The organism is Rhizobium sp. Root1203, from assembly GCF_001424945.1.
Classification (GTDB): domain Bacteria; phylum Pseudomonadota; class Alphaproteobacteria; order Rhizobiales; family Rhizobiaceae; genus Rhizobium.
Window position 1 is genome coordinate 1 of sequence record NZ_LMCW01000067.1, and the last position, 55,159, is coordinate 55,159.

The 55,159-nt window shown below is 60.2% G+C and carries 56 protein-coding genes, 1 tRNA gene and 3 pseudogenes (1 of these 60 cut by a window edge); 30 read left to right on the plus strand and 30 right to left on the minus strand.

The features are described from left to right. Positions 1–20 precede the first annotated feature (20 nt). Together ASC97_RS33690 and ASC97_RS29455 are read left to right on the plus strand one after the other, a co-directional pair. Positions 21–152 (plus strand): annotated as a pseudogene (locus ASC97_RS33690) (4Fe-4S dicluster domain-containing protein); the annotation flags it as partial. A 9-nt stretch (positions 153–161) separates the two neighbouring features. Further along, entirely contained in the window at positions 162–689 is a 528-nt protein-coding gene (locus ASC97_RS29455) for a GNAT family N-acetyltransferase (protein WP_082530228.1), read from the plus strand. Between the two features lie 45 nt (positions 690–734). Here the strand turns inward: ASC97_RS29455 and ASC97_RS29460 are convergent. After that, positions 735–1,642: pseudogene (locus ASC97_RS29460) on the minus strand (DMT family transporter). Positions 1,643–1,789: 147 nt separating this feature from the next. Here ASC97_RS29460 and ASC97_RS29465 point away from each other — a divergent pair. Beyond that, entirely contained in the window at positions 1,790–2,263 is a 474-nt protein-coding gene (locus ASC97_RS29465) for an Lrp/AsnC family transcriptional regulator (RefSeq protein ID WP_057471883.1), read from the plus strand. 30 nt (positions 2,264–2,293) lie between these two features. On the opposite strand, the gene mgtE is transcribed toward ASC97_RS29465, so the two are convergent. Together mgtE and ASC97_RS29475 are read right to left on the minus strand one after the other, a co-directional pair. Beyond that, positions 2,294–3,670, minus strand: coding sequence for a magnesium transporter (mgtE, locus tag ASC97_RS29470; RefSeq protein WP_057471884.1), 1,377 nt, complete (start codon positions 3,668–3,670; stop codon positions 2,294–2,296). Between the two features lie 331 nt (positions 3,671–4,001). Continuing rightward, positions 4,002–5,219, minus strand: a complete 1,218-nt coding sequence (locus ASC97_RS29475; RefSeq protein WP_057471885.1) for an MFS transporter — start codon at positions 5,217–5,219, stop codon at positions 4,002–4,004. Positions 5,220–5,534: 315 nt separating this feature from the next. Here ASC97_RS29475 and ASC97_RS29480 point away from each other — a divergent pair, with 315 nt between their 5' ends. Beyond that, complete coding sequence (locus tag ASC97_RS29480) at positions 5,535–6,479, plus strand: diacylglycerol/lipid kinase family protein (protein WP_057471886.1); 945 nt, start codon at positions 5,535–5,537, stop codon at positions 6,477–6,479. An 8-nt stretch (positions 6,480–6,487) separates the two neighbouring features. Here ASC97_RS29480 and ASC97_RS29485 read toward each other — a convergent pair whose 3' ends face one another. Beyond that, positions 6,488–7,840 (minus strand): glutamine synthetase family protein, encoded by a 1,353-nt coding sequence (locus ASC97_RS29485; RefSeq protein ID WP_057472074.1) that lies wholly within the window; start codon positions 7,838–7,840, stop codon positions 6,488–6,490. Positions 7,841–7,923: 83 nt separating this feature from the next. Between ASC97_RS29485 and ASC97_RS29490 the strand changes: the two genes are divergently transcribed. Next, the gene (locus tag ASC97_RS29490) at positions 7,924–9,291 is read left to right on the plus strand and encodes an aspartate aminotransferase family protein (protein ID WP_057471887.1); all 1,368 of its coding nucleotides are present in this window, start codon (positions 7,924–7,926) and stop codon (positions 9,289–9,291) included. Positions 9,292–9,299: 8 nt separating this feature from the next. Here the strand turns inward: ASC97_RS29490 and ASC97_RS29495 are convergent, their stop codons facing one another. Both ASC97_RS29495 and ASC97_RS29500 read right to left on the minus strand, forming a co-directional pair. Beyond that, entirely contained in the window at positions 9,300–10,796 is a 1,497-nt protein-coding gene (locus ASC97_RS29495; RefSeq protein ID WP_057471888.1) for a glycosyltransferase family 39 protein, read from the minus strand. Further along, positions 10,789–11,805 carry a glycosyltransferase family 2 protein gene (locus ASC97_RS29500; RefSeq protein ID WP_057471889.1) on the minus strand — a complete coding sequence of 339 codons (1,017 nt, stop codon included), beginning with the start codon at positions 11,803–11,805 and terminating at the stop codon, positions 10,789–10,791. The genes ASC97_RS29495 and ASC97_RS29500 overlap by 8 nt, the downstream gene beginning before the upstream one ends. Positions 11,806–11,873: 68 nt before the next feature. On the opposite strand from ASC97_RS29500, the gene ASC97_RS29505 reads away from it, so the two are divergent. Then, entirely contained in the window at positions 11,874–12,833 is a 960-nt protein-coding gene (locus ASC97_RS29505; RefSeq protein WP_057471890.1) for a lysylphosphatidylglycerol synthase transmembrane domain-containing protein, read from the plus strand. Here ASC97_RS29505 and ASC97_RS29510 read toward each other — a convergent pair. The 4 genes from ASC97_RS29510 to ASC97_RS29525 are packed head-to-tail and all read right to left on the minus strand — an operon-like array spanning position 12,804 to position 15,143. Then, complete coding sequence (locus ASC97_RS29510; RefSeq protein WP_057471891.1) at positions 12,804–14,045, minus strand: RNA polymerase sigma factor; 1,242 nt, start codon at positions 14,043–14,045, stop codon at positions 12,804–12,806. The genes ASC97_RS29505 and ASC97_RS29510 overlap by 30 nt on opposite strands. Before the next feature lie 4 nt (positions 14,046–14,049). After that, positions 14,050–14,409, minus strand: coding sequence for a YciI family protein (locus ASC97_RS29515; protein ID WP_057471892.1), 360 nt, complete (start codon positions 14,407–14,409; stop codon positions 14,050–14,052). Between the two features lie 4 nt (positions 14,410–14,413). After that, on the minus strand, positions 14,414–14,773 hold the full coding sequence (locus ASC97_RS29520) for a YciI family protein (protein ID WP_057471893.1): 360 nt from the start codon (positions 14,771–14,773) through the stop codon (positions 14,414–14,416). 10 nt (positions 14,774–14,783) lie between these two features. Next, positions 14,784–15,143, minus strand: coding sequence for a YciI family protein (locus ASC97_RS29525; protein WP_057471894.1), 360 nt, complete (start codon positions 15,141–15,143; stop codon positions 14,784–14,786). Positions 15,144–15,298: 155 nt separating this feature from the next. Here ASC97_RS29525 and ASC97_RS29530 point away from each other — a divergent pair, with 155 nt between their 5' ends. Further along, positions 15,299–15,526: a hypothetical protein gene (locus ASC97_RS29530; protein WP_156390499.1), complete on the plus strand. Its 228-nt coding sequence runs from the start codon at positions 15,299–15,301 to the stop codon at positions 15,524–15,526. A gap of 9 nt (positions 15,527–15,535) precedes the next feature. Here ASC97_RS29530 and ASC97_RS29535 read toward each other — a convergent pair whose 3' ends face one another. The 3 genes from ASC97_RS29535 to ASC97_RS29545 all read right to left on the minus strand — a co-directional run bounded on the left by ASC97_RS29535 (position 15,536) and on the right by ASC97_RS29545 (position 17,868). Further along, positions 15,536–17,041, minus strand: a complete 1,506-nt coding sequence (locus ASC97_RS29535) for an AMP nucleosidase (protein ID WP_057471896.1) — start codon at positions 17,039–17,041, stop codon at positions 15,536–15,538. Positions 17,042–17,117: 76 nt separating this feature from the next. Then, positions 17,118–17,498 carry a hypothetical protein gene (locus ASC97_RS29540; RefSeq protein ID WP_057471897.1) on the minus strand — a complete coding sequence of 127 codons (381 nt, stop codon included), beginning with the start codon at positions 17,496–17,498 and terminating at the stop codon, positions 17,118–17,120. A 31-nt stretch (positions 17,499–17,529) separates the two neighbouring features. Continuing rightward, positions 17,530–17,868, minus strand: a complete 339-nt coding sequence (locus tag ASC97_RS29545) for a DUF2147 domain-containing protein (RefSeq protein WP_057471898.1) — start codon at positions 17,866–17,868, stop codon at positions 17,530–17,532. Positions 17,869–18,307: 439 nt separating this feature from the next. On the opposite strand from ASC97_RS29545, the gene ASC97_RS29550 reads away from it, so the two are divergent. Further along, entirely contained in the window at positions 18,308–18,574 is a 267-nt protein-coding gene (locus ASC97_RS29550; RefSeq protein WP_057471899.1) for a sel1 repeat family protein, read from the plus strand. Between the two features lie 136 nt (positions 18,575–18,710). Here ASC97_RS29550 and ASC97_RS29555 read toward each other — a convergent pair whose 3' ends face one another. From ASC97_RS29555 to ASC97_RS29565, 3 genes are all read right to left on the minus strand, one after another. Next, on the minus strand, positions 18,711–19,823 hold the full coding sequence (locus ASC97_RS29555; protein ID WP_057471900.1) for a pyridoxal phosphate-dependent aminotransferase: 1,113 nt from the start codon (positions 19,821–19,823) through the stop codon (positions 18,711–18,713). A 91-nt stretch (positions 19,824–19,914) separates the two neighbouring features. Beyond that, positions 19,915–20,310 carry a hypothetical protein gene (locus ASC97_RS29560; protein WP_057471901.1) on the minus strand — a complete coding sequence of 132 codons (396 nt, stop codon included), beginning with the start codon at positions 20,308–20,310 and terminating at the stop codon, positions 19,915–19,917. 122 nt (positions 20,311–20,432) lie between these two features. Next, the gene (locus ASC97_RS29565; RefSeq protein ID WP_057471902.1) at positions 20,433–20,834 is read right to left on the minus strand and encodes a DUF2177 family protein; all 402 of its coding nucleotides are present in this window, start codon (positions 20,832–20,834) and stop codon (positions 20,433–20,435) included. 159 nt (positions 20,835–20,993) lie between these two features. Here ASC97_RS29565 and ASC97_RS29570 point away from each other — a divergent pair, with 159 nt between their 5' ends. Then, positions 20,994–21,440 (plus strand): baeRF12 domain-containing protein, encoded by a 447-nt coding sequence (locus tag ASC97_RS29570; protein WP_057471903.1) that lies wholly within the window; start codon positions 20,994–20,996, stop codon positions 21,438–21,440. Between the two features lie 51 nt (positions 21,441–21,491). Here the strand turns inward: ASC97_RS29570 and ASC97_RS29575 are convergent, their stop codons facing one another. Further along, positions 21,492–21,824 (minus strand): hypothetical protein, encoded by a 333-nt coding sequence (locus ASC97_RS29575; RefSeq protein WP_037084548.1) that lies wholly within the window; start codon positions 21,822–21,824, stop codon positions 21,492–21,494. A gap of 347 nt (positions 21,825–22,171) precedes the next feature. On the opposite strand from ASC97_RS29575, the gene ASC97_RS29580 reads away from it, so the two are divergent. Then, entirely contained in the window at positions 22,172–22,603 is a 432-nt protein-coding gene (locus ASC97_RS29580; RefSeq protein ID WP_057471904.1) for a glyoxalase superfamily protein, read from the plus strand. Positions 22,604–22,653: 50 nt separating this feature from the next. Here the strand turns inward: ASC97_RS29580 and iolB are convergent, their stop codons facing one another. From iolB to ASC97_RS29605, 5 genes and pseudogenes are all read right to left on the minus strand, one after another. Beyond that, complete coding sequence (gene iolB, locus ASC97_RS29585; RefSeq protein ID WP_057471905.1) at positions 22,654–23,451, minus strand: 5-deoxy-glucuronate isomerase; 798 nt, start codon at positions 23,449–23,451, stop codon at positions 22,654–22,656. 146 nt (positions 23,452–23,597) lie between these two features. Further along, on the minus strand, positions 23,598–24,518 hold the full coding sequence (gene iolE, locus ASC97_RS29590) for a myo-inosose-2 dehydratase (protein ID WP_057471906.1): 921 nt from the start codon (positions 24,516–24,518) through the stop codon (positions 23,598–23,600). Positions 24,519–24,590: 72 nt separating this feature from the next. Then, complete coding sequence (iolD, locus tag ASC97_RS29595; RefSeq protein WP_057471907.1) at positions 24,591–26,441, minus strand: 3D-(3,5/4)-trihydroxycyclohexane-1,2-dione acylhydrolase (decyclizing); 1,851 nt, start codon at positions 26,439–26,441, stop codon at positions 24,591–24,593. Positions 26,442–26,520: 79 nt separating this feature from the next. Further along, entirely contained in the window at positions 26,521–28,455 is a 1,935-nt protein-coding gene (locus ASC97_RS29600; RefSeq protein WP_057471908.1) for a bifunctional 5-dehydro-2-deoxygluconokinase/5-dehydro-2-deoxyphosphogluconate aldolase, read from the minus strand. 82 nt (positions 28,456–28,537) lie between these two features. After that, positions 28,538–29,420 (minus strand): annotated as a pseudogene (locus ASC97_RS29605) (MurR/RpiR family transcriptional regulator). Between the two features lie 200 nt (positions 29,421–29,620). On the opposite strand from ASC97_RS29605, the gene ASC97_RS29610 reads away from it, so the two are divergent. The 3 genes from ASC97_RS29610 (at position 29,621) to ASC97_RS29620 (ending at position 32,210) form a co-directional block, all read left to right on the plus strand. After that, positions 29,621–30,736, plus strand: coding sequence for a Gfo/Idh/MocA family protein (locus ASC97_RS29610; protein ID WP_057472076.1), 1,116 nt, complete (start codon positions 29,621–29,623; stop codon positions 30,734–30,736). Positions 30,737–30,820: 84 nt separating this feature from the next. Then, entirely contained in the window at positions 30,821–32,044 is a 1,224-nt protein-coding gene (locus ASC97_RS29615; protein ID WP_057471909.1) for an NAD(P)/FAD-dependent oxidoreductase, read from the plus strand. Positions 32,045–32,120: 76 nt separating this feature from the next. Further along, positions 32,121–32,210 (plus strand) — tRNA-Ser (locus tag ASC97_RS29620). A 134-nt stretch (positions 32,211–32,344) separates the two neighbouring features. Here the strand turns inward: ASC97_RS29620 and ASC97_RS34385 are convergent. After that, complete coding sequence (locus ASC97_RS34385; RefSeq protein ID WP_156390500.1) at positions 32,345–32,692, minus strand: hypothetical protein; 348 nt, start codon at positions 32,690–32,692, stop codon at positions 32,345–32,347. 198 nt (positions 32,693–32,890) lie between these two features. On the opposite strand from ASC97_RS34385, the gene ASC97_RS29625 reads away from it, so the two are divergent. Continuing rightward, positions 32,891–33,970 carry a porin gene (locus tag ASC97_RS29625; RefSeq protein ID WP_057471910.1) on the plus strand — a complete coding sequence of 360 codons (1,080 nt, stop codon included), beginning with the start codon at positions 32,891–32,893 and terminating at the stop codon, positions 33,968–33,970. An 85-nt stretch (positions 33,971–34,055) separates the two neighbouring features. On the opposite strand, the gene ASC97_RS29630 is transcribed toward ASC97_RS29625, so the two are convergent. After that, positions 34,056–34,946, minus strand: a complete 891-nt coding sequence (locus tag ASC97_RS29630; protein WP_057471911.1) for an alpha/beta fold hydrolase — start codon at positions 34,944–34,946, stop codon at positions 34,056–34,058. Positions 34,947–35,006: 60 nt separating this feature from the next. Next, entirely contained in the window at positions 35,007–37,079 is a 2,073-nt protein-coding gene (locus ASC97_RS29635) for a lytic transglycosylase domain-containing protein (protein ID WP_057471912.1), read from the minus strand. A 216-nt stretch (positions 37,080–37,295) separates the two neighbouring features. Here ASC97_RS29635 and dapA point away from each other — a divergent pair, with 216 nt between their 5' ends. Both dapA and smpB read left to right on the plus strand, forming a co-directional pair. Beyond that, a complete protein-coding gene (dapA, locus tag ASC97_RS29640; RefSeq protein WP_057471913.1) occupies positions 37,296–38,180 on the plus strand; it encodes a 4-hydroxy-tetrahydrodipicolinate synthase in 885 nt (294 codons plus the stop codon). Between the two features lie 100 nt (positions 38,181–38,280). After that, the gene (gene smpB, locus ASC97_RS29645; RefSeq protein WP_057471914.1) at positions 38,281–38,760 is read left to right on the plus strand and encodes an SsrA-binding protein SmpB; all 480 of its coding nucleotides are present in this window, start codon (positions 38,281–38,283) and stop codon (positions 38,758–38,760) included. A gap of 57 nt (positions 38,761–38,817) precedes the next feature. On the opposite strand, the gene ASC97_RS29650 is transcribed toward smpB, so the two are convergent. Next, the gene (locus ASC97_RS29650; RefSeq protein WP_057471915.1) at positions 38,818–39,402 is read right to left on the minus strand and encodes a LabA-like NYN domain-containing protein; all 585 of its coding nucleotides are present in this window, start codon (positions 39,400–39,402) and stop codon (positions 38,818–38,820) included. Positions 39,403–39,693: 291 nt separating this feature from the next. Here ASC97_RS29650 and rpoZ point away from each other — a divergent pair, with 291 nt between their 5' ends. From rpoZ to ASC97_RS29705, 12 genes are all read left to right on the plus strand, one after another. Continuing rightward, positions 39,694–40,098: a DNA-directed RNA polymerase subunit omega gene (rpoZ, locus tag ASC97_RS29655; RefSeq protein WP_057471916.1), complete on the plus strand. Its 405-nt coding sequence runs from the start codon at positions 39,694–39,696 to the stop codon at positions 40,096–40,098. Between the two features lie 118 nt (positions 40,099–40,216). Next, entirely contained in the window at positions 40,217–42,463 is a 2,247-nt protein-coding gene (locus tag ASC97_RS29660) for a RelA/SpoT family protein (RefSeq protein ID WP_057471917.1), read from the plus strand. Positions 42,464–42,646: 183 nt separating this feature from the next. Continuing rightward, entirely contained in the window at positions 42,647–42,796 is a 150-nt protein-coding gene (locus tag ASC97_RS33695) for a DUF3563 family protein (RefSeq protein WP_082530229.1), read from the plus strand. Between the two features lie 141 nt (positions 42,797–42,937). After that, positions 42,938–43,522 (plus strand): DUF2062 domain-containing protein, encoded by a 585-nt coding sequence (locus ASC97_RS29665; protein WP_057472077.1) that lies wholly within the window; start codon positions 42,938–42,940, stop codon positions 43,520–43,522. Beyond that, on the plus strand, positions 43,519–43,923 hold the full coding sequence (acpS, locus tag ASC97_RS29670; protein ID WP_057471918.1) for a holo-ACP synthase: 405 nt from the start codon (positions 43,519–43,521) through the stop codon (positions 43,921–43,923). The genes ASC97_RS29665 and acpS overlap by 4 nt, the downstream gene beginning before the upstream one ends. Positions 43,924–44,039: 116 nt before the next feature. After that, positions 44,040–44,783 carry a signal peptidase I gene (gene lepB / locus ASC97_RS29675; protein ID WP_057471919.1) on the plus strand — a complete coding sequence of 248 codons (744 nt, stop codon included), beginning with the start codon at positions 44,040–44,042 and terminating at the stop codon, positions 44,781–44,783. Next, complete coding sequence (rnc, locus tag ASC97_RS29680; protein ID WP_057471920.1) at positions 44,780–45,499, plus strand: ribonuclease III; 720 nt, start codon at positions 44,780–44,782, stop codon at positions 45,497–45,499. The genes lepB and rnc overlap by 4 nt, the downstream gene beginning before the upstream one ends. Positions 45,500–45,507: 8 nt before the next feature. After that, positions 45,508–46,446, plus strand: coding sequence for a GTPase Era (era, locus tag ASC97_RS29685; protein WP_057471921.1), 939 nt, complete (start codon positions 45,508–45,510; stop codon positions 46,444–46,446). 149 nt (positions 46,447–46,595) lie between these two features. Then, positions 46,596–47,348, plus strand: coding sequence for a Crp/Fnr family transcriptional regulator (locus ASC97_RS29690; RefSeq protein WP_057471922.1), 753 nt, complete (start codon positions 46,596–46,598; stop codon positions 47,346–47,348). A 219-nt stretch (positions 47,349–47,567) separates the two neighbouring features. Then, positions 47,568–47,939 (plus strand): response regulator, encoded by a 372-nt coding sequence (locus tag ASC97_RS29695; protein ID WP_082530230.1) that lies wholly within the window; start codon positions 47,568–47,570, stop codon positions 47,937–47,939. 67 nt (positions 47,940–48,006) lie between these two features. Then, positions 48,007–48,768: a DNA repair protein RecO gene (gene recO, locus ASC97_RS29700; RefSeq protein ID WP_057471923.1), complete on the plus strand. Its 762-nt coding sequence runs from the start codon at positions 48,007–48,009 to the stop codon at positions 48,766–48,768. Positions 48,769–48,876: 108 nt separating this feature from the next. Next, on the plus strand, positions 48,877–49,872 hold the full coding sequence (locus tag ASC97_RS29705) for an aldo/keto reductase (RefSeq protein ID WP_057471924.1): 996 nt from the start codon (positions 48,877–48,879) through the stop codon (positions 49,870–49,872). Here ASC97_RS29705 and ASC97_RS29710 read toward each other — a convergent pair. The 3 genes from ASC97_RS29710 to ASC97_RS29720 form a co-directional block, all read right to left on the minus strand. Then, positions 49,869–50,723, minus strand: a complete 855-nt coding sequence (locus tag ASC97_RS29710) for an MOSC domain-containing protein (protein ID WP_057471925.1) — start codon at positions 50,721–50,723, stop codon at positions 49,869–49,871. The genes ASC97_RS29705 and ASC97_RS29710 overlap by 4 nt on opposite strands. A gap of 9 nt (positions 50,724–50,732) precedes the next feature. Then, on the minus strand, positions 50,733–51,377 hold the full coding sequence (locus ASC97_RS29715) for an HD domain-containing protein (RefSeq protein WP_057471926.1): 645 nt from the start codon (positions 51,375–51,377) through the stop codon (positions 50,733–50,735). A gap of 67 nt (positions 51,378–51,444) precedes the next feature. Then, positions 51,445–53,319 (minus strand): putative bifunctional diguanylate cyclase/phosphodiesterase, encoded by a 1,875-nt coding sequence (locus ASC97_RS29720; protein WP_057471927.1) that lies wholly within the window; start codon positions 53,317–53,319, stop codon positions 51,445–51,447. A gap of 421 nt (positions 53,320–53,740) precedes the next feature. On the opposite strand from ASC97_RS29720, the gene ASC97_RS29725 reads away from it, so the two are divergent. Together ASC97_RS29725 and ASC97_RS29730 are read left to right on the plus strand one after the other, a co-directional pair. After that, on the plus strand, positions 53,741–54,055 hold the full coding sequence (locus ASC97_RS29725; protein ID WP_057471928.1) for a hypothetical protein: 315 nt from the start codon (positions 53,741–53,743) through the stop codon (positions 54,053–54,055). 129 nt (positions 54,056–54,184) lie between these two features. Next, the gene (locus tag ASC97_RS29730) at positions 54,185–54,691 is read left to right on the plus strand and encodes a superoxide dismutase family protein (RefSeq protein ID WP_443216793.1); all 507 of its coding nucleotides are present in this window, start codon (positions 54,185–54,187) and stop codon (positions 54,689–54,691) included. 5 nt (positions 54,692–54,696) lie between these two features. On the opposite strand, the gene ASC97_RS29735 is transcribed toward ASC97_RS29730, so the two are convergent. Further along, positions 54,697–55,159 carry the 3' portion of a hypothetical protein gene (locus ASC97_RS29735; protein WP_057471930.1) on the minus strand. Its footprint extends 113 nt past the window's final position, so the window shows 463 of its 576 coding nt (coding positions 114–576); the start codon falls outside the window, past its right edge — the gene reads right to left on this strand; it ends in the stop codon at positions 54,697–54,699.

The following is a 55,159-nucleotide window of genomic DNA, read 5'->3' on the forward strand; positions in this document are numbered from 1 at the left end:
AGATATTATAGGCGAACTCGGGCAGGCAAGTCTTCGTCATCAACGCCCAGAACTGCGTCCACTGCAAGACCTGCGACATCAAGGACCCCAACCAGAACATCGACTGGGTCCCCCCGCAGGGCGGCGAGGGACCGGTCTATCCGAATATGTGAGGTTCGCGCATGAGCGAAACGCCGGCTGGAGACTTTGCGATTCGGCTGGCACGCCCTGACGAGCTGCCGCTGATGGCCGGGATCGAGATCGACGCCTTCCTAACCCTCGCGGAGGCACTGGGTGTTGAGCGTGAAGCCCATGCCTTGCCGCTGGGGGTCCTCGACCGGTCGCTGTGGGAAACCCTTCTCATCGTCGCGGTCGACGATCGGGATCGGCCCATCGCATTTCTCGCAGGCACCGAGATGGAAAACACGCTCTACGTCATTGAGCTCGATGTGATCAGGCAATGGCAGCGACGGGGTGTGGGACGGCGTCTGATGCTTGAGGCGATCGAGATGGCGCGCACTCGGAGTTTTGCGGGGGTGGCGCTGACGACCGATCGCCACGTTGCCTTCAATGCGCCGTTCTATCGCTCCTTGGGCTTTGAATTGCTCGACGACGAGCGATTACCGCCGTTCCTACGCAGGAAGCTTCTCGATGAGGTCGAAAGCGGAATGGACCCGGACCGGCGTGTTGCCATGTCTCTTCGGTTCTAGCGTAGCAGGGCGGCCGGGGCTTGCGGCCCCGGCTGGCGCAGCGTTCTACGAGCGACGTCTTGAAACGATACCGGTCGAGAGCGCCACGCCGATCCCGGTGATCGCTGCCGCTGAAATTTCAGCCACGCCAATCTCCTCGCCAAGCAGCAAGGCGCCGCCCAGCGTTGCCAGGACGGGCGTAACGGCTGTGAATGCTGCTGCCTGAGTGCCACCCAGCGATTGCACGGCAATGCCATAGGCGACGGTGGCGGCAAGGCCCGAAAGCACACCCTGGCTGAGCACCTGGAGGCCGATTTCGGGCAGGGATGCCTCCATGATTGACGTGCCGAAGACAGCCGCAAGGCCGACATGAATGAGGAACGACCAGATGGCGATCAGCGAGCTTGCTGGATCGCCGTCAGGCCGGAGCGGCGGTAGGCGTGCGTATAGCCCGCCCACAGGACGGCGCCCGACGGCAAGAGGACGAAGCTGCTCCACGGGAGAACCGTGCCGGAAAGACTGTGAGCGAGCAGTATGATCATGCCGGTAACGATTGCCGCCAGTCCGATCCAGCGCGCGGTGTCGGGACGTTCGCGAAAGACCACGACGCCGATCAGCGCGGCGGCGAGCGGCATGGATCCGCCGAGCAGGATTCCGGCGGCGGCGGCCGGCGTCGAGTGGATCGCCGACGTGGTCAACTGGAAGAAGACGGCCCCTGCACCCGCGACCATCATGGCTAGCGGAGCGAGCGGAACGCCCTTGGGAAGAAGGCCGATTTTGAGCCAGACGGGCGCCAGCACAAGCGCCGGAACGCCATAGCGCAGAAGGCCGATGTCGATCGTGCCGAGCTGCGTCGCGACGCTGTGTCGCGTCGCAAGGATCCAGGCCGCCCAGATCAGGACGGTGGTGACAGCCCCGGCATATCCCGCGGCCGCCGATGCAGGTTTAGAATTGGAGAATGCAAGAACGGTCATGGATCAATCCTCTCGTCGCCTCCGGATCTTTGTCCGGGCCGGTCGGAAGAATAGGGCGAGATGCCGAGGCATGTCCTTGCTATCTGTGGCTCAGATGACTTACGATGCGCAATGATCTGCCAATATTGGTATTGAATGGTTCCGAATATGCCAAGTCTGGATAAATTCGATCTCGCGATCCTGAAGTGTCTTCAGGAGGATGCGCGCGCCACGAACGTGGAGATCGCGGAGAAGGTGAATCTGTCGCCGTCGCCGTGCCTTCGCCGTATTCGAAACCTGGAGAGGGCGGGCGTCATTCGCGGCTATCGCGCCGATATCGACCGCATGGAGGTTGGCCTCGGCCTGACCGTGTTCGTCGAGTTCAAGGTTGCGCATCACAGCCGCGAGAACTCGGAGGCGCAGCAGGCGGCCCTTCTCGCCATCCCCGAAATCGTGTCGTGCTTTCTGATATCGGGGACCGCCGACTTCCTGGCGGAGGTGGTGGTGGAGGATCTGGCCGCCTACGAACGGCTCCTCACGGAAACCTTGCTGACACTGCCCAATGTCAGCGACATCAGGTCGAACTTCGCGATCCGCAGCATGAAGACGCACGGCCCGTTGAAATTGCCCGAGGCGAAATGAAACGGGGCCAAGCAGGCCCCGTCACCATGGTCAAAGCAGCGTGCCGCTGAGAATCATCAGGGCCACCGAGAAATAGATCACCAGACCGGTCACATCGACCAGAGTCGCGACGAAGGGGGCTGACGCGCTCGCCGGATCGAGCCGCAGTCTCTGCAGCACGAACGGCAGCATCGAACCGGCAATGGAACCGAACGTCACGATGCCGATCAGGGCTGCAAAGATCGTCCAGCCGACGAGTATCCAGTGCTCGCCGTAGTCGAAGAGCCCGATATTCTGCCACAGAACGATGCGGGCAAACCCGACGAGACCGAGGATCGTGCCAAGCACGATGCCGGTCGGCAACTCGCGCACCAGCACGCGCCACCAGTCCGACAGCTTGAGTTCGCCCAGGGCGAGTGCGCGGATGATCAATGACGTCGCCTGCGATCCGCTGTTGCCGCCGGAACTCATGATAAGCGGCACGAAGAGCGTCAGCACGATCGCCTTCTCCAGTTCGCCTTCGAAATGCTGCATCGCGCTTGCGGTCAGCATCTCCCCGAGAAACAGGGCGCACAGCCAGCCCGCGCGTTTGCGGATCATTCCGGCAAAGCTGATCTTCATATAGGGCTTGCCGAGCGCCTCCATGCCGCCGAACTTCTGGGCATCTTCGGTCTGGTCGGCGATCATCGTGTCGATCACATCGTCCACGGTCACGATTCCGAGCATATGCCCGTCCTCGCCGATGACGGGCAGCGCCAGAAGGTTGTGCTTGCGGATCAGCCGCGCCACGTCTTCCTGCGTCATCAGCGGATCGGCCCGGACGATGCCGCCCTGCTGGGCCACGCTCAGAACCGGGTCCTGCGGTTCGCCGGTAATGAGGCGCCGCAACGTCACGACGCTCGCCAGTGCCTGCGTTTCCGCGTTGAGAACGTAGATCGCATAGACCGTCTCGCGCGAGCGCTCGACCTTGCGCACATGTTCCAGCGTTTGCCCCACCGTCCAGGTGGCCGGCACGCTGACGAATTCCGTCGTCATGATGCTGCCGGCCGTCCTCGGCGGATAGCCCATGAGATGCTGGACGGCGAGCGCGGTGGTGCGATCGAGTTTTGAGAAGAGGTGCGCGCGCGCGTCCTCGCCCATTTCCTGAAAGAGGTCGGCCACCCGGTCGTTCGCGGTTGCGTTCAGCAGCCGCGCTGCCTGATCGGTCGGCATGTCCCGCAGCATGGCGGCGGCATTGTGCAGTTCGGGGCGCCCCAGTATGCGGACGGCCTTCTGCTGCGGCAGCGTGGCGAGGATAGCCGCTGCTTCGGATACGTCGAGTGCGTTCAGCCGCTCGACACGCTCGGCCGTGGTGATTGCGCCGAGATTGTCACCGGTGAAGAAACGGGCGGCATGGCCGACCCGAGGAGGGAAGCGATTGATGTTCATTAAGCTCGCCTTTCCGTCGATCCGCCGTAGCGTCCGACGGGCGAGCCCGACGGAAATCGGTCAGCGCACGAGGGCCGCGTACGGCAAAGGCAATCGACTGCTACTGTCGCTTGGCATCGTGATGATGGCTCCGTTGATATCCGCGAAAGACGGGCGTCCTCCGCGTCAGACAGTAGGTGGTCGCAAACCACGGAAAAGTCAAGTGTCAGAGGTGGTTAACGCCAGAATGCCGCAGCTCGACGGTGCGGCATTTCTCATGATTGCCGATCGGCTGCGTTTCAGCAGCGTCTGCGCCGACGGAAGGCCTGCGTAGACTGAGGCAAAGCTTCCGTTAACCCCGGCTGCGACGATCCAGGCGCAGGGACGCTGCGAAGACGAACATCCCGAGGAAGGATAGAACGGCGCCGACATAGCCCGTCGCGGCAAAGCCGTAGCCCCACGCGATGACCAGTCCGCCAAGCCAGGCGCCGAGTGCATTTGCGATGTTGAAGGCCGAATGGTTCGAGGCTGCTGCCAGCGTCTGGGCGTCGGCTGCAACGTCCATGAGGCGGGTCTGGAGGGCAGGGCCAGCGGCGAAGCCGCAACCGATGAGGAAGACGCATAGCGCCAGCATGACGGGGCTTGCCGCCGTCAGCGAGAAGAGCGTGAGCACCACCACGTTGAACAGCAACGAGCCGCCGATCGTGCCCATGATGGACTTGTCGGCAAGCCAGGAGCCGATCAGATTGCCGACGTTCATGCCGACACCGAACAGCACCATCATGACGGCAACCATGCTCGCGGGCAGCATTGCCACCTTCATCGTTGTATCCGCGATATAGCTGAACATGGCGAACATGCCGCCGTAGCCGACTGCGGCGATGCCGAGCGTCAAAAGCACTTGCGGCCGCTTGAAGGCGCCCAGTTCACGGATGAAGCTTGCGCCTTCCTCCACCTCATCGCGCGGCACGTAGTACCAGATCAGCGCCATCGTCACGAGGCCGATCACGCCGACGGATGTGAAGGCCACACGCCAGTCCAGCGATTGGCCGAAAAAGGTCGCGAGCGGCGTGCCCAGCAGCGTCGCGATGGTGAGGCCTAGCATGACCCGGCCGACGGCACGCGCGCGTTTGTGGACGGGCACCATAGAGGCGGCGACGATGGCCGCCACGCCGAAATAGGCGCCGTGCGGCAGGCCGGTGATGAAACGCAGGATGGTGAAGCTGTCAAACGTCGGAGCCATCGCGCTCAGGATATTCCCGACCGCGAAGATGCCCATCAGCAACAGCAGCAGCGAGCGCCGCGCCATCTTTGCCGCAAGCACGGCGATGACGGGAGCGCCGACGACGACGCCGAGCGCATAGGCGCTGATCACGTATCCGGCCTGCGGCGTCGTCACCGAAAAAGTGTCGGCGACATTGGGAAGCAGACCCATGATCGCGAATTCGCCTGTCCCGATTCCAAATCCGCCGCAGGCAAGTGCGAGCTGCACCAGGGCAACCGCCATCGGCGAAGGCGCTTCGGCTGCCGGGCTGGTATCGATGGAATCGTTTACGGCGATCTGGCTCACGTGCGAGCTCCTTGAGCATGCAATGCTTGAATGAAGGGACAATGGCAGGCTCGCTGCCGTGGCCGAATAATCAGGAATGAAGGGGGATTGGACGACGCCCAACATAGTATCTATCGGTGATTTGTCACGAGGCGTCGCGTGCGTTTTCTGCACTGCAGCATCCCTGTTCGTGCATACGTTCGCCGTCGAAGGCGGCGTTCAGCAGGGGCGCGTTCTCCCGCGACGGAAGTATCTGCTTGAAATCACTGGAGTAGGGACCATCTTTAAGCAGCGCGGTACAGGCGAGCGCTCAAGCTGACGGATCACAGGAACCGCATGAAACTTATAGGTTTTTTCAATCGAGACGGCGGTACGTTCAGGACCACCGACATGGCGGCATATGAAAAACACGCCGAAGCTGTCTTCAGGAAGGCCGGCCACGATTTCGATGCCGTCGTCTTCTCCGGCAGCGAAATCGTCCCTGCGATGGAACGCGCTGCCCGCCGCGACGACATCGACGGGATCGTCGCCGGCGGTGGGGACGGAACCGTATCCGCTGCAGCATCGATTGCGTGGAAGAACGGTGTCGCCTTGGGCGTCGTGCCCGCGGGAACGATGAACCTCTTCGCCAGGTCGTTGCGGGTTCCGCTTGATATCTGGCAAGCGCTGGATGTCCTCGCATTCGGCGAGGTCGACAACGTCGATATAGCCAGCGCCAACGGCAGGCCGTTCATTCACCAATTCTCCGCCGGCCTGCATGCGCGCATGGTGCGCTATCGCAATTCCTACAGCTATCGCTCGCGCATCGGCAAGATGCGGGCGAGTACCCGGGCGGCCTTCGGTGTTGTGCTCAACCCGCCTGAGTTCGAGGTCGAGTTCGAGGCCGCGGGCATCCGTGAACGCCGCAAGGTTTCGGCCGTGTCCGTGTCGAACAATCCTTTTGGCGCGAATGCGCTGCTTTATGCCGACAGCCTCACCAGCGGCGAATTGGGATTTTACACCGCAAAGCCATTGAAGCCGCTGGGCGTCGCACGCCTGGCGATAGACCTGCTTCGAGGGAAAGTCCGTGAGAACGCCGACGTCATGATCTTGCACCCGGCCGAAGTGCATCTGCATTTCCCGAAACTGCACGCCAAGGCCAATTGCGTGATGGACGGCGAACTGTTGCCGCTGGAGCGCGACGTCGCGCTCAAACTGCATCCCGGAGAGTTGAAGGTCCTTGTGGAACAGGGGCTCGCCGCGCAGGTCGACGAAACGGAACGGCGCGAAACGACGATCTGACGCGCTCCTTAAAGGCGCGGAAGATACGTCCGATAGTCGAAATCGGAGACCGTTCGCAGATGGGCGATGGCCTCCTTGCGCTTGGTGTCGCCATAGAGCCTCCGATAGGGCTCTCCGAAGACATCGGCGATGAACGGCGAGGCGCGGAATGCCTCGACTGCCGTCAGAAAATCATGGGTCAGTTTTGTCGTATTCTCAGGCATATGGGAGGGCGTCGTCTCCTCGCCGGGATCGAGTTCGTTGTCTAGGCCGAGCAGCATGCCGCCGAGAATGGCTGCCAGCAACAGATAGGGATTGGCATCGGCGCCGGCCACGCGATGTTCGACGCGCGCGGCAGGTCCGTTCATGTCGGGAATGCGGATCGCGGTGCCCCGATGACCGTAACCCCAAGTGAGATCGACGGGGGCGAACGAGCCGGGCTGGAAGCGCCGATAGGAGTTGGCAAAGGGAGCGAAGACCAGTTGCGCCTCGCGCATGGTCTGCAGCATTCCGGCACAGACGGATTTGAGCCGCGTCGGCTCGCCGTCATTGGCGTCGAGAACATTGCGACCGTCCCGGTCGAGAACGCTTGCATGCACATGCAGTCCGGAACCCGCATGCTCCGAATAGGGCTTCGCCATGCAGGTGGACTTCAGCCCATGCTTGCGAGCCGCCTGTTCGACGATCCGCTTGAGATAGATGCAGTCGTCGGCGGCCGCCAGCGCATCCGGGCGATGCAGCAGGTTGATTTCAAACTGTCCGGGACCGAATTCCGCCGTTGTCGCATCCGCCGGCAAGCCCTGGGCTTTGGCATAGGCGCGCACCGTCTGCAGATAGTCGTCGAGCGCATCGACTGCGCTCATGTCATAGAGCTGGAAACCGTTCGGTTCGCCTTGGTAGGTAAGGCTCTTCGGCGGTGATGGGCGACCGGTATCCCGCCAGTCGTCGGCCACGACATAAAACTCAAGTTCAGTTGCGACGACTGGGGTGAGGCCGCGGTCCTCATAACGCTTCAGCACCGATGCAAGGATGGCGCGGGGGTCCATGAAGCTCGGCGTGCCGTCGAACTCGTGCATGGTGGCGAGAACCTGCATGGAGCCCTCTGGTGCCCAGGGCATCGCCGTCAGGCTGCGTTTGTCGGGAATGCAGTTGCCATCCGGATCGCCGACCGAAAGCGAAAGGCCGGTGATATCGTCGTTGTCGTCTCCCCAGATGTCGAGCGATTGTGTGGAGGAGGGAAGCCGGACGCCGCCGGCCCAGATCTTCTTCTGCGCGTCCAGCGGGATCTGCTTGCCGCGCAAATCGCCATTCATGCCGACAAGCAGGATTTCGATGCGCGGATCGCCGCCCGCAGCTTTGCCATGCAACTTGTCGTTCGCCATGATCTTGAAAATCCCCTCGGACAAGTCCAAGGTCCTAACCCATTGGGAAGAGGCTTTCAATCTCCGAAGGTGTTTTGCAAATCATGTCCGATACTTACGCGCGCTCCAACCTCGCTGCCGTCGATGCTGCCCATCACCTGCATCCGTTCTCCGACATGAAGAAGCTGAACGCCGACGGCACCCGTATTATCCAGCGTGGCGAAGGCGTTCATATATGGGACAATCACGGCAGGAAGTACCTGGATGGCTTCGCCGGGCTCTGGTGCGTCAATGTCGGCTATGGCCGCAAGGAAATTACCGATGCCGTCGCACGGCAAATGAATGAACTTCCCTACTACAACACCTTTTTCGGCACCACGACGACACCGGCGACCCTGCTCGCCGAAAAGGTGACGTCGCACGCCGGTCCGCGCTTCAATCACGTGTTCTTCACCGGCTCGGGCTCCGAGGCCAACGACACCTGGTTCCGTATGGCGCGCGTTTACTGGAGCGCGATCGGAAAGCCATCGAAGAAGATCGTGATCGCCCGCAAGAACGGTTATCATGGCTCGACCGTCGCAGGCGCGAGCCTCGGCGGCATGAAATACATGCACGAGCAGGGCGATCTGCCGATCTCGGGCATCGCCCACATCGGTCAGCCCTACTGGTACGGCGAAGGAGGCGACCTGTCGCCGTCCGAGTTCGGGCTGAGGGTTGCTCGCGAGCTGGATACGAAGATCGACGAACTCGGGGAGGAGAACGTCGCGGCGTTTGTCGCCGAACCTGTGCAGGGCGCCGCCGGCGTTATCATCCCGCCCGAAACCTACTGGCCGGAAATCGCCCGCATCTGCAGGGCCCGCAACATCCTGCTCGTGACCGATGAAGTCATCTGCGGTTTCGGTCGCCTTGGGGAATGGTTCGGCTATCAGTATTTCGGTGTCGAGCCCGATTTCGCTCCGATCGCCAAGGGGCTGTCGTCAGGCTACCTGCCGATCGGCGGCGTGCTGGTGAGCGACCGGATCGCCGAGGTCCTGATAAACGACGTCGGCGATTTCAACCACGGCTTCACCTATTCCGGTCATCCGGTCTGTGCCGCGGCGGCGCTGGAAAACCTGCGGATCATCGAGGACGAGAAGCTGGTCGACCGGGTCCGGGACGATATCGGTCCATATTTTGCAACGGTCTGGAGCGGACTCGCCGGTCACGACCTTGTCGGGGAGGCCGTCAGCATCGGGCTCATGGGCGCTCTCCAGTTGACGTCGGACAAGGCGTCTCGAACACGGTTCGAAAAGCCGGATGCGGTCGGTGCGCTTGTCCGCAATCATGCGTTGGCAAACGGCCTCGTTCTGCGGGCAACCGGCGACCGCATGCTCGCTTCGCCACCGCTGGTCATCAGCCACGACGAGGTCGATGAGATGGGGCGGATTGCAAAGATCGCGCTGGATGCTGCCTGGAAGGAGCTGAAGGCCTGACGCACGGGTTACTTCGGGTAGATCCAGGCATAGCCGAAGCGCTGCTTGTCGTCGGGGTTGCCGCGCGCGTAGCCGATAGCCGCCTGCTTGGCTTCTATCGCCGTGTATTGGGTGCCGAGATTGGAGGCTACCCACTCGGTCAGCGATGACGGAACGACGATCTGGTCGCTCGAGGAAAGCCAGGCAAGCAGGATCGGCTTGTCGGCCGTCCAGTCGTAACCGACCTTCAGGTTGGGGAAGAACATCGACATCATCGGAACATCAGGCGTCTGTAGATGAAAATTGCCTGCGGGGATCCAGTCGTCGGTTAGGACGAGGCCCGGCTTTCTCCCTTCCTCGGCAACGATCTTCCCGACAAAATCAGCATAGGGAACATTGTAGGCCTCATACCTGTGGAACAAGGTCGGGAAGCTGGTCCGCGTCAGCAGCGAGGCTGGGATGATGATCATCATGACCAGTGGCACCCAGAAGAACTGGCGCGCGAAATTTTCCGGCCGGACACCGGATGCCTGCATCTTCAGGCAAAAATAGATCGGCATGAGAAACAGGAATGGCAACAGCCATCGGTCGCGCAACGAGGTCATGCCGATCGCCAGGATCAGAACCAGCACCAGGAGCGCGATCGTCACGAACAACGCATCGAAGAAACGCGTCCACACGGTGACAGAACGTGCGCTTCGCAGAAACGACTTTCCGAACACGATGCAGTAGACAACCACGGTCGGGGCCAGGATGACGACGATAAGCCGGAGGAACTTGAACGGTCCCTGGGCAAGTTTCGCCAGCGCGGTTTGCGGCGCATCCTGCTCCATGATACCGAGCGTGCGAGTGGAGGCGAGCGAAAGATTGTCGAGCAGCCACAGGCCGTGTGGAAGGAAAATCACGAGGGCAAGGACCAGCGACAACAGGAAGCGACGGTCGAGGAGGCGAGCCTTTCCGTCCGGATGCAGCCAGACCGCGACCGGTACTGCTATTGCGACGAGCGCGAAATTGTACTTCGACAGCGTTCCCAGGCCGAGTGCGATGCCAACGAACGCGTAGGACGCAAGCGACGGCGCCTTCAGTGTCCTGATGACGCCGTAGAGAAAGAGGTTGATCGTCAGCAACTGCGCAACCGTGTGCGTCAGATCCCGTTGCGCTTCCCAGAAAAGTTGCGGAATGGTGAGCAGGGACAGCGTCGCGATCGCAGCAAACAGCTTGTCCTCCAGCACCTCGCGGGCAAGCTTGTAATAGCTCAGGTAGACAAGGAACAGGACGAGATTCTTGGTCGCGGAGATCGTCGCGAGCGACAGTCCGAATAGGGACACGACGCCTGTCTGAAGCCAGTTGTAGAGCGGCGGCTGGGAATCATAGCCGGACGTCAGCCATTGCGAGAAGAAGGCTTGCTGCGATTCGTCGAAGCGCATGCCGTGAGGCATGAGCAATCGGGTGACAAACGTCAGGCAAAAATATCCCGCCAGAAGCAGTATTATTGCGTCTGGCTTGCGCGCCAGCAGATTACGCATTCTCGCTTCCATCGAAAATCTGTCGGACGATATAGTTCGGCGAGGCGTCGTCGCGATAGTAGGTGCGCGCGATCATCTCGGCCAGAATGCCGGTTGTGATCATTTGCACCGAGGATAGAAGCAGAACGATGCCGACCATCAGCATCGGTCGGGTGCCGATGTCGTTGCCCATGATGAACTTGTCGACGAACAGGTAGACGAGAACCAACGCCGAGATGGCGCCGAGGCCGAGGCCGAGCGAACCGAAAAAATGCCCGGGGCGCGCCTTGTATCGCATGAAGAACATGACCGAGAGCAGGTCGAGGATGACACGGAACGTTCGGGATATGCCGTATTTCGACTGGCCGTGTTCGCGCGCATGATGGGTCACGACCATCTCGCCGATGCGCGAGCTCGGGACCACACCCGCCACCCACGCCGGAATGAACCGATGCATCTCGCCCATCAGCTTGACCTGCTTGATGACGGACGCGCGGTATATCTTGAGGCTGCAGCCATAGTCGTGCAGCTTGACGCCGGTCGTGCGGCCGATCAGGTAGTTGGCGCACCACGAGGGGATCTTGCGGAGCAGCAATCCATCCTGCCGATTCTGGCGCCAGCCGACGAGAAGGTCGAGTTCGCGTCGCTCGAGTTCGACGACCATTGCAGGGATGTCGTTCGGATCGTTCTGCAGATCGCCGTCCATGGTTGCGATGAGGCGGCCGGCGGCCGTGTCGATTCCGGCCTGCATGGCGGCCGTCTGGCCAAAGTTCCGTTGTAGTTCGACGATTTTCAGCGCGAGGTCATCCCGGCCAACATTCTTGCGGGCGTTGGCGAGTGTCGCATCCGTGCTGCCGTCGTCAACCAGAATGAGCTCCCAGCGGCTTGGATAGCCCGCCATGGCCGCGCAGATGCGGTCGACGAGAGGGCCAACGCTCTCTTCTTCGTTGAAGACGGGGACGACCAGCGACAGTTCGAGCGGAACTGCCGCGTCGATGGCGTCTGAAAGTGACTCTTCCGTTGTCTGCAACTCTAATTTCTCCTAAAACGCCGCGTCGTCGCACCGTTATTTAGCGATCGAAGTCAGGAAGCTAGTACATGAAGTCTCCGGTTGTTGCCAGCCGACAATCCTGGTTTGCGCGCAATCGAATGGCGCTGTTGACGGTGGCGATCGTCGCCGCCTATGCGCTGTTCATCGAATGGTTCTGGGGGTGGTCATCCATCCTCGGTCAGTGGGCTCAAGTCGGTGCGTTGCCCGTTGTTGCAGCGCTTGCCCTCCTGACCAGTACCTATTTCTTGCGGACCTGGCGTATCTATGACTATTTTCCGCGCGAAACCTCCGGCCGCTTCCGGGCCCTGTTCCGCGTCACCCAGATCCACAACCTGCTGAACATCATGTTGCCGTTTCGGACAGGCGAGACCAGCTTTCCGCTGCTGATGCGCACGGAGTTTGGAATTCCGTTGGCCAGGGGTACGTCTGCGCTGTTCGTCATGCGGCTTCTGGACCTGCACGCTTTGCTGGCTGCCGCCGGCATGGGCTTCGCCCTCGAATCCTCGCGGGGCATTCTGGCGTGGCTGGCATGGACCGTCTTTCTGTTGCTTCCGGTGGTGGCGTTCGCCGCTCGCAGGCCGCTGTTGCAGTTCGGGGGCAAGTTGCTCCCGTCGAAGGCTCGGAAGTTTGTTGCCGAGGTCGAGCACGGTTTGCCGGCAAATCCCTCTGCCTTTGCGCGAGCCTGGGCGATGACGGTGATCAACTGGCTGGTCAAGGTCCTGGTGTTGGCCTGGGCGCTGCGGCTGATGGGCGTTTCGCCTGCGGCAGCCAGCTTTGGCGGTGCACTCGGCGGCGAGCTGTCGTCGGTCCTGCCCATGCATGCGCCGGGTGGCGTCGGAACCTATCCGGCGGGGATAACCGCCGGTGCGATGGCGCTCGGAGCGCCGACCGAAAGGACTGCCATTGCCGCACTGGCTCAGGCAAGCGTCAATGCCCACCTGCTGGTCATCGTCTCGGCGCTGACGGGCACGGCAATCTCATTGCCGTTCGGCCGCCGCAAGGTCTGAAATCCGCTTCCTCAGGAATGCCTGTTCCGGTGCCTGCCGGCAGAGAGCCAGCGCCGTCTCGTAAGCTGCGACGGCCTCCTCCTTGCGTCCAAGCCGTCGCAGGAAGTCCGCCCGTGCGGAATGGGCGAGATGGTAGGAGCCGAGATCGCCCGATCGAAGAATCGCATCGACGAGATCCAGCCCTTCTGCGGGCCCATCCCGCATGGCGATGGCGACGGCACGATTGAGTTCGGCAATCGGCGAGGGCTGTACCGACAGCAGGAGGTCGTAGTAGGCAGCGATCTGCCGCCAGTCTGTATCCTCCGGCGTCTTCGCCCGCGCGTGTTCGGCAGCGATGGCCGCCTGCAACGTATAGATCCCGATTTCGCCTCGCCCCATGACCTCCCGAAGCAGTCTCAGTCCTTCGGCGATCATGCCGCGATCCCAGATGGTTCGGTTCTGGTCGGCAAGGAGCACAAGTTCGCCGTTGGGACCGGATCTCGCAAGACGGCGGGAATCCTGCAGCAGCATGAGCGACAACAATCCGGAAACGTCCGGATGCGGCAGAAGCGCGGCCAGCAGCCTCGCAAGCCGGATGGCCTCGAGGGCGAGATCCGTGCGGATCATTTCGCTGCCGGAGGAGGCCGAATACCCCTCGTTGAACACGAGATAGATCACGTGCAGTACACGGTCGAGCCGTTGAGGCAGCTCCTGGCGGCCCGGCACCTCGTAGGGAATTCCCGCTGCGCGAATCTTGCTCTTGGCGCGGACGATCCGCTGCGCCACCGTTGGCGCGGGAACCAGAAACGCATGAGCAATCTCTTCCGTGGTCAGGCCGCAGACCTCGCGAAGCGCCATCGCCATCTGTGCATCGGATGGAATCGCCGGATGGCAGCACGTGAAGATCAGCCGGAGCATGTCGTCTTCGATAAGATCCATGTCGCCGATCTCCTCTTCATCGGCAGAGGAATAGAGACTGTCCTCGATGTCCTTGGACGAAGCGTCGAAGCGCGAACGGCGGCGAATATGGTCGATTGCACGGAAGCGGCCGGTCGATACCAGCCATGAAAACGGATTCGCGGGCACGCCATCGCGCGGCCAGGTGCGTGCCGCTGCCGCGAATGCGTCATGCAGGGCTTCCTCCGCCTTGTCGAAGTCGCCGAGCAGGCGGATGAGAGTCGCCAATACCCGGCGCGACTGCGATCGGTAGATATCTTCGATCACGTTTTCCAAGGTTTCACTCCGGCAGCGTCAGGATCCTCACCGGGCGAATCTCCACGGCTCCCACCCGCGCACAGGGAATGCGTGCGACGACCGCCTTGGCCGTTTCCATGTCCGGCGCGTCGATCACGTAGAGTCCGGCCAGGTGCTCCTTCGTCTCTACATAGGGGCCATCCGTGGTGCTGAGTTCGCTGTTTCGAACGCGAAGCACGACGGCCGTTTCAGGCGGCTCCAGCGCGTCGGCATGGATCAGCGTGCCGTCGCGCAGCAGTTCTTCGTCCACACGGAAATGGTCCCGGACGATATCGTCGGTCTCAGAAGCCGTCAGCGTACCGTCGACGTCGGCAGAGTTGTAGATAAGACAGACAAAACGCATCGCATCATCTCCCGTCCTTGATCGAATAGGCCTGGCGTATCTCCACCGATGCATATTTCAGTATTGGGAATGTGGAGACGACCGCCTTTGCCTCGGCCATGCCAGGCGCTTCGATCAGCACGAAGCCGCCAAGATGCTCCTTTATCTCGGCGAATGGCCCGTCGGTTGCCGCCGCCGTCCCATTTCTGATGCGCAGCGTAACGGCAGCCGACGGCTCCTGGAGCGCGAGCGCCGTCTCCAGCACGCCCCGGTCGCGCCATTGGTCGTCGCTGGCGATGCACTCCTGGGTCAGGACGTCCCATTCTTCCTGCGGCACGAGCTTGCTTGTCTCGGTGTCGAACCAGATCTGACAGAGGTACTTCATCGTTATAGCCTCAATTTTCGATGGGGATTTCGTAGATTGGACGGACTTCGATCGATCCCATCCTGGCGAGCGGAATGCCCGCGGCCACGCGAATGGCGTCGTTCAGGTCCTTCGCTTCGATGAGGATGAAGCCGCCGAGCTGCTCTTTCGTCTCAGCATAGGGGCCGTCCGTCACCGACATCTCGCCGTTGCGGACGCGAACTGTAACGGCACTCTTCGGAGATTGCAGTGCTTGAGCGGCAATCATGTGCCCGCTCTGGACCAGATCCTCGTCATAGGCGAGGGAGTCTCTGTCGAGCTTCTTCTTTTCCGCGCTTGCCATGCCCTCGACTTCTGAAGGCTCGAACCAGACTTGGCATAGATATCTCATGGTCGTCGCTTCCCCCGAACTGTGCCCTGACAGTCCTTGGACGTTCAACCTAAGTGGATTTCGACAGCAAGGGAAAATATCTTTCTGCAGATGTCGGCGTCGAATCGAAACGATCGCGTTCGACCACTGACCGTCAACAACATGGAGTGACGGTCATGAGCCTATTCGAGATTGCGCTGGCGAGCCAGATGCTGGCGCGCCGCCATCGTGGCAATCCAATCGATCCCCTGGAACGGGATCTCCCGAGCGTGCGTGCGGTAGTCGCACGGCTGGCGGCCGTTCTGGCGGTGTTTGCCGTGGCCATCGTCATATTGGACCTTGCGGGCGACGGCTACGGGCAGCAGGATTTTACAGGAAGCACGGTTGCCGCGTCGCGGCAGTAAGGAAACGGCCTATTGGAAGGCCGTTTCGAAGAAGCTCCGGAGCTTGCGCGAATGCAGTGCTTCCGGCGGCATCGCGGCGAGCTTCTGGACCGCGCGGATGCCGATCTGCAGGTGCTGGTTGACCTGCGTTCGGTAGAAGGCGGTCGCCATGCCCGGCAGTTTGAGTTCGCCATGCAGAGGCTTGTCGGAAACGCAAAGCAGCGTGCCGTAGGGGACGCGAAACCGGAAGCCGTTGGCAGCAATCGTTGCCGATTCCATGTCGAGCGCGATGGCACGGGCCTGCGACAGTCGCTTGACTGGTCCGCGCTGGTCGCGCAGTTCCCAGTTGCGGTTGTCGATCGTGCCGACGGTGCCGGTACGCATGATGCGCTTCAGTTCGAAACCTTCGTAACCGGTGATCTCGGCAACGGCTGCCTCCAGAGCGACCTGCACCTCCGCCAGCGCCGGGATCGGCACCCATACGGGCAGATCGTCGTCAAGAACGTGATCCTCGCGCATGTAGGCATGCGCCAGCACATAGTCCCCGAGCCGCTGGCTGTTGCGCAGTCCCGCGCAGTGGCCGAGCATCAGCCAGGCATGCGGCCGCAGCACCGCCACATGGTCGGTGATGGTCTTCGCGTTGGACGGGCCAACGCCGATGTTGATCATCGTGATCCCGGCGTGCCCCTTCTTCTTGAGGTGATAGGCCGGCATCTGCGGCAGGCGCGTCAGCGTGACGTCCGTTTCCGGATGGCTGCAGCCGGGATGGGTGACGATGTTGCCGGGCTCCACAAATGCCGTGTAGCCGTCGCCACCGCCGTCCTCCATCATCTTGCGCGCCCAGGAGCAGAACTCGTCGATGTAGAATTGGTAGTTGGTGAACAGCACGAAGTTCTGGAAGTGCTGCGCGCTTGTTGCCGTGTAATGCGAGAGGCGCGCCAGCGAATAGTCGATGCGCTGCGCCGTGAAGGGTGCAAGCGGCGACGGTTCGCCGGGCGGCGGCAGGTATTCGCCGTTGGCGATCTCGTCATCGGTGGTGTTGAGGTCTGGCGTATCGAAGAGATCCCGCATCGGCACATCGGTGAAGGCGGACGCGGAAGCCTCCACATGCGCGCCTTCGCCGAAGGCGAAATGCAGCGGAATCGGCGTCGTCGATTCCGAGACGACCACCGGTACATTGTGGTTGCGCATCAGAAGACCAAGCTGCTGTTTCAGGTAGTGCCTGAAGAGCTGCGGATGGGTGATCGTCGTCGTGTAGACGCCCGGCGCTGTCACGTGCCCGTAGGAAAGGCGCGTATCGATGTGGCCGAAACTTGTCGTCTCGATGCTGACCTGCGGATAGAAGGCGCGGTAGCGGGATGTGAGCGGCGCGCCCTTGGCGAGCGTGGTGAAGTTCTCGATCAGAAAAGCCGTGTTGCGCTCGTAGAGTGCGGTCAACGCATCGACGGCTTCCACGGGATCGTCGAACGTCTGCGGCACGAACGGCGTGGGGGACAAAATGTCGAGAGGGGCAGAAGGAGAGATTCGTTTGCTCATGAGACATTATAGAGCGTTGTTTTTGACAAGCAAACGACGCGTTCCCCGGGAACGCACAGTTTCCAACGACGATGCGTTAGTTCATTGCCGTGCAGTGCGGGCCGTTTTTGTCGAGGCAGGTGTAGTTCGCGCCGAAGTGCGACTGGGCGCCGCCACCGGCATTACGGTTGACGACAGCCGAAAACGAAACGGCGAAGATCGCCGCAAAGAGCGTAATGATGGTGAAGCGTCTTGCCAGTATCAACACGTCCATGTCCATGTCCTTGCTCCATGTGGTGTGCAGCAGCGCGTTGCTGCATCTTGCCGATGCGCCGCGCTTTACTCTGACACCGTTTTGCCATGGTCCGGCTGAACCGGTGCTGAGACGGCGGTTCATCCGCCGTTCAGGAAGCGGGCCCGCGCTGCAGGCGCTGCAGATTTCTTCGATGGCAAGGAAATAGGAGAAGGCGCCCGGCATGGACCGAGCGCCTCGCGTTAGTCCGGCTGTTTCAAAGACGCGTCCAGGTCTGCGACTTGCACAGGACCGACATGACGCATCCCTTCATCCTCAGCGTGCTGCCGGAGATGATGCCCGAACCGCTATAGGTCTTGTTGTTGGCGGGATCGGTGATTTCCCCATTGTAGGTTCCGTCGGTTCCCGCGAGCCTGCCGATGTTCCGGCCTGCGAATTTGCCGGTTTTCAACGTGATGCAATAGCTCCCGCCGCAGGATGCAATCACTGCCGTGTCCCCCGCCATGGTCTTCCACCTGCCCACGATGGGCTCGTCTGCATGGGCAAGCGTCGCCGAAAGCGCCAATGCGCCTGCGAGAATCAAGCTGCGGATCATCTGTTCCTCCCTGTTGTCCAAACGGCGCGGAAAATAACTGACGCGAACGTAAAGGTAAATATGAGCGAGGCGCGATAAAATCGCAAATCCGGACGTCGCAAGCGGCTGAAGACGACCGCTTCCAATCTTATCAGCTCATTTCGTGGTGAATGAATGGTTGATTTTCAAATCTGAATTTTCCGTAAATCCGGCGCCGGAATCCTTAATTTGCAAGCCATCCGATGTTTAACGAAAACCCAATTTTACCAAGTGTTTGCACTTTGTTTGTCTCAAATTAATCATGCATTTTAGGCGTTTTTTGAAAGCGCTCCTGCATAGTGGAGACATCAAACGAGCGGGGCAAACCCGCCGAACCCAAGGACCAAACGCCGCGTTAGACGGCAAGGCCCGGACGGTAAAACAGGGTAAGTCGACAACAGGCTAAACAGGGATAAAACCGATGGCACGCTTTGAAATGCACAATGCTGAAATGGCCACCATGGGTGGCGACAACAACGCCGATGTCTTCTGCGAAATGGGTCTGATGTATGCAACCGGCCGCGGCTGCGCCGTCGATCTGGTCGCGGCTCACAAATGGTTGAACATCGCCGCAATCAAAGGCAACGATCGTGCGGCCGAACTCCGCGCCGATCTCGCCGCAAGCATGGACAAGATGCAACTGGCCGAAGCGCTCCGCGCCGCCCGCGAATGGATGACGATCCACTGAGGCTCATCGCGCCCGCGACAACGAGATAAGAACAACACCTCGGAAGAGGGGGGTGGCAGGGCCTGCATGGGTCGATGCCAGAATGAAGAACCGCGACCGGCAGGAACAAGGCCGGCGCGGTTCGTGTCGTTTGCGATCAGCCGAGCGACTTGAGAACCTGCGGCAAGGCATCCTCGAACAGGGCCAGATCGGCTTCAGGACCGACGCTGACACGGATGCAGCGGTTGAGCGGCGCGACACCCGGCATGCGGATGAAGACTCCGTGCTGCATGAGCCCGTCTACGATCGCGCGGGCATGGGCGCCGTCGCGCCCGGCATCGATTGCGACGAAGTTGGTCGCGGACGCGAGGGGCGCGAGGCCGTTCGCTCTCGCGATGACGGAAATCCGATCCCGTGCTGCATGAATATTGGCAACCACTTCGGAAAGGTAGGCCTGATCCTTCAATGCCGCGAGCGCAGCCACGGTTGCCAGCCGGTTCATGCCGAAATGGTTGCGGATCTTGTCGAAAGCCAAAGCTGTGCCCGGCGTGGATATGGCGTAGCCCACCCTGGCGCCGGCAAGGCCGTAGGCCTTCGAGAAGGTACGCGTGCGAATGACGTTTGGCAGGTCGATCAGCGACGTGATCGAGGGTAGGGCGGCTGCCGGACCCGTTTCGCTGTACGCTTCATCGAGAATGAGAAGCGTCGTCTCAGGCAGCGCCTTGGCAAAGGCCACGATGCTGCCTGCATCCCACCAGCTTCCCATCGGATTGTCCGGATTTGCGAAGTAGACGAGCGGCGGATTTTGGCGCTTCACCGCATCGAGCAGCCCTTCCAGATCTTCGCGATCATTGCTGTAGGGAACCGTGACCAACTGGCCGCCGAAGCCCGCAACATGGAAGTTGAAGGTCGGATATCCCCCAAGCGACGTCACGACGGGCGCGCCGGGTTCGACAACCAGGCGCACGATCTGGCCGAGCAACTCGTCGATGCCACCGCCGATCGCGATGTTCGCAGCCGCTGTTCCGAGATGCGCGGCAAGCGCTTCCTTCAGGGTATGATTTTCCGGGTCGTTGTACTTCCAGATGTCGCCGGCCTGTTCGCGCATGGCCGCCAGCACCGACGGGGCGGGGCCGAAGCCGTTCTCGTTTGCGCCGATGCGCGCTTTGACGAGAAGCCCGCTCTGGCGCTCGATCGCTTCGGGGCCGACAAAGGGAACGGTGGAGGGAAGGGCGCTGGCGAGCGGAGTGAAGCGCGAGAAGGCGGACATTCTAGGGCATTTCCCAAGGCTGTGAAAATCGCGCCAACAATAGGCGCTGACATGGCCAAGGCAAGGAAGATTATTCGCCGAAATGTCCGAATTACATGCTGATCGTGCGGCCCGCCTGGATGGCTTCCATGTTGCCGATCATGAAGTCGGCGCGGACGACGTTTCGCAGCACTTCGGGCTCGATCGTGTTGATAAATCGAACGTTGATCCGTTCATTGCGGCGAAAGACTTCGGCGCAGCCGATCCGATAGGCAAGGCCGAGAATGTTCAGGTAATAGTGCTTCGGCAGACCGGTGGTCGATGAAACGAGGAACGTGGCACCGCCTCGTGAAATGTCGATGATCTCGGCGCTGCGCACCGATATTCCGGTCAGGCAGGGACGAACGGCAACGATTCGGGCGGGACGCCTGACGCTGAACAGTTCCCAGCGTGTCTCATAGACTTCCGACTTGACGGTCGCGAGGTGTGTGGCACGAAGCATCGACATGGCAGCTGGCTCCCCAGACCAAGATAATCCCAGTCTTCCAGGCAGACCCTCACACGAATGATTTTCGCATTTGTCAAAGAAGAATATACAATTTTAGGGAAGCAGGATTTTGTTCGCCCGCATCACGCGAATGTCCGCACCGCAACGAAACCGCCAGCCGCCGTCAGCGCAGTCACGAACCCGCCCCAGGCAAGATCCACCAGGCTCATTGCGAGCGGCCAGTTTTTCAAGGTGGCGAGATTGGTGAGGTCGTATGTGCCGTATGCGGCAAGTCCGAGAACCGCGCCATAGCCAATTGCCGTGATGACGGAGCCGGCACCGAGCGCTGGAGCAACTGCGAGAATCGCCACTGCGGCGGCAAAAAACAGGTAGAAAACGGCCGCAACCGCGGGATTTGGCGAAGGTAACATCATGTCGCCGAGCTGGTCGCGGTAGAATGTTCGGGCAATGACCCCGAGCCAGATCACATCGAGGACAACCAGGGTGGCGAGCGAACCGGCATAGGCGATGACTGCGGTCTTCATCTGAATTTTCCCGTGAGCATGTCCTTCTACGCGCCGAAACGGGATTGGATCGTCCCGAATGCGAAATCTCCCGATGCGGCCCGAACTCTTTCGGCGTCTACACGTTTGCATTGAGTACGGGGCGCATCAGCGCTCGGATAAAACAGCGAGGAAATGAAGATGGCTGACATCAGGGTGCCGCGGAAATCATGGGTAGTTGTTTGCGACGGAGGGAAGGCTCTGATCTTGCAGAACGATGGCGATGCCGGAGGGGTAGATCTGAGCGTCAAGGAGACGTTGAGCCAGCCGAATGAGCCCGACCGTGAGCTAGGCACCGGCAAACCGGGGCGAACGCATGCTGCCGACGGAAGGAGCGGAAGCGCGGTAGAGGAAACCGATTGGCACGAACAGGCCGAGGTGGAGTTTCTGAAGCAGGTGGCGTCGAGATTGGAGATGCTGGTCCGGGAGAGGGACGCGCAACATATCGTGCTTGTAGCGCCGCCGAGGGCACTCGGCACCCTGAGGGTAAATCTCAGTCCCGGCGCGCAAGCGATGATCTCGGCAGAACTGGCCAAGGACTATACCAATCTGCCAATCGAGCAGATCGAGCGGCGATTGGTTGCCTGATCACACATGAAGCGACGGGGAAGCGGCACGCTTTTCCGTCGCCGAAAGACGTCAGCTTTCGAAATTCAGCCGCAGCACATGATGCAGGAATTCGGGGTTGATCAGCATGTTGAAGCTGATCGTGACAAGTTCGCCCTCGCGCTTGACGACCGTTGAGCCGATCTCATCGTGAATGCCGAGTATTTCCAGGAAAAAATGGTTTGGAACCTCGAGGTTTGGGCTGACTTCGAGGACCGCGCCCGCCAGGGTGATCGTGCGGATCAGGCACCGGACCTGAGTGCCGGTGCTGAGGTGATGGCCGACGAAGATGATTTTGCCGGGACGGTCGAGCGAAAACTCCCGGTACGCCTGCTCGGGCTGGGGATGCTCGGTATCGAGGTGCATCTGAAAGGCCATGTTAGCCTCCGCTTGTTGTCTGGTTTCAATCTAGCTCAAGAATGCTGTCAAATTCTGAATAACGTCTTTAAGATCCGAACCTTATGCGTGCCTTGACGGCAAATCGGCTTATTGTTGGGCAGGATCTCGCGATCTTTGCTGCAAATTTACCCATCTTGACAGTCTTGGCGATGTTGCTGCATATCGAAGGCGGTATGAGGCGCCAGCCGCTCGCGGATGAAAATCCTTGGTGAAGCCTTTGCAGTACATGGTCACAGCCATTTTTGAGCATGCTGACTGACGGAAATGCGAGCCCCTTTTACAGTCGATAGCATGCCTTTCGAAAGGCTGAACCTATGATTTACCCTTCAATCGATGATCTGAAGGTCCAGGCAAAACGCTTGCGTCAGGCCATGGAAACGAGCGGCACCTCGCTGTCTCACAGCGCTGCGTTGGAACTCGTTGCCAGGCAGCAAGGCGCTCGCGACTGGAATACCCTCGCCGCACTCGCCGCCAAGTCGAACGCACAGCCGGTCACTTCAATTGCCGTGGGTGCGCAGGTGAGCGGCCGTTACCTGGATCAGCCGTTCACCGGCAGGATTCTGGCGCTCGCCGAACTCGCGGGCGGTCTTCACAGGATCACCATCCATTTCGACAGTCCGGTGGACGTGGTGACGTTCGAGAGCTTCTCGGCCTTCCGACAGCGCATCACCGCGCAGATCGACGGAAACGGCGTATCGCCGCGAAAAACCTCGAACGGCGTCCCCCACCTCGTTCTGAGCATCTGAGACTTTTGGCATAGAAAACAAGCCGCGCTGTTGAGGCGCGGCTTTCGATGTCACGCCTTCAACAGCCATTCGTGCTCCGGGGCATTGTGGAATTTCCACACCCGCTTCGGGCCGGCCATGACGTTCAGGTAGTAGAGGTCGTAGCCGTGGCAGGCGGCGCACGGGTGATAGCCCTTCGGCACCAGCGTCACGTCGCCGTCTTCAAGCACCATCACCTCGTCCAGCGATCGATCGTCTGTGTAGACGCGCTGAAAGCCGAAGCCCTGCGGCGGGTTCAGGCGGTGATAGTAGGTCTCTTCGAGGAAGCTCTCGTTCGGCAGGTTGTCCTGGTCGTGCTTGTGCGGTGGATAGGAGGAGGTATGACCACCCGGCGTAATGACCTCCACGACCAGCAGCGAATACGCCGAGGCATCGTCCTCGGGCATGATGTTGTTGACGTGGCGCACGTTCGTGCCCTTGCCGCGCGTGAGGGCAGGATGCGTACCGGGCGGGATCGCCTTGGCTTCGTAGGTGCCGCCGCCTGGCGCCGAGCAGACGGCGAGTTCGAGATCCGTCTCCGCCGTGACCGACCATGCGGATTCCATCGGGATATAGAGCGCGTGCGGCGCTCCGTCGAACGGGCTCATACGCTCGCCGAGCGTCCCGAAGTCCTTCGTGCCGGCCATGGCCTTGCCCTTGCCGCTCACCCAGACGAGGCAGATCTCCCGCTCGCCGGTCTCCCCCGACGCCGTTTCACCCGGTTTTAGCCGGTACATATCGAACCCGACATAGGTCCAGCCGGCACTTTCCGGCGTGACATGGGTAACCCGGCCGTTCTTGCCGGATGGCTTGACCTTGAGATTCGGCATTGGTGTTTCTCCTCGTCAATTGGTGGGTGCGAACCCCTCATCCGGCTGCCGCGCCGGCACTCTCCGGTTTCACCTTCTCCCCGGCGGGGAGAAGGTGCCCGAAGGGCGGATGAGGGGGCCACTTGCTCCGATGATTTGCGAAACCTTTATTCTACCCTCGGAAAACCTTCCGTCTCCACGGTATAGCCCGCGGCCGTCATCACCCGCATCAATTCGGCGTGGCCGATCTCGGCCATTTTCTGCGGCGGCGCCTTGCGCGGATCCTGCTCTGCCTCGACAACGAACCAGCCCTCATAACCGTGATCGGCCAACCGCTGGACGATGGCGCCGAAATCGAGCGAGCCGTCTCCCGGCACAGTGAAGGCGCCCAACGCCACCGCGTCGAGGAAGGACTGGCGGCTGCGGTCTAGTCCGTCCACCACAGGTTTGCGGATGTCTTTGACATGAACATGGTTGATACGAGCGTGATGGTTCCCGATTGCCCGCAGCACGTCGCCGCCGGCAAAAGCCAGATGCCCGGCATCGAGCAGCAGCGGAATACCTGCGCCCGACTGGCGCATGAACGCATCGAGTTCGGGCTCGGTTTCGACCACTGCGGCCATGTGATGATGATAGGAAAGCGGCATGCCCTGGTCGGCGCACCATTCGCCGAACGCGGTGACGCGCCGCGCATAGGCTTTCATCTCGTCGTCGGAGAGGCGCGGCTTCGTCGCAAGCGGCTTGGAGCGGTCGCCCTGTATCGAGCGGCCGACTTCGCCATAGACGATGCAGGGCGCATTGACCGCTTTGAAAAGCTCGATCATTGGCGCGATGCGATCCTTGTTGGCGGCAAGTTCCTCGTCGACCAGCGTGCCTGAGAACCAGCCGCCGCACAGCGTGACGTCGGCGGCGCGCAGAATGGGGAGCATTACCTTGGGATCGTCGGGAAAGCGGCGGCCTTTTTCCATGCCTGTAAAGCCGGCGGTGCGCGATTGGCGCAGGCATTCCTCGAGGGACACATCGTCGCTGAGATCAGGAAGATCATCGTTCCACCAAGCGATGGGCGACATGCCGAGTTTGGCCTTCATTACTATTTCTCCTCATACATTGGTGGCAGCGGCTCCCATACGCCTTCCGGCAGGAGGCTCCTCAAAAGCTGTTCAGCCGATGCGCTGGGCGGCTCGCGCGTCGACGTAGGCCTTGTGCGCTTTGTTGACCTGTTCGCGGGGGCTCACTTCCGGCACGGCGACATCCCACCAGTGGCCGCCGGCTTCGGTTGTGACAAGCGGATCGGTATCGATGACGAACACCGTGGTGCGATCGTTCTTCCTCGAATCGGCGATCGCCTTCTCCAGTTCCGCGATGGAGGCCACCTTGACCGCGATCGCACCCATGCTTTCGGCATGTGCGCGAAAATCGATCTCCGGCATCACCTCGTGATAGGAGTCCTTGAGCAGATTGTTGAAGTTGGCGCCGCCCGTGCCCATCTGCAGCCGGTTGATACAGCCATATCCCCTGTTGTCGAGCAGGACGATGTTGAGCTTGAGGCCGAGCATCACGGAGGTCGCAAGCTCGGAATTCAACATCATGTAGGAGCCGTCGCCGACCATGACGACGACATCCTTTTCGGGATGCGCCATCTTGGCGCCGAGGCCGCCGGCGATCTCGTATCCCATGCAGGAGAAGCCGTACTCCATGTGGTAGCTGCCGGGAACCGTAGCCGGCCAAAGCTTGTGAAGTTCGCCGGGAAGGCCGCCCGCCGCGCAAAGCGCGACAGTATTCTCTCCGCCGATCGAGCGCACGACCGCGCCGATCACCTGTGCGTCGGAGGGGAGTGCAGCATTGCTGGTCGCCATCGCCTTGGTGGCAGCGTCCAGCCAGATCTTCTTTTCCTTCTCGGCTTTTGCGGCGAGCGTTGCCGGTGCCTTCCAGCCGGAAAGACCGGAGGAAATAGCCTTAAGGCCCTCGCGCGCGTCGGCGACCAGCGGATGCGCGTCATGCTTGACGGCGTCATAGGCCGCGATATTGACGCCGATGATCGAGAGCTTATCGTTCTTGAAGAGGGCCCACGAACCGGTGGTGAAATCCTGGCAACGAGTGCCGACCGCGATAAGGAGATCCGTTTCCTCGGCGAGTGCGTTGGCGGCCGACGTGCCGGTGACGCCAACCGAACCGAGTGCCAGGGGATGCCGCTCGTCTATAGCCGATTTGCCGGCCTGGGTTACGACGACGGGAATGCCGTGCGCTTCGGCAAATGCCGTCAGTTCCTTGGTCGCCCGTGAATAAAGCACGCCGCCGCCGGCGATGATGACGGGCTTTTCCGATTTCTTGATGAGCGCGATGGCGTTTGCGAGCTCGTCGGCGTCCGGTCGCGGGCGGCGTGTCGTCCAGATACGCTCCTCAAAAAAGCTCTCGGGATAGTCGAAGGCTTCGGCCTGCACGTCCTGGCAGAGCGACAGCGTCACCGGACCGCAATCGAGCGGATCGGTCAGCACCTGCATGGCGCGCTTCAGCGCCGAGATGATCTGTTCCGGCCGCGTGATGCGGTCGAAATAACGCGATACGGGACGGAAGGCGTCGTTGGCCGAAACCGTGCCGTCGCCAAAATCCTCGATCTGTTGCAGGACGGGATCCGGTGCACGATTGGCGAAGACGTCGCCGGGCAGGAAGAGGACAGGAACGCGGTTGACATGTGCAACCCCCGCTGCCGTCACCATGTTGAGGGCGCCTGGACCGATCGAGGTCGTGCATGCCATGAAGCGCTGGCGGAAGCTCGCCTTGGCATAGGCAATTGCCGCGTGTGCCATGCCCTGTTCATTGTGAGCGCGGTAGGTCGGCAGCTCGCCGCGCACCTGATAGAGCGCTTCGCCCATTCCGGCGACATTGCCATGCCCGAAGATCGCCCAGACGCCACCGAAAATCGGCACCTTCTTGCCGTCGATCACCGTCATCTGCTTCTTCAGGAAATGCGCAATGGCCTGCGCCATCGTCAATCGGATCGTCTTTCCCATCGGGTCCTCCCGCAATTCTTGCACCTGTTTCTCCTCCCCAACCCTGCCCTTTTTTGGGGGGTGGGGAGGGCTCTTGTCTCTAGTCAAGCCCGCGCGTCTTGAGCCAGGCCTCGGTCAACTGCCGGAAGCGTCCAGCCATATCGGCGATCGCGTCCTCGTCGTTCATCTTACCCGAAAGCCAGCCGCGTGCAGCGTCAGCGAAGATCGTGCGCCCGACAGCAAAGCCCTTGACCGAAGGTGCCGCCAGCGTTGCCTCGAAGCCCTTGACGAGTTCGTCGGCCGGCGCTTCCAGCCCAAGCAGCACGATGCCGCGGCACCATGGATCGTTCGTGGCAATCACGGCATCGATCTTCCTCCAGGCAACTTTCGAAGCCTGCGGCTCGAGCTTCCACCAATCCGGCTTGATGCCGAGCGCGTAAAGCTCCTCCATGGCAGTCGAAATCGTATCGTCCGTCAGGGGGCCGTTCTTGCCGGAGATGATTTCGACCAGCAACTCGCGGCCGACCTTGCGCGCCGCTTCGAAGAGCGTGCGCAGCTTCTCCTGCTGCTCCGCCTTCAACTCGGCCGGATCGTCCGGGTGATAGAAGCACAGGCACTTGATGCAATGGTCGAGTGGCCATTCGACAAGCTGGGAGCCGATATCCTGGCTGAATTCGAACCTGAGCGGCTTGGAACCCGGCAACTCGACCGGGCGACCGATCCAGGCGAAGTTCTTGGTTGCCGCGTCGAAGAATGCGTCGCGGCCGAAGCGTTCGTCGATCAGCATGCCGTACCCGCTGCGGCCGTTGGCGACGCGAGCAGCCGCTTCGACGGCAAGCCGCTTGAAGGCCACGATCCTCTTGTGATCGACGCCGAGTTCGTCGCAGACGCTGGTCAATTGCGAGCGGTGATCGATCGCGAGCGCCATCAGCAGGGGAATCTCGCCCTTGCGCGTCGAGGCCCAATGAATGTGATTGATCGCCTCGTCCTTGCGCAGCGCCCGGTGCTTGCTGCCATTCTTGAGGAAGAAGTCGAGTTCTGCCCAGGTGGGATACTCCGGTGAGCAGAGCAAACGGGAAACCGCGAATGCGCCGCAGGCGTTCGCCCAGGTCGCGCAGGTTTTCAACGGCTCGTCCTTCAGCCAGCCGCGCAGGAAACCGGACATGAAAGCGTCGCCCGCACCGAGCACGTTGAACACCTCGATCGGAAAGCCCTCGCCGACGATACCGGCCTCGAGATCTTCGGCGACAGGGCCGTCATAGACGATGCAGCCCATGGCGCCGCGCTTCAGGACGATCGTCGCAGGCGATAGGCGGCGAATTTCCCGGAGTGCACCAAGCACGTCGTCGGCGCCGGAGGCGATCAGGATCTCCTCCTCTGTACCCACGATCAGGTCGCAATCCGGCAATGTCTCTTTCATTTTGGATGAAACGCGGTCGGACTTCACATAGCGCTCGAAGCCCTCGGCGTGGCCGGCAAGGCCCCAGAGGTTCGGCCGGTAGTCGATGTCGAAGATCACCTTGCGGCCGTTCGCCTTGGCGATGCGGATCGCCTTGCGCTGAGCGGCTTCCGTGTTCGGGCGCGAGAAATGCGTGCCGGAAACCAGGACGGCACGCGAGGATTTGACGTAGGCTTCGTCGATATCGCCTTCCTCAAGCGCCATGTCGGCGCAGTCGGAGCGATAGAAGATCATCGGCGAAACGCCTTCGGCTTCCACGGCGAGAAGCACAAGCGCCGTCAGCCGCTGCTTGTCCGTAATGATTCCGTCGGTAGCGACACCCTCGCGCGCCGATTGCTCGCGGATGAAACGCCCCATCTGTTCGTCCCCGACGCGGGTGATCAGGCCGGATTTGAGGCCGAGGCGGGCCGTTCCGATGGCGATATTTGCCGGACAGCCACCCACCGACTTGGCGAAGGAACCAATATCCTCGAGCCGTGACCCGATCTGCTGGCCGTACAGATCGACCGACGACCGGCCGATTGTGATTACATCAAGCGACAGCTCCGGTTGCGAGCCCGGATTCGATTGTACCATGATGTCCTCCCGATCGTTTCAGCCCGGCGTAGCGCGCCGTTGATTTTCACCAATGAAACATCGGTTCCGTTTAAATGTCAATTCAGAATGTTTGTTCCATTTTGATGTTGCTAGCTTTTGCCCGCGCGCTTGCGCCTCCGCTCGGCAATCGCCACGGGAAGGGCCATGGTCAGCGCCATGGAGGCCGACAGCGATCGGAACCCCGCAAAATCCGCTTCCGCTACCTCGAACCAGCATGTTGCGCTGGAAGCGAGCGGGGAGAAGGCAGAATCGGTGATGGCGACGACCGGTACGCCGCGCGCTGCCAGTGCCTCTGCCTGGCCCAGGCTTTCGGCCGCATAGGGCGAGAAGCTCGCCGCGATGGCAGCATCCTTGCCTGTCGCGAACTGCACCGTCTCCACATCGACGCCATTAGGCGAGGCGACGATCTGATGGCGAATGTTCAACTTGGAAAAGGCGTAGCTCATATGCGCGGTCAGCGGATAGGAGCGCCGCTTGGCGATCAGGTAGATGGTATCCGCAGCCGCCAGAATGTCGACTGCCTTCGCGAATGTCTCGGTTTGCAGCGTGGCGGCCAGCCGGTTGATCGACTGGCCTGCGGCGGAGATGAAGCCGGAGAGAAGATTGGCATCCTCATCGTCGCCGCCGGATTGCTCGAGGGTGACGAGCCGCTCCTCGTAAGTCAGCGTCCGGTCGCGCAGGCGCTCGCGAAAAATGCTCTGCAGATCGGAGAAGCCGTCATAGCCGAGGTGATGTGCCAGGCGCACGAGCGTCGACGGCTGCACGTCCGACGCGGCTGCGATGCTCGCCGTCGTCCCGAATGCGATTTCGTCGGGATTGCCGAGCGCAAACGCGGCGACCTGCGCAAGCCGCTTCGGCATGCTGGCCTTGCGCTCGATGATCGTGCTGCGCAGGCTTTCGAAATCGCGCGGAACACGCGCCGGATTTGGGGAGTCAGTGTTCATGAGTTCGATCCGCGAAATGAAACGTATATTCCAGATTGCCGACAATAGATGATTTCGATCAGTCGGCCTATCTGTTTTTACCTGCTGAAAAATATGAGGTTCAGGCCGCTTGTCGCGTATCTGTGATGTTGATGGCGCTGCCAGCGGCCTTGCCAAAACGGTCTAAACATTCCAAATTCCCGCAGGATGGAGGAGATATGATGCAGCCACTTGGCGTCGGCCTGATCGGCACGGGCTACATGGGAAAGTGCCATGCGCTCGCATGGACTTCCGTCAGGGCCGTATTCGGTGACGTGGCGCGTCCGCGCCTTGTCCATCTGGCGGAAGCAAATATCGATCTGGCGCAAGCGCGCGCCGCCGAGTTCGGCTTTGAAAAGGCCACCGCCGATTGGCGCCTGCTGATCTGCGATCCGGAGGTCGACGTTGTCTCCATCACCACGCCGAACCAGTTTCACGCAGACATGGCGATCGCGGCCCTTCAGGCCGGCAAGCATGTCTGGTGCGAGAAGCCGATGGCGCCTGCCTATGCCGACGCCGAGCGAATGCTGCATGCGGCAAAGGCGTCCGGAAAGGCCGCGGTCCTCGGCTATAACTATATCCAGAATCCGGTCATGCGGCACATCAGGGCTTTGATCGGCGAAGGCGCGATCGGCGCCGTCAATCATATCCGTGTCGAGATGGACGAGGACTTCATGGCCGATCCGGACGCCTTCTTCTATTGGAAGAGCGAGCTTTCCGCAGGCTACGGCGCACTCGACGATTTCGCCGTCCATCCTCTGTCGCTGCTCTGGTACCTTTTCGGCCACGTCGAGGCCGTCGTCACGGACATGGTGAAGCCCTATGCCGACCGACCGCTGAAAGACGGCGGTCGCCGCGCTGTCGAGAATCATGATGCCGCCACGGTGCTCCTGCGCCTTGGCGGCGGTATATCGGCCGTATTGATGGCAAACCGCGCCGCCTGGGGCCGCAAGGGCCGTATCGCGCTGCAGATATATGGATCCTCCGGCTCCATCTCCTACGACCAGGAGCGCATGAACGAATTCGAGCTCTATCAGGCGCAAGGCCGTGGCACCGAGCAGGGATTCCGCAAGATCCTGACGTCGCCCGCCCATCCGCCCTACGACCGCTTCGTACCGGCTCCGGGACACGGTCTGGGGTTCAACGACCTGAAGATCATCGAATGCCGGGAACTCATACGTGCAATTTCCGGTGAGCCGTCGTCCATCGTCACCTTCGAAGACGGTCTCAGGATAGAGAAGTCCGTTCATGCCATGGCACAGTCCTTCCACGAACGTCGCTGGATCGAAATCGGCTGAAGGTCGATTCGCTCGCAGTTGACGACGCCAGGGGCAGGGGGTAGGCCATTGCCCAACCGCGCGAATGTATGTGGGAGTGACGACGTGACGGACAGAGTGGTGATCATCGGCGCGGGTCAGGCAGGCTTTGCTCTGGCCGCCAAACTGCGTGCGCTCAAGGATACGCGCCCCATCACAATCATCGGCGCGGAAGATGTGCTGCCCTATCAGCGGCCGCCTCTCACCAAGAAGTACCTGCTTGGCGAGATGAGCTTCGACCGGCTGCTGTTTCGCCCGGAACATTGGTACACCGACAACGACGTCGAAATCAGGCTTTCCACATGGGTCGAGCAGATCAAGCGAGATTCGAAACAGGTGATGCTGCAGGACGGCTCCGTTCTCGACTACGGCACGCTGGCGCTGACGACGGGTTCCACCCCGCGCGGCCTTCCTGCCGCGATTGGCGGCGATCTCGCCGGCGTCTATGTCGCCCGCGACAAGCGCGACGCCGATCTCCTGGCCGGCGAGATGCGCCCGGGCCGCCGTGTCCTTATTATAGGCGGCGGCTATATCGGCCTGGAAGCCGCTGCGGTCGCTCGCCATCTTGGACTTGAAGTGACTGTCATTGAAATGGCCGACCGGATTCTGCAGCGCGTCGCTGCCAAGGAGACGGCGGACATCATGCGTGTGATTCACGAGGCGCATGATGTCGTGATCCGCGAAAAGACCGGGTTGAAGCAGTTGGTCGGCCGTGACGGCAGGGTGGTCGGCGCACAGCTCTCCGACGGAACGACCATCGACATCGATTTCGCTGTTGTCGGCATCGGCGTCGTGCCGAACGACCAGCTTGCGAAGGAAGCCGGGCTCGAAGTGACGAATGGCATCGTCGTCGACGAATTCGCCCGCACATCCGATCCCTCGATCTTTGCCGCGGGCGACTGTGCGGTACTTCCGTGGCAGGGCGGGCGCATCCGTCTCGAATCGGTGCAGAATGCCGTCGATCAGGCCGATGCCGCCGCCGCAGTCATCGCCGGCGGCAACGCACCGTACGAACCGAACCCCTGGTTCTGGTCGGATCAGTACGACGTGAAGCTGCAGATCGCCGGCTTTAATTTGGGATACGACGAGACCCTTCTGCGCCCCGGCGCTCGCGAGGGCGCGCATTCAGTCTGGTATTTCAAGAACGGCACCTTCATTGCCGTCGATGCGATCAATGACGCGAAGGCCTATGTCAGCGGCAAGAAGATGCTGGAATCCGGCATAAACCCCGACAAGGCTATCCTCGCCGACGCATCGGCCGATCTCAAGCAATTGCTGGCCCAGCGCTAAGCCGGCTTTTCTTCCTTGGAGAAAGCCGAAAAAGCGCTTGCGTCACCCGGCGAATGACTCTATCAGGCTCTCGACCGGAGAGGTGGCCGAGTGGTCGAAGGCGCTCCCCTGCTAAGGGAGTATACCCGGAAGGGTATCGTGGGTTCGAATCCCATCTTCTCCGCCACTTTCCCTAGTTCACACCGAAGTCATGGATTACAGCTTGTGCCTGGGACACAGGCAACAACAGAGTGCCCCGCGCACGTCGCGCCGATGCATCACTCTCCCGAAGACGGCATCAAAATCGCAGACGCTCCGACTTCACCAAATTCTTTTCATGGTAGCGGCATCTCGGATGGTGCGGAGCTGACTCCAATGTTCGGATCGATGCTTCGCGAATCCAGCGTCAACAGAATCGAAACGAGAATCATCAACGATCAGCAAAACTGATTCTGCGCCGCTCTCGCCGCGTTGCCGCCACGCGGTCGAGCGCAAATGTCCTGCCGCCATGTCGAAAGCGCCGAATCTGGCGGGAAACTGGTTCCAATGTGGCACATTCTCCGCCGTTTGCCGGATGGCAATGCCGGTAAATACCCGCAAACGCAGCACTTTCTTAACAGAGTATAAAGAAACGGCTGGGCCGGTGCCGCATTTGTGACCTTTCAGCAACAGCGCATACGTAAGGCTGTCGCAAATACCCCAAACGGGCAAGTTGGTGATTGCGTGACAGTCCCGGTCTTGTATTTTCAACTTCGGAAGCGAGGGCGGTTGATCGTCCGACTTCTTGAAACATGGGGATGGGGCAGGGAACGCTGCTCTAACGGCGAAAAACCCAGACCCGATCGAAACTTTGAATTGGAGGTCAATATGAACATCAAGAGCCTACTTCTCGGCTCCGCTGCTGCTCTCGCAGTAGTTTCCGGTGCTCAGGCTGCTGACGCTATCGTTGCTGCCGAGCCGGAACCAGTCGAATACGTTCGCGTTTGCGACGCTTACGGCACTGGCTACTTCTACATCCCAGGCACGGAAACCTGCCTGAAGATCGAAGGTTACATCCGTTTCCAGGTTGACGGTGGCGATCATCTGTCCGGCACGTCGGACTGGAACGCTAAGACCCGTGGTCAGGTTCAGTTCACGTCTAAGAGCGACACCGAATATGGTCCGCTCACCGGCGTCATCGTTCTGCAGGCCAATGCGAACAACGCAACGGACCAGAGCACGATCCTTGACTCGGCTTACCTCGACGTTGCAGGCTTCCGCGCTGGTCTGTTCTACAGCTGGTGGGACGATGGCCTGAGCGGCGAAACCGACAACCTCGCCAGCGGCTCGACCCTGCATAACTCGGTCCGTTATCAGTATGAGAACGGCGACTTCTATGCCGGTCTGTCTGTTGACGAGCTGGAAGATTCGATCCACGGCACGCGTGTTCAAACCAATGCTGACGGTTCGAACGGTCTCGGCGAAACCCGCAACAACGTTGGTATCGCTGCTGGTCTCGGCGGCAAGGCCGGCGCATTCAGCTATCAGCTGATCGGCGGCTACGACACCGACACTGAGGAAGGCGCTATCCGCGCCATGGGCACTGTTGCCTTCGGCCCCGGCACCTTCGGTCTCGCAGCTGCATGGGCAAGCGGCCCGAACGCCTACTACGAAGAGTCGGAATGGACGATTGCTGCAGAATACGCAATCAAGGCCACCGACAAGCTGACCCTGACTCCTGGTGTTCAGTACTTCGACAACATCCGCAATGGTAGCTACGGCGACGGCGGTGTAACGAACACGACGGACTTCTCGGATGTTGACGTCTGGAAGGCTGGTCTGACGGTTGATTACCAGATCGTAGAAAACTTCTACGCTAAGGCTTCGTTCCAGTATCAGGATCACACGAGTGCATCGGATGACGACGATAGCTTCTCGGGCTACTTCCGTCTGCAGCGTTCGTTCTAATCTGATCTGACTTCGGTCAAATCAGGAAAGCCCGGCTCTCGAGCCGGGCTTTTTGGTGTTCTGCAGGCAGCGTAGGACAAAAAATCTAGATGTCGGCCAGAAATGTCCTGATACGCTGAAGCACCGGCTCGATATGCAGTAACGGCGGGTGGCCCTGGCCGGGCGCCGACACCACGTTGAGTTCCGGATGGCGTTCGGCCATGGCCGCTACCGCGGCTTCGGAAAGCAGGGCAGAATTCTCGCCCCGGACGACCATCAGCGGGCAGTTGGAAAACGCATCGTACTGCGGCCAAAGCGTCGGGAGCGGTTTGCCGAAGTCGATCGACGTTAATTGTAGCGCGATGGCCGGATCGGCGTCGACAACAGTCCTTCCGTCGATCTCGCGGTATATGGCGACCGCCATCTCTTCCCAGTCGCGATCTGCAAGGGCAGGGAAGCGGGCAGCATGGCGCGCCTTGAGTATCGCGGCCGCGTCACTCCAATCCTTCGGGCCGGCCGCGCCATTGAGATCGTTGCGGATCTGGATCAGGCCCTCGGTCTCGATCTGCGGACCGATGTCGTTGAGAACGACGGCTGCAATCAGGTCCGGCCGCATCTCGATGAGGAAATGAAGGATCAAGCCACCCCGTGACGTGCCAATGAAGATCGCTTTATCGATCCCGAGATGGCTGCAGGCCGTCAGTACATCCTGTGCCTCGACCCGGAGATTGTAATTGGCCTTGTTGTCGTCGCGGTCGGACAATCCGCGACCGCGATAGTCCAGGGCGATGACGCGGCGCGGCGCGATTGCATCGTGAGAGAGATGCACCGCCAGTTGATGGAAGTCCCGGCTGTTGCGGGTCAGGCCGGGCAAGCAGATGACCGGCAGCCTCGCCTGCACGCCCGGTACCTGCGGATCGTAATCTCGAAGATGAAGCGTTAGTCCGTCGTCAGAAGGATAGGTCCGCCCGATAAGGCCTTGATGGGTGGTGTCCATGTGCGCTTTCCCCGTTGTGACGAAGAAACACTAGCGCCCTCCACGCGGTACGCAAACGCCTTACGATGGGCGTCCGCCGATCAGGTCGCGCTCGATGTCTGCAGGCTGGCCGAGGCGGGCCTTGTAGACCTCGTAGTTTTCCATGACGCGCTGGACGTAGTTGCGCGTTTCCGGGAAGGGGATGCGCTCGATCCAGTCGACGACGGCGTCGATCGACTTGCCGCGCGGGTCGCCATATCGGTCGAGCCATTCCGGCACCCGCTTCGGGCCTGCATTGTAGGCAATGAAGGTCATGATGTATGAACCTCCGAAGGCGTCGATCTGTTCGCCGAGATAGTGCGCGCCGAGAGTGGCATTATAGCCGGCATCCGCCGTCAGTCTGTCCTTGGAAAAGGCGATATTGTGCCGCTTGGCGATGGCCTTTGCGGTCCCCGGCAGTATCTGCAGAAGGCCCCTGGCATCTGCAACGGAGATGGCGGTTGGATTGAACGCACTTTCCTGTCGCGCGATCGCATAGGCAAGCGCCTTGCCTGAGCCCGCAATATTGGCATTGCCCGGAATGACGCCGAGCGGAAAGGCGAGGGCGGCAACGTCTATACCGCGAGCATAGGCCGTTTTGCCGATCTGCAGTGAAAGATGGTGGTCGCCGGAACGTTCGGCTTGGGCGCTGAGAATCGCCAGTTCCCCGGGGCTCTGCATCTGGTCCGCGAGCGCGAGATAGAGGCTGTTCGCGCGCCAGCCGTGGCCGGCGGCATCCAGCCGCGCGATCGCCTTGACGGCTTCCCGCGACTGGTAACGCTGGCGGTCAGCCGGCGACGGGGAGGGATAGCTGACGTTCAGCGTCTTGCGGCCGAGTTTCTCGCCGGCAAGTTGGCCGTAGAAGGTGGTCGGGTAGCCTGCGGCCTTGGCATAGAACTCACCCGATTGACCGGGCGCGCCGGCCTCCGCCGAGCGACCCATCCAATACCACGCGCGGGAAACCGAAATAGGACCGTTGGAAAAGTCGAGAATCTTCCTGAAATGGCTCTGCGCCGCCTTTGCGTCCTGTAATCCGCGAAGCGCATACCAACCGGCATGGAACTCGGCCTCGACGATGTCGGCCGGCGTCGTGGCGGCATAGTTGGCGGCGATGCGATATGCGGTCTTGAAGTCGCCCTGGTCAACCAGCCCGCGACTGACAATCCGCTGCTCGTTCCACCATTCGCCGGCATTGACCAGTTCGCCGCGGTCGCGCGGCATCTGCTGCAACAGCGTCGCGGCTTCCGCATATTTCTCTTGCTTGCGCAAATATTCGATGCGCGCGAACAGATAGCCCGGGTCGCCGTTCCACTTTCCATCGACGGAGGCAAGAAGCGCTCCGGCATTTGGCGCCTTGCCGATCACCGCGTCCCAGGCTTTGTAAAGCGACTGCGCTTGGCCGAGGTCGCCGAAGCGCTTCGCCTGTGCCGAGCGGTTGCGGTACATGAGGTACTCCATCCGCGCCTTGTGATCGGCGGCGGTGAGCAGGCCCGAAAACTCGGCAAGGATTTTGTCTTCTGTCGGCTTGTCCAGCCCATCGCCCCGCCAGACCTTGCGGATGTATTTGGCTGCCTCGTTCTGCTTGCCGGTTGCAACAAGCGCACGCGACAGGATCATCGTACCGGCGGTGGTCTCGGGTGCCGTCTCGCCGAAGGCGCTGAGCACGGCAGCCGGGGCAGGGTTCTCGTCGGAGAGCGCGCGCTCGGAATAGGCGCGCAGCTTTGCAAGGCCGGGCCAGCCCTGAAGCTCTTGTGCGGCGGCGGCGATCTCAACGGAGGGAACGCCTTTCTGACCGGACACGGCGATTGCCCAGGTCATGATATGCCGATCGAGAGTTCCCGGGCGCATGCGGTCGCGGATGGCCAGCGCCTGCATCGGATCTTTGGCGGAAAGCGCGTCGAGGCCGGCTTTGAGATCGTCGCTGACCGGCGCAACCGTCTGGCTTCGCGGTATGGAGCCGGTCACGATCGATTCCGGCATCGAAGTTTGCGGCAGGAAGCCGATCGGCTTCACATCGGGCACCGGAATGTCATCGGCCGGAAGCTGCGACGCGACGCTGCCCCACGCGGCGACCGAAAAGCCGAGGGCGGAGAGGATCAGGACAGCTCTCTTCATACCGGGTACTCTCAATGGAAACACGTCCTTCCATTTGGTCGGACGCATATTAACGAAACCTTACCGACGCGGTTAAATTTCGTTCACATTTGCTGTCGGAATTTGCCCCAAACAGACCTCTGCGCGCTTGTCGCAGCGTTTTCGCCGCACTATGGTGCGCTCCTCATATTCAAGGAATGCGGCCGAAGCATGGATTGCGGTCGTAAGGAGTTCTGCATGTTCCAGGGATCCATTCCCGCACTCGTCACCCCCTTCACAGATGCCGGACAGGTCGATGAGGTGGCTTTCGCCGCTCATGTCGATTGGCAGATCAAGGAAGGCAGCAGCGGTCTCGTTCCGGTCGGCACGACCGGTGAATCTCCGACGCTGTCGCACGCCGAGCACAAACGGGTCGTGGAACTTTGCATCGAGGCTGCCGCCAGGCGTGTTCCCGTCATGGCAGGGGCAGGGTCGAACAACACGCGCGAAGCCGTCGAACTTGCGCAGCATGCCGAAAAGGCGGGTGCGGATGCCGTACTGGTGGTCACGCCCTACTACAACAAGCCGACGCAGAAGGGGCTCTTTGCCCACTTCTCGGCGATAGCGGATGCCGTGGGGCTGCCGATCTATATCTACAATATCCCCGGCCGATCCGTCGTCGACATGACGCCCGAGACCATGGGCGCGCTTGCCAAGGCGCATGCCAACATCGTCGGCGTCAAGGATGCCACCGGCAAGATCGAGCGCGTCTCCGAGCAGCGTATTGCCTGCGGCAAGGATTTCCGGCAGTTGTCCGGAGAGGATGCAACGGCCCTCGGTTTCAACGCCCATGGTGGAATCGGCTGCATCTCCGTCACCGCGAACGTAGCGCCGCGCCTCTGTGCAGAATTCCAGGCGGCAACGCTTGCCGGCGACTACGCGAAGGCACTGGAATATCAGGATCGCCTCATGCCGCTACACAAGGCAATCTTCCTGGAGCCCGGTCTCTGTGGCGCGAAGTACGGACTTTCGAAGCTCGGCCGGATGAACCGGACCGTCCGCTCGCCGCTGATCTCCACGCTTGAGCCCGGCACCGAGGCCGCGCTGGATGCAGCGATGCGTCATGCCGGCTTGCTGAATTGAGCAAGTGAACTCGCCTCTTCACAAGAATGGGCCGTTCTCCTACATACGTGCACAAGAAATGAGGGCGCGGTTTTCGCGCCCGTAGGATTGGAATTTCGTCATGGCCCCCAAAGGCAGCCAGCGTGTCATAAAAAAGGTCGTGGCCGAAAACCGCAAGGCCCGGTACAACTACGAGATCATCGACACCTATGAAGCCGGGCTCGTTCTAATGGGTACCGAGGTCAAGTCGTTGCGCGAAGGTAAGGCGAACATTGCCGAATCCTATGCGTCTGACGAAGGTGGCGAGATCTGGCTGATCAATTCCTATCTGCCGGAATATCTGCAGGCGAACCGTTTCAACCACGAACCCCGCCGTCGCCGCAAGCTTCTGCTCTCGGGCAGGGAGATCAATCGGTTGCGTGCGGGAATCAATCGCGAAGGCATGACGCTCATTCCGTTGAAGATCTACTTCAACGATCGCGGTCGCGCCAAGATGGAACTCGCACTTGCCAAGGGCAAGAAGCTTCACGACAAGCGTCAGTCCGAGAAGGAACGCGATTGGAACCGGCAGAAGAGCCGGCTGCTCAAGGACAATGGCTGATCGGAGCCAGCAGGCCGGGTGCCGTCGCGGTGACGACCTGCCGGCGCTGAGATTGGCTTAGGTCTCGAAATCGCTTGATGCCGCCGCCGGTTCGCTCGGCCGTGGCGCCCGTTCCGAAGGATCGCGGCCGATTTCGCTCTTCAAGGACAGGAGATCGATGAAATGGTCGGCCTGACGGCGCAAATCGTCGGCAATCATCGGCGGCTGGGTGGCCATCGTTGAAATGATCGACACCTTGCGGCCTTTTCGCTGCAACGCTTCCACGAGCGTCGTAAAGTCGCCGTCGCCGGAGAATATGACCAGATGGTCGACGGTTTCCGATTGCTCCATGGCATCGATTGCGAGTTCGATATCCATGTTGCCCTTGATCTTGCGTCGTCCCATGGAATCCGTGAATTCCTTGGCGGGCTTGGTGACGACCTTGTAGCCGTTGTAGTCGAGCCAGTCGATCAGCGGGCGAATGGAGGAATATTCCTGATCCTCGATCAGCGCCGTATAGTAATAGGCTCGCAGAAGATATCCGCGCTTTTGAAATGCCTTGAGAAGTTTTCTGTAGTCGATATCGAAGCCTAGGCTTTTGGATGCGGCGTAGAGGTTGGCGCCATCAATGAAAAGAGCAATTTTTTCGCGTGGGTCAAACATTCCTTACCAATCCGCTTTGAGAAATCTAAATCGTCATAGCCAAACACCCGTAAAAACAACGAGTTATCTGAGAGACCGGAACAATTCTTAATTTATGAACTATTCATATAAGAGAGATTTAGGGCACGAATCGCGATATTCCAAGCAACTCTTGGTGGAAATCCCCGCAATATCTCTAAAATGGGAAGCTTCGGCACTCCCCCGAACGGAGTTTCACGAAAAACTTGAATTTGCCCGGTTTTAATTGTATCGCCGTGCTAATCCCGAGATCACGACCGCAAAGGACAGGCAATGGCCCGTGTCACAGTTGAAGATTGCATCGACAAAGTTGAGAACCGCTTCGAGCTGGTTCTGCTTGCCAGCCACCGCGCCCGGCTGATTTCCCAAGGCGCTTCGATCACCATCGATCGCGACAACGACAAGAACCCTGTCGTCGCACTGCGCGAGATCGCTGACGAGATGCTGTCTCCCGACGACCTTAAGGAAGACCTGATCCATTCGCTGCAGAAGCACGTCGAAGTGGATGAGCCCGAGCCCGATCCGGCAAGCCTCATCGCTGCCGGGGCCGCTTCCGGCGCCGAAGGCGAAGAGCAGGACGACGTGCCGGAGACGGTCACGTTCGATCAGATGTCTGAAGAAGAGCTGCTGGCGGGGATCGAAGGTCTCGTACCGCCAGAAAAGAGCGACGACTACTAAGAGAGCGACGGTTACCAATCGTCAATCTTGCATCGTTACTGCTTCGGCATATGATTGAATATCACGTGCGCCAATCTGTGATTGGCGCGCTTTTCTTTTGTAATGGAGTGGTTTCGGGATGATGCGGCAGTACGAGCTCGTGGAGCGGGTTCAGCAATACAAGCCCGATGCCAACGAAGCCCTGCTGAACAAAGCCTATGTCTATGCGATGCAGAAACATGGTCAGCAGAAGCGCGCGAGCGGCGATCCCTACATTTCCCACCCCCTCGAAGTCGCAGCCATACTCACCGACATGCATCTCGACGAGTCGACGATCGCGGTGGCCCTGCTTCACGACACGATCGAAGATACCACGGCGACGCGCGCCGAAATCGACGAGCTATTCGGAGAGGATATCGGCCGCCTCGTCGAGGGTCTGACGAAGATCAAGAAGCTCGATCTGGTCACCAAGAAGGCGAAGCAGGCAGAGAACCTGCGCAAGCTGCTGCTTGCCATCTCCGATGACGTCCGCGTCCTTCTCGTGAAGTTGGCCGATCGTCTTCACAACATGCGCACCCTTGACCACATGTCGCCGGAAAAGCGTGCACGCATTTCCGAGGAGACGATGGATATCTATGCGCCGCTTGCCGGCCGCATGGGTATGCAGGATATGCGCGAGGAGCTGGAGGACCTGTCCTTCCGCCACATCAATCCCGAGGCGTACGAGACAGTCACCAAGCGCCTTGAGGAGCTGTCACGGCGCAACGAAGGGCTTGTAAAGAAGATCGAGACCGAACTGCGCGATCTCCTGGTCGCCAGCGGGTTGACGAATGTCTATGTGAAGGGGCGACAGAAGAAGCCCTATTCTGTATTCCGCAAGATGCAGTCGAAGTCGCTGTCCTTCGAGCAGTTGTCGGACGTCTACGGTTTCCGCATCATCGTCGACGACATTCCCGCCTGCTATCGGGCGCTCGGTATCGTCCACACGCGGTGGCGTGTGGTGCCGGGACGCTTCAAGGATTACATCTCGACACCGAAGCAAAATGACTACCGCTCGCTGCACACGACGATCGTCGGGCCGTCGAGCCAGCGCATCGAGCTGCAGATCCGCACCAAGCGCATGCACGAGATCGCCGAATTCGGCATTGCCGCGCATACGCTCTACAAGGACGGCGCATCCAACGCCGACGGCGATATTCTGTCGCGTGAATCCAACGCCTATTCGTGGCTCCGGCACACGATCGAGGCACTGGCTGAAGGCGACAGCCCGGAAGAGTTCCTGGAGCACACCAAGCTCGAGCTGTTCCAGGATCAGGTTTTCTGTTTCACGCCCAAGGGCAAGCTGATTGCGTTGCCGCGCGGCGCCACGCCGATCGACTTTGCCTACGCAGTCCATACCAACATCGGCGACACCACGGTCGGCGCCAAGATCAACGGCCGCATCATGCCGCTGGTGACGCGGCTTGCAAACGGCGACGAAGTGGAAATCATTCGCTCAGGCGTACAGGTTCCGCCCGCTGCCTGGGAGGAAATCGTCGTCACCGGCAAGGCGCGCGCTGCCATCCGCCGGGCCACCCGCATGGCGATCCGCAAGCAGTATGCGGGGCTCGGCCATCGCATCCTCGAGCGGACGTTCGATCGCGCCGGCAAGATATTCTCTCGCGAGGCTATGAAACCCGCGCTTCACCGTCTGGGTCAGAAGGACGTCGAGGACGCGATCGCAGCCGTTGGCCGTGGCGAGATGTCTTCGCTCGATGTGCTGCGCGCAGTTTATCCCGATCACCAGGAAGAGCGGGTGACGGCGAAGCCGACCGGGGACGATGGCTGGTTCAATGTTCGGAGTGCGTCGGGCATGATCTTCAAGATCCCCGGCAAGTCGAAATCGGGCGAAGGCGCGCCGACGGAGATCGAAGCTGCCATCGGTGCCGATGCCGTTCCAATCCGCGGCATATCGAGCAGCGTGGATGTACAGTTTGCGCCCACCGGCGCAGTTCCAGGTGATCGTATCGTCGGGATCATGACGACGACGGACGACGGCAAGAGCATCACGATCTATCCGATCCAGTCGCCGGTACTGCAGCGCTTCGACGAGCAGCCGGATCGCTGGATCGATGTCCGCTGGGATCTGGACGAGGCAAACAAGTCCCGCTTCATGGCGCGTATCATGGTCAATGGGCTGAACGAGCCAGGCACCCTTGCAAAACTCGCCCAAACCGTGGCCGGCGTCGATGTGAACATTCGCGTGCTCAACACGATCCGCGTCGCGACCGACTTCACCGAGATGACCCTCGACGTCGAGGTCTGGGATCTTCGTCAGCTCAATCAACTGCTTGCGCAGCTGGCCGATCTGGATTGCGTCGCGACTGTACGCCGCCTCTACGAATAGGATCGGAGGGCGGCTTTTCTGCCACCTGCACATTTTGTGATCGTTTCATGACCGAAATCGCGCGGATAAAAGGCTAGACATGCACCAGGCGCATGCCTGACTGAGTGTTAGAGCGTTGGTAATCGCCACCGATAGCGCCTATCTTCTGGCCAACAAGAAATGAAACGAAGATGAGGCAAGCAGATGTTTACACCGATCAAGAAGTTCGCCCGCGCCCTGCGCGCTCCGAGTGCAGAAGAACGCGAATTGGCATACCTGAATGGCTCGTTTGACCGTATTGATCTCGAGTATCGCCAGCGCCAGGTTGACCGCGGTCTGTTCCGCAGCCGCTAATACCGGATTTATACTGGAAGAATGAAAGGGGCGGATTGCATATCGCGCCCCTGGTGAGTGCTCAGTCGGCTCCAATCAAATAGTGACTGAGGTGGTTTGACGCTCTTGTCATGCCGGTGCGGGTTGCACTACATACGCGCCATGTTGTTTCGACGTCGAAAACCAGCCGGATTTCGTGAAAAGTTGCGAGAGTTGCTTTGGCCCCGCAAGGGCTTCATGCGGCCGCCGCGCTATCTTGTGATGCGCGTATTGCGGCTGCGGGCGTCTCCGCACGCTGTTGCCATGGGAGTGGCCGCCGGGATATTCGTGTCCTGGACCCCTTTTATCGGCGTTCACTTCATCATGGCTTTTGTCCTGAGCTATCTGTTCTCCGGAAACATGGTCGCAGCCGCTCTCGGCTGCGCGGCATTCGGCAATCCGCTGACCTATCCCTTCATTTGGGGTACGACCTGGGAAATCGGTCATCTCCTGCTCAGCCGGAAAGACACACTGCAGGGCCATTCACTGGACCTGGCGCAGCTTTTCCATGAGCTTCGGTTCACCGAGCTTTGGCGCCCTGTCCTCGAGCCGATGCTGATCGGCTCAATTCCTCCGGCGCTGGTGACCTCCGTCATTCTCTATTTCGCGACCTTCTACACCGTAAAAGGGTTCCAGGGTCGACGCCGCGCCCATCTCTTGGAGCGGGCGCGCCTGCGTCTCTCCGTCCCCATGCAGGAAACCGTATGATCATCGGCATTGGCAGCGACCTGATAGACATCCGTCGTGTCGAGAAATCGCTCGAACGGTTCGGCGAGCGCTTTACCGGTCGATGCTTTACCGAGATCGAGCGAACGAAATCGGATCGTCGCGCCAACCGTGCAGCATCCTATGCCAAGCGCTTTGCGGCCAAGGAGGCCTGCTCCAAGGCATTGGGGACAGGTATTGCGCAGGGCGTGTTCTGGAAGGACATGGGCGTCGTCAACTTGCCGAGCGGCAAGCCGACCATGAAGCTCACAGGCGGAGCCGCCGATAGACTGCAGTCGATGCTGCCGGAAGGACATCGTGCCGCCATTCATTTGACAATTACTGATGATTATCCGCTTGCGCAGGCCTTCGTCATCATCGAAGCGCTGCCGGCAACTGCCTGAAGCAGCGACCTGTCGTCGCTTTTAACGTTCGCGCCATTGCCGCAATCGGCCGAAGCCGCTACAGAGAACCAAATAAGAGCTGCGCCTTCGAAGGTGCCCTGAAGGAATAGAACTGCGTGTCCGAAAAAGTTGAAACCAAGCCGAACGCCCTCTGGGAAAACATCAAGGTCATCGTCCAGGCGTTGATTTTGGCAATGGTCATCCGCACGGTCCTGTTCCAGCCTTTCACGATCCCTTCCGGTTCGATGATGCCGACGTTGCTTGTCGGCGACTACATCTTCGTCAACAAGTTCGCCTACGGCTATTCCAAGTATTCGCTGCCGTTCTCGCCGAACCTCTTCAGTGGGCGAATTTTCGCAAGCGAGCCGAAGCGCGGTGACATCGTTGTGTTCCGCTTCCCGCCGAATCCCGAGGTTGATTACATCAAGCGCCTCGTCGGCCTGCCGGGCGATCACATTCAGGTGACCGAAGGCGTGCTTTACGTGAACGGAAAACCCGTTCCCAAGGTACCGGACGGGACGTTCAATTCGGACTACGCGCAGGATCCGGGCCAGGACGTGCCTGTATTTCGCGAAACCCTGGACAACGGTGTGACATACGACACGCTTGACCAGTCTCCTGTTTCGCGCGGCGACAACACCCGCGAGTTCATCGTGCCTGAAGGCCACTACTTCATGATGGGCGACAATCGCGACAATTCTCTTGATAGCCGCTTCGATGTCGGCTTCGTGCCTGCCGAGAACCTCGTCGGTCGCGCCAGCGTCATCTTCTTCTCGCTCGGCAACGACACCTCGTTCCGCGAAATCTGGAAGTGGCCAGCCAACATGCGCTGGGATCGCCTTTTCAAGGGCGTTGAATGAACAAGGCGCAGACCCTCTCGGCGACTGACCGAACAAGGCTGGAAACCCTTATTGGTCATCAGTTCGCCGAGAAAGAACGCCTGGACCGCGCACTGACCCATGCCAGCGCCCGCACCCAAAAAGGCGGGAACTACGAGCGGCTGGAATTTCTCGGTGACCGTGTGCTCGGCCTCTGTGTCGCGGAACTGCTCTTTCGCACCTTCGGCGTGGCCACGGAAGGCGAGCTTTCCGTGCGGTTGAATCAGCTGGTCAGTGCGGACACCTGTGCTGAAGTTGCCGATGAGCTTGGGCTGCATCTTTTCATCCGCACCGGTGCAGACGTAAAAAAGTTGACCGGCAAGCGCATGATGAATGTTCGCGCCGATGTTGTCGAAAGCCTGATTGCAGCCGTTTATCTCGATGGTGGCTTGGAAGTCGCTCGGCGCTTTATCCTGAAGTACTGGGAGAAGAGGGCGACACGCGCGGATGGCGCGCGGCGCGACGCGAAGACGGAATTGCAGGAATGGGCGCACGCCAAATTCGCCGTGACGCCAGTATACCGGGTTGAAGAACGCACCGGACCGGATCATGATCCGCGTTTCAAGGTGACGGTCGAGGTTGCCGGCGTCCAGCCGGAAACAGGCGTCGAGCGCTCCAAGCGTGCTGCCGAGCAGGTAGCCGCCACGAAGATGCTTGAGCGCGAAGGCATTTGGCAGAAATCGTCTGCTGGAAATTGACAGGAACAATGACCGAAGAACACGACATGGCGGATGACGCCGCTGAACCAGTTGGTCCGACGCATTCCGGCTTCGTCGCCCTTATCGGGCCGACGAATGCCGGCAAATCAACGCTGCTCAACCGCTTGGTCGGTGCCAAGGTGTCGATCGTCAGCCACAAGGTGCAGACGACCCGGGCGGTCGTTCGCGGCATCGCGATCCACAACAACGCACAGATCGTGTTCATGGATACGCCAGGGATATTCAAGCCGCGTCGCCGGCTCGATCGGGCCATGGTGACATCCGCCTGGGGCGGCGCCAAGGATGCCGACGTGATCATGCTGCTGATCGACAGCGAGCGCGGCCTGCGCGGCGACGCCGACGCCATCCTCGAAGGTCTCAAGGATGTTCCGCAGCGCAAGATCCTGGCTCTCAACAAGATCGACCGCGTCAAGCGCGAGGATCTCCTGGCGCTGGCCTCGGCGGCCAACGAGAAGATTGCCTTCGATCAGACGTTCATGATCTCGGCCGAGAATGGTTCCGGTTGCGACGATGTGATGGACTACCTGGCGAAGACACTTCCCGAGGGGCCATGGTATTATCCGGAAGACCAGATCTCCGATCTTCCGATGCGTCAGCTTGCCGCCGAAATCACCCGTGAAAAGCTGTTTTTGCGGCTGCATCAGGAGCTTCCCTATTCGTCGCACGTCGAGACGGAAAAATGGGAAGAGCGCAAGGACGGATCGGTTCGCATAGAACAGGTGATCTACGTCGAGCGCGACAGCCAGAAGAAGATCGCCCTGGGCAAGGGCGGGGAAACAATCAAGGCGATCTCCACCGCATCGAGAAAAGAGCTGGCAGAAATTCTGGAGCAGCCGGTTCATCTCTTCCTGTTCGTCAAGGTCCGAGAAAATTGGGGCGACGATCCCGAGCGTTTCCGCGAAATGGGCTTGGATTTTCCACGCTGAGTGATCAGCAGAGCCGTTTGCCCCGCGATCGGCAAGTGTTTTGATTCTCTATAAAAATTTGTGAACGCGGGAACGAACTGCTGCGCAGCGTGTTTAAAAAGGCGGCGTCTCGACTTCGAGGTGCCGCTTTTTGGGATTCTGGGGCACGCATGGCAACTAGTCGACCGACGCATTCCTTCAAGACGCCGTGCGAGCAGTGTCCCTTGCGGCCGCTTCCGCAATTCCGGGAGTTCACGGGCGAGGAACTCGAATTTGTTTCGAAGTTTAAAAAAGGTGAACTTGCGGCGGATGCCGGGACGACGATCCTGGTGGAAGGCGCACATAGTGCGCATTTGTTCACAGTGCTGTCAGGCTGGGGCTTTCGCTACAAGACGCTGGAAGACGGCCGGCGGCAGATCCTGAATTATGTGATGCCGGGTGACCTGATCGGACTTCAAGGGACGATCATGGGGGAGATGCAGCACTCTGTCGAGGCGCTGTCGCCGGTCTCGCTCTGTGTCTTCGAGCGCGACAAGCTGATGACCCTGTACAACAAGCATCCCTCGCTCGCGTTCGACATCACCTGGATTGCAGCGCAGGAAGAGCGGATGCTCGACGAGCATCTCCTCAGTATCGGTCGACGCACAGCCTTGGAGAGGGCCGCCTATCTCATCGCCTTCCTGTTCCAGCGGGGCAAGCAACTGAAGCTTTTCAGCGAGCACAGCGCCATTCCCATAACCCAGCAACATATTGCGGACACGCTTGGCCTGTCGATCGTTCACACAAACAAGACTTTGAAAAAGCTTGCAGTTCGTCGATTGATCCGATGGCAGGAACGCGCGTGCGAAGTGCTTGATGGCGATGCGCTGATGGATATTGCCGGCTGGGAGGGACTGGACGGAAAGCCGCGCCCGTTCCTGTGAGCTGTCAGATCTCTATGTCTTTTTTAAATGCAATTCGAGGAGCTGGACCATAAAGTATTATGCGTGCCATTTTTTCTCCGGTTTTGCTTCTTATCGACCGAGACGAAAAAAGCGGCTATGCAAGCAAGGATAGCATGGGCTGTTCGACCAAAGGGCGTCAGAGGTGAGAATGCTGGTTAAGTGTGCGAGGCGCGCGGAAAGCGATGTCCAGAAGCGGGCATGCCGATTATGAGCGTGAGGCGTGTTCTGATTCTTGAGGACAGCTTGATCATCGCGATGGAGGCAGAGGATATTCTGCGCACCGTCGGAGTCGAGACGATCAGCATCTGCAACAGCATCAGTCAGGCAATGGAAGCCATCACGGCCGACCTCTATGATTTTGCGTTGCTGGACGTCAATCTCGGGGACGTGATGAGCTTCGATTTCGCCCGCCACCTGGTGAGCGTCGAAATCCCTTTCGGCTTTGTCAGCGGTTATTCCGACACGCTTGATTTTCCGGAGGACCTGCAAGACAGGCCGCTTCTCGTCAAGCCGTTTGACGAAACGGCGATGCGGGAATTTCTACGACGGCTTTCCCTCTCCGAAGTTTGATTGCGTTTCATGACAGACCTGTCGTCTTGCGCTAGGATAGGTTTGCTGGCGTGAGGTTTAATGTGCGATGCAATGGCAGGATCGGGCGATCATTCTGGGTGTCAAACGCCACGGCGAGACGACTGTCATCGTTGAGGTAATGACGCCGGAGCGGGGCCGACACCTCGGAATGGTCAGGTCCGGCCGTTCCCGCGCGATGCAGCCTGTTCTGCAGCCGGGCAACGAGGTTGAGGTCACCTGGCGCGCGCGCCTCGACGAGCATCTCGGGGAATTCCGTATCGAACCAGTGAGATTGCGTGCAGCCCGTCTGATGGAGACGGCAACAGCAGTCTATGGGGTTCAGGCTATGGGCGCATTGCTGCGGCTACTGCCCGAGCGGGATCCGCATCCGCACCTCTTCGAAGCGCTCGAAGTCATTCTGGAAAACCTGCACAATCCTGCAGACGCCGGCGAACTGTTCGTCCGCTTCGAGCTGGCCGTGCTGAACGATCTCGGCTTTGGCCTTGACCTCAGCGAATGCGCGGCAACCGGCACCCGCTCCGACCTTGCCTATATCTCGCCGAAATCCGGCCGTGCGGTGAGCCGCGCCGCCGGCGCGCCATGGGCTGACAAGATGTTCGCCCTGCCGCCGTTTCTGGGCACGGAGCAAAGGCAGGCCGCCGATTTCGAGAGTCTTGCGGCCGCCTTCCGATTGACCGCCTTCTTTCTGCATCGTCACGTCTACGAACCGCGCGGCGTGGAAGCCGCCGACGCGCGCGAAGGCTTCGTGCAGGCCGCTCTCAAGGCGCTGCGACAGCCTGTCCGCAAGGCTGGCGAGCTATCGGCCTGACCTGATTGTTTTTCACCGCTGCATGACGCTTTTCGAATCTCGCGCTTTACCGGGGTCGCGGGTCTTCCTATCTGGCTGACGTGATGCTTGTCGCCGAAGGAGGACACGATGCTGACGAAGCCTGATACGCAGACGACGATGGAGCTTTGGAATGGGCGCAGAATTCCGCGCCTTGGGATGGGGTGCTGGGCGATTGGCGGCCCATTCTATGCAGGCGATACGCCGCTCGGCTGGGGTGATGTTGACGACAACGTGTCGATAGCCGCAATCGATCGGGCCATCGAACTCGGCATCCGTTTCTTCGATACTGCGTCGAATTATGGGGCAGGGCACTCCGAAGAGGTTCTGGGTCGCGCGATAGGCCCCCGCAGCGACATCCTCATTGCCACCAAATTCGGATTTGCGACCGATCCCGCGACCAAGCAGGCCACCGGGGCTTTTGCCGATGCACCGTTCATCCGCAGTTCGGTCGAGACATCTCTGCGCCGCCTGAGGCGCGAACGTCTCGATCTGCTTCAGTTTCACCTCAACGACTTTCCGCTCGATCAATCGGACGACGTCTTCGATACGTTGGAGACATTACGCGGCGAGGGCAAGATCGATGCATTCGGCTGGAGCACCGACTTCGCAGACCGTGCGGCACGTCACGCGACGCGCCGAGGGTTCGTTGCGGTACAGCACACGATGAATGTGTTCGAGCCGGTGCCGGAGATCGTTTCTGTAATCGAGCGCCACGGCCTGGTATCGATCAATCGCGGGCCCCTGGCGATGGGGTTGCTGAGCGGCAAGTTCACCCCCGACAAGGTGGTCGGCGACAAGGATGTGCGCGGCGCAAGCCTCGATTGGATGGTCTACTTCAAGGATGGTCGGATCGCCCCCGAATTTGCGAGGCGACTGGACGCGGTGCGCGACCTGCTGACGTCAGGCGGCCGAACGCTGAGCCAGGGCGCGCTGGCATGGCTTTGGGCTCGCTCGCCGCGCGCGCTGCCGATCCCTGGTTTCCGCACGATAGCGCAGGTCGAAGAGAACGCCGGGGCGCTGGCCAAGGGACCATTGTCTGCCGAAGTCATGAGCGAAATCGACGCGGTCCTGTCGCGTACCTAGGCTCGGTGGCGGACTTTCAGCGCCCAGCCTCCCGGCCGCTCTTCGAGGACCTTCACTGGGTCGCCGACGGCAATCCGGCCTTCGGCACGAGGGGTGACGTTCCAGCCGAAGAGTGGGCCGGGAACGCGGCGGTCTGCGGACATGCGGATGCGGCCCATGGCGGGCATCGGATTGGGGACTTCGCGCGAGCCGGTTTGCTGGTCCTGGGTGGTCATGATGCAGCGGGCGCAAGGCTTGACGAGATCGAAGCGGATTCCGCCGATCTCGATTGCCGCCCAGCGGTCCTCCGGCCACGCTTCCTCCGTGTCGATGACGATGTTCGGGCGAAAACGTTCCATCCCGACGCTACCTTCGCCGTGCGCCTCCAGGTCCGCATTCAACGCCTTCAGCGATCCCGTCGTGGTTACGAGAATCTGGTACCCGTCTGCAAAAGCGACCGGGGTGCCGTCGCCCGCCCATTCCGCGCTCGCGGTGCGCCTGGCGTCGTCGTCGAAGAAGACGATCCTGACATCGCGGCCAAGCCACTGCGAAAGCGTTCGATTGCTGTCGTCGTCTGCAAGCCCTGCGCTGACGATAGTTTTCCAGATCGAGACATCGATACGGCGGTCGGCGCTTGGCAGCGAGACCACCGTTTCCTTGTCCGCCATAGACAGTCGCAGGGAAGAGGCATCCGCCCGTACCTCGATACGGGCGAGTTCAGGCAATTCACGCTGGGTGATGAAATGCCCGTCCGGATCGGTCATCATGGCGCGGCGGTCGCCGGGTAATCCGAAAGCATCGATCTCGGCGCTCGGAAGGGCAATGCCGCGGCCACTCTTGAGCGGATAGATGAAGAGATCGCTGACGCGCATCGGATACTCCTAGATTTCGTCCATGAAGGCTTCGAGAAAGTCTCGTAGCCGCTTATCGCGTTCTGCTGCAAGAGCCCGGCCGGCGTCGGTCTTGAAGCCATCGGCCAGCTTGAAAAGCTTGGTCTGGAAATGGTCGATGACGTAGCGGCGGTCGTCAAGGGGCCGATGGCTGCCGGCTGGATCGAAGGGATCGTAGAGCGCCGATGACATCCGCCCGCCGATATAGAAGCAGCGTCCGGCGCCCACCATCCCGATCGCATCGAGCCGGTCGGCATCCTGCAGAATCTTCGCCTCGATCGTCTCGGGTTCGATATTGGCGGAAAAGCTGTGTGTCGTCACCGCGTGAGCGACCGCAGCAATGTCCGATGCATCCCATCCGAGGTCCGCAAGGACGCCGGATGCCTTCTCCGCGGCAAGTGCCGAAGCCTGCGCGCGAAACGGCGAACTCTTCTCGACAGCGACGCAGTCGTGCAGCAGAACCGCGGCAGCGAGGATCCTGGCATCTCCGCCCTCACGTGCCTGGATCCGCATCGCGTTTTTGAAGACGCGCAGGATATGCGCGAGATCGTGAGAACCGTCATCGCCTTCATGCGAGTATGGGATGAGTTGCGCTGCAAGCGTTTCAAAGGGGGAAAAGGCCTTGGCCTCGAACATGGTGCACCTGACAGGGATGGCGATGCCCCTTTCATAGAGGCGGCCTGACCGAGTCGCAATGAACGGGTCAACTCGCCTTGGCATTGCCTCGCGGCAGGCTGAGCAAGGAGGGCACCTCTGCGACAGGGCGGGGTGGGCTGATATGATAGCCCTGTATTTCGTCGCAAGCCTCTTGCTCCAGCAACGCCAGTTGCTCTGCCGTTTCCACACCCTCGACGGTCACGCGCATGCCAAGGGCATCGCCGAGAAGGATGATGGCCCGCATGATTGCAAAGGCCTCCCTGTTCTGGACAATGTCGGTCACAAAGGACTTGTCGATCTTGATTTTGTCGAAGGGAAAGCTGCTGAGATAACTCAACGACGAATAGCCAGTGCCGAAATCATCCATGGCGACCCGGATGCCGCGCTTCTTGAGGGCGTGAAGAATGGGCAGAGCCTCATCCATGTTTTCCATCAGCACGTTTTCGGTGATTTCGACCTCCAGTCGTGCCGGCGACAGCTGCGAGGCTGACAACGCTGCCGAAACATCCTCCGGCAGGTTGCCGTGGGTGAACTGGATCGGCGAAACGTTGACGGCAACCTTGATGCTGTCAGGCCAGTGTGTTGCGTCGGAGCATGCCTGCTTCAATACCCACCGCCCGATGTCGACGATAAGGCCCACCTCCTCGGCAAGCGGAATGAACTCCATCGGGGGCACACGGCCCCTGGTGGGGTGATTCCATCGGATCAGCGCCTCAAAACCGCAGATGCGCTTTTCCGCGATATCGTAGAGCGGTTGATAGTGAAGCTCGAACTCCTCTTTCTGAACGGCCTTTCGAAGGTCGGCCTCGAGAGCAAGGCGCTCCTCGAGTTGTGCTTCCATCGCGCTCGTAAAGAAGCGCTCGCCTCTTCTGCCCGCGGCCTTGGCGTGCGAGAGCGCGACGCCCGCATGTTTCAGCAGGGTTTCGGTATCGGCACCGTCCTGCGGGCTGATGGCGATTCCCATGGACACGCTGAGTTCGACCGCAGTCTCGCCGCGGAAGAACGGCTCCGACAACTCGCGGCGGATCTGCTCGGCGAGCGCCGTGACATTCCAGGGCTGCTGCCGTCCGCATTGAAGTATCGCGAACTCGTCGGACCCGAGGCGCGCGAGCGTACTGCCTTCGCCGACCGAGAACCGCAGTCGTTCCGCAACTCGCCGCAGGATCCTGTCGCCGGCTGAGATGCCGAGCGTATTGTTGACGGACTTGAACCGGTCGAGGTTGAGATGGACGAGGGCGATGTGCTCGTCAGCCTTGCGTACAGCGAGAGCGGCATCGATGCGCTCGCGGAAGCTGATGCGGTTCGGCAGGCCGGTCAAAGGGTCGTGATGCGCGAGATACGCAATGCGTTCGGCTGCCTTGCGATCTTCGGTGATGTCGGCATGGATCGAGATGTTGCTGCCGTCGGCAAGGATCGTGACGACACTTTGAATGATTCGTCCGTCATTCATGATCCATTCGCGACGGCGAATGCGGCCATTGTCCGAGCCGGGGTCGCGCTCACGCCCGGCCTGGCGCCAATCAGGAGTTTCGGTGCCGTCGATCTTGGCGATCAAGGAAACGATCGATGCCCCAGGCGCGGCCTCTTCTTCGCTGAAACCGAATAACTGACGGAAGCGGACATTGGACACGATCAATCTCTGCTGTGTGTCGAAGACACTGAGCCCGAGCGGCAGGTGATTGAGAACGATGTCGAATAGCCGCCTCTGTTCCTGGAGGTCGTCGCGCGCCGACGACAAGGTGGCTTTCAGGGTTTCGTTTTCCTGAATTGCAAGATGGCCACCGTTCGCTCCTTCGCTCTGGCCGCCCGGCTGATTGCGGTAGGTGGCGAGGACGAGTTCCATCAGGCGCTTGGCATCGACGCTGCCGTCCTGGTTCAGCGACGCTGCACATTGTTGCCGGAAAAGCGCTTCAGCGTCCATGTGCCGAGGGTTCCGTATGGGCGCGAAGCTGAACGATGGAATGCTTCAACGGCGTTTCCAGCATTCTCTTTCGATGCGGCTTGCAGGACATGCAAAGAAATTCCTGAAATCTGACGTGCCGATATACAATTTTTAATTGAAATGCGGATGGTCGGGTTGTCGATCGATAATCTCCCGGTCTCATTAATATTCGGTTGCAACGACAAAATATATCGGGGGCGTACTATATTTCGTGGGCGCTGGGAGCTGGCTGCGAAGAGGAACGTCGACACCCATGTAACACTCTGTCAATTATCGTTAATGCGGTATTAACAACTTATTGACCGCAGGCGCAAATCAGTTTACCTGAACCAATTAGTTGTGATTTTCCATATTTGTATTGCGTACAAACATCACCGTATAGCGGTGAACGGAGGTTTGTATGAGCCGTGTTTCATCTGCCAGCGATACATCGTATGCGTATCTGGCGACACTCTCGAGACTGGACATCAATGGCGACGGCGTGTTGAGCCGTGGCGAAAAAGCGGCTGATGACAAGCCCGGAATTCTGAAGCAGCTGAATGAAGGCGAGGAAACCCAAGAACCCTCGCCGAAACTCTCCAGCGGCGTGCTTGCGTTCATGATGGGAACGCAGGAGGTCGGCAGCCTGAACTTTTCTTCACAGCGTCAGAACAACGTGTCCGACGATCTGTATAGGAATACCTACGGTCAGTACGATCTGGATATCGCTTCCTGATCGAAAACTGCTGCCATCTTTTGGAGCCGGCCCCGTGGCCGGCTTTTTCTTTGCCCCTATAGCGGGAACCCACTGTAGAGCCTGTGCGTTTCGCCTCGACCGGCCAAAGGAGGGAATCCCGTGAGAACGATGCATTTGATTGCACTGGCGAGCTTTGTTGCCATCACCACTGCCGCACTGGCTCAGGACAAGCAGACAGCCGTCGCGAATTTCATAGGCAAGGATGGCAAGGAGACCGGACGCGCATCCATCACCGCCGCCGTGAGCGGCGGCGTGATGATCGAACTCGAAGCGTCAGGTCTTCCCGCCAACAAGTGGGTGGCGTTTCATGTTCACGAGATCGGCAAATGTGACGCCTCGAGCCACCATGAGTCGGCCGGCAAGCATTTCAATCCGACCAACGCGGAGCATGGTTTTTTGGCAGCTAAAGGTCCGCATGCAGGCGACATGCCGAACCAATACGTCGGCCAGGACGGTGTCCTTAGGGCTCAGGTCTTTGACGGCATGGTGTCGCTCGACGGGAAAGAGGATGGCATTCGCGGACGTGCATTGATGATTCATGCAAATTCGGACGACTACCGCAGCCAGCCTGCCGGTGATGCCGGCGAGCGCCTCGCCTGTGGCGTTATCAAGTAGAGCCGTCAACTGTAGTAGAAACGCTCGGCGTACCACCTCCGGGAAGCCATGGGCTTCTCGGTTGCCAGCCAACGCGCGATGTCGCTTTCTTCGAGCAATTCCGCTGTGGCACTGTCCTCCAGCCCGACAAAGATGAGGTTGGTGTTTTCGCGAAGGCGCGATTCCGCTGTTCTCGCTATCCGACCCTCGTTGCCGGCGTGCACGATGTTCATTCGGACGTAGAAGAACTCGGGACGATAATCCGTTTCGCTTGCTTCGTGAAACGCGTGAGCGACGTCGATGACCGATTCTACAGGCCCGCTGTAGGCTGTGATTGTCTCGTTGAGGCCGAATGTCGCGCCGTAAAGTGTCACGGAACGGAAAGGGACGGAACTCATTGCACCATTGGTCAGATCCACCTGTTGACCGAAGGAGGTGGTGTCGGAACCGTTGAGTGCGCCACGGAAAAAATAGGAGAATCGTTCCCGG

Excerpts from the sequence above, each read along its gene's own strand:
- ASC97_RS29455 (WP_082530228.1), top strand. The coding sequence starts at position 162 with ATGAGCGAAACGCCGGCTGGAGACTTTGCGATTCGGCTGGCACGCCCT.
- ASC97_RS29465 (WP_057471883.1), top strand. The coding sequence starts at position 1,790 with ATGCCAAGTCTGGATAAATTCGATCTCGCGATCCTGAAGTGTCTTCAG.
- mgtE (WP_057471884.1), bottom strand. The coding sequence starts at position 3,670 with ATGAACATCAATCGCTTCCCTCCTCGGGTCGGCCATGCCGCCCGTTTC.
- ASC97_RS29480 (WP_057471886.1), top strand. The coding sequence starts at position 5,535 with ATGAAACTTATAGGTTTTTTCAATCGAGACGGCGGTACGTTCAGGACC.
- ASC97_RS29485 (WP_057472074.1), bottom strand. The coding sequence starts at position 7,840 with ATGGCGAACGACAAGTTGCATGGCAAAGCTGCGGGCGGCGATCCGCGC.
- ASC97_RS29490 (WP_057471887.1), top strand. The coding sequence starts at position 7,924 with ATGTCCGATACTTACGCGCGCTCCAACCTCGCTGCCGTCGATGCTGCC.
- ASC97_RS29495 (WP_057471888.1), bottom strand. The coding sequence starts at position 10,796 with ATGCGTAATCTGCTGGCGCGCAAGCCAGACGCAATAATACTGCTTCTG.
- ASC97_RS29505 (WP_057471890.1), top strand. The coding sequence starts at position 11,874 with ATGAAGTCTCCGGTTGTTGCCAGCCGACAATCCTGGTTTGCGCGCAAT.
- ASC97_RS29515 (WP_057471892.1), bottom strand. The coding sequence starts at position 14,409 with ATGCGTTTTGTCTGTCTTATCTACAACTCTGCCGACGTCGACGGTACG.
- ASC97_RS29520 (WP_057471893.1), bottom strand. The coding sequence starts at position 14,773 with ATGAAGTACCTCTGTCAGATCTGGTTCGACACCGAGACAAGCAAGCTC.
- ASC97_RS29525 (WP_057471894.1), bottom strand. The coding sequence starts at position 15,143 with ATGAGATATCTATGCCAAGTCTGGTTCGAGCCTTCAGAAGTCGAGGGC.
- ASC97_RS29530 (WP_156390499.1), top strand. The coding sequence starts at position 15,299 with ATGAGCCTATTCGAGATTGCGCTGGCGAGCCAGATGCTGGCGCGCCGC.
- ASC97_RS29535 (WP_057471896.1), bottom strand. The coding sequence starts at position 17,041 with ATGAGCAAACGAATCTCTCCTTCTGCCCCTCTCGACATTTTGTCCCCC.
- ASC97_RS29540 (WP_057471897.1), bottom strand. The coding sequence starts at position 17,498 with ATGCCGGGCGCCTTCTCCTATTTCCTTGCCATCGAAGAAATCTGCAGC.
- ASC97_RS29545 (WP_057471898.1), bottom strand. The coding sequence starts at position 17,868 with ATGATCCGCAGCTTGATTCTCGCAGGCGCATTGGCGCTTTCGGCGACG.
- ASC97_RS29550 (WP_057471899.1), top strand. The coding sequence starts at position 18,308 with ATGGCACGCTTTGAAATGCACAATGCTGAAATGGCCACCATGGGTGGC.
- ASC97_RS29555 (WP_057471900.1), bottom strand. The coding sequence starts at position 19,823 with ATGTCCGCCTTCTCGCGCTTCACTCCGCTCGCCAGCGCCCTTCCCTCC.
- ASC97_RS29560 (WP_057471901.1), bottom strand. The coding sequence starts at position 20,310 with ATGTCGATGCTTCGTGCCACACACCTCGCGACCGTCAAGTCGGAAGTC.
- ASC97_RS29565 (WP_057471902.1), bottom strand. The coding sequence starts at position 20,834 with ATGAAGACCGCAGTCATCGCCTATGCCGGTTCGCTCGCCACCCTGGTT.
- ASC97_RS29570 (WP_057471903.1), top strand. The coding sequence starts at position 20,994 with ATGGCTGACATCAGGGTGCCGCGGAAATCATGGGTAGTTGTTTGCGAC.
- ASC97_RS29575 (WP_037084548.1), bottom strand. The coding sequence starts at position 21,824 with ATGCACCTCGATACCGAGCATCCCCAGCCCGAGCAGGCGTACCGGGAG.
- ASC97_RS29580 (WP_057471904.1), top strand. The coding sequence starts at position 22,172 with ATGATTTACCCTTCAATCGATGATCTGAAGGTCCAGGCAAAACGCTTG.
- iolB (WP_057471905.1), bottom strand. The coding sequence starts at position 23,451 with ATGCCGAATCTCAAGGTCAAGCCATCCGGCAAGAACGGCCGGGTTACC.
- iolE (WP_057471906.1), bottom strand. The coding sequence starts at position 24,518 with ATGAAGGCCAAACTCGGCATGTCGCCCATCGCTTGGTGGAACGATGAT.
- iolD (WP_057471907.1), bottom strand. The coding sequence starts at position 26,441 with ATGGGAAAGACGATCCGATTGACGATGGCGCAGGCCATTGCGCATTTC.
- ASC97_RS29600 (WP_057471908.1), bottom strand. The coding sequence starts at position 28,455 with ATGGTACAATCGAATCCGGGCTCGCAACCGGAGCTGTCGCTTGATGTA.
- ASC97_RS29610 (WP_057472076.1), top strand. The coding sequence starts at position 29,621 with ATGCAGCCACTTGGCGTCGGCCTGATCGGCACGGGCTACATGGGAAAG.
- ASC97_RS29625 (WP_057471910.1), top strand. The coding sequence starts at position 32,891 with ATGAACATCAAGAGCCTACTTCTCGGCTCCGCTGCTGCTCTCGCAGTA.
- ASC97_RS29630 (WP_057471911.1), bottom strand. The coding sequence starts at position 34,946 with ATGGACACCACCCATCAAGGCCTTATCGGGCGGACCTATCCTTCTGAC.
- ASC97_RS29635 (WP_057471912.1), bottom strand. The coding sequence starts at position 37,079 with ATGAAGAGAGCTGTCCTGATCCTCTCCGCCCTCGGCTTTTCGGTCGCC.
- dapA (WP_057471913.1), top strand. The coding sequence starts at position 37,296 with ATGTTCCAGGGATCCATTCCCGCACTCGTCACCCCCTTCACAGATGCC.
- smpB (WP_057471914.1), top strand. The coding sequence starts at position 38,281 with ATGGCCCCCAAAGGCAGCCAGCGTGTCATAAAAAAGGTCGTGGCCGAA.
- ASC97_RS29650 (WP_057471915.1), bottom strand. The coding sequence starts at position 39,402 with ATGTTTGACCCACGCGAAAAAATTGCTCTTTTCATTGATGGCGCCAAC.
- rpoZ (WP_057471916.1), top strand. The coding sequence starts at position 39,694 with ATGGCCCGTGTCACAGTTGAAGATTGCATCGACAAAGTTGAGAACCGC.
- ASC97_RS29660 (WP_057471917.1), top strand. The coding sequence starts at position 40,217 with ATGATGCGGCAGTACGAGCTCGTGGAGCGGGTTCAGCAATACAAGCCC.
- ASC97_RS33695 (WP_082530229.1), top strand. The coding sequence starts at position 42,647 with ATGTTTACACCGATCAAGAAGTTCGCCCGCGCCCTGCGCGCTCCGAGT.
- ASC97_RS29665 (WP_057472077.1), top strand. The coding sequence starts at position 42,938 with ATGTTGTTTCGACGTCGAAAACCAGCCGGATTTCGTGAAAAGTTGCGA.
- acpS (WP_057471918.1), top strand. The coding sequence starts at position 43,519 with ATGATCATCGGCATTGGCAGCGACCTGATAGACATCCGTCGTGTCGAG.
- rnc (WP_057471920.1), top strand. The coding sequence starts at position 44,780 with ATGAACAAGGCGCAGACCCTCTCGGCGACTGACCGAACAAGGCTGGAA.
- era (WP_057471921.1), top strand. The coding sequence starts at position 45,508 with ATGACCGAAGAACACGACATGGCGGATGACGCCGCTGAACCAGTTGGT.
- ASC97_RS29690 (WP_057471922.1), top strand. The coding sequence starts at position 46,596 with ATGGCAACTAGTCGACCGACGCATTCCTTCAAGACGCCGTGCGAGCAG.
- ASC97_RS29695 (WP_082530230.1), top strand. The coding sequence starts at position 47,568 with ATGCCGATTATGAGCGTGAGGCGTGTTCTGATTCTTGAGGACAGCTTG.
- recO (WP_057471923.1), top strand. The coding sequence starts at position 48,007 with ATGCAATGGCAGGATCGGGCGATCATTCTGGGTGTCAAACGCCACGGC.
- ASC97_RS29705 (WP_057471924.1), top strand. The coding sequence starts at position 48,877 with ATGCTGACGAAGCCTGATACGCAGACGACGATGGAGCTTTGGAATGGG.
- ASC97_RS29710 (WP_057471925.1), bottom strand. The coding sequence starts at position 50,723 with ATGCGCGTCAGCGATCTCTTCATCTATCCGCTCAAGAGTGGCCGCGGC.
- ASC97_RS29715 (WP_057471926.1), bottom strand. The coding sequence starts at position 51,377 with ATGTTCGAGGCCAAGGCCTTTTCCCCCTTTGAAACGCTTGCAGCGCAA.
- ASC97_RS29720 (WP_057471927.1), bottom strand. The coding sequence starts at position 53,319 with ATGGACGCTGAAGCGCTTTTCCGGCAACAATGTGCAGCGTCGCTGAAC.
- ASC97_RS29725 (WP_057471928.1), top strand. The coding sequence starts at position 53,741 with ATGAGCCGTGTTTCATCTGCCAGCGATACATCGTATGCGTATCTGGCG.
- ASC97_RS29730 (WP_443216793.1), top strand. The coding sequence starts at position 54,185 with ATGCATTTGATTGCACTGGCGAGCTTTGTTGCCATCACCACTGCCGCA.